Genomic DNA, 56,432 nt, shown 5'->3' on the forward strand with positions numbered 1-56,432 from the left:
ACTGATCCAGACCGCCCACCAGGCCACGGATATTGTCGATTTTCTTGTCGAACGGGCCGAAGCCGCGCTCCGCCCAGGAGGCCACCGGCGGGAAGATCAGCGCCACGTCGGTGCGTTTGGCGGTGAGCAGCTTGGTGTTGGCGATCGCCATCGGCGTGCCGAGGATGTCCACCGTGGAGCCCTGCGGCAGGCCGTTGAGCATTTCCGTGCGCAGGGCGCCGGCGTAGGCGTACCAGGTGGTGCCGGTGGGGCCGGCGGCGAATTTCACCTTGACCGGATCGGCGGCCTGCGTCGCGCCACTGAGGGCGAGCAGGGCCGCGAACAGGGCGGGAGCGAGAGAGCGGAAGCTGAGATGTCGCATTTTTTGTTCTCCTGATAATAAAAGTTGAGTCGAACGTTATTCTTGCCGCGCGGTGGATACGGATGCCGTGTCGGCTGCGCGCCGGCGCCACAGTTGCCCGCCCAGCACCACCGCGAGCAGCACCAGGCCGACCAGCGAAGCGGTCAGTTTGGGCGTGATCAGCAGCACCGCGGCGGCCAGCAGCAGCACCGATTCAAGCCTGGCATTGCGGGTGCGCAGGAAGCCCGCCACGCAACCGGCCAGGGCGTAGCAGCCGATGGCGGCGGTGATCGTGGCGGTGGCGATCTTGGTCCATTCGCCTTGCAGCAGCAGCGCCGGGCTGAAGGCGAACGCGAACGCCACCAGGAAGCCGGCCAGGCTGTAGCGGAACGCGGCCCAGCCGGTTTTCCAGACGTCCGCCTTGGCGATGCCGCCGGCCACGAAGGCGGCCAGCGCCACCGGCGGCGTCACCATGGACAGGGCGGCGAAGTACAGCACGAAAAAGTGTGAGGACAGCTGCGGCACGCCCAGTTTATCCAGCGCCGGAATGGCGAGAATGGCGCCCATGATGTACGCGGCGGTGGTGGGCATGCCCATGCCCATGACGATTACCATGATCATCACCAGCAGCAGGGCCGGGATCATCATGCCGCCGGACAGGGTGGTTACGAAGGTGCCGAAGGTCAGGCCCAGATTGGTACTGGAGGCGATGCCCACCACGATGCCGGCGCCGGCGCAAGGAATGGCCACGGCGATGGCGCTGCGCGCGCCGGAGTCCAGCGCCTGTACAGAGTCGCTGACCACCGAGCGGACGGCGCCGACCAGACCGGCGGGGCCGTGCTCGCGCAAGCCGTCCCAGCAGCGGGTGAACAGTCCCAGGAACACGGTCAGCCAGACCGCTTCCAGGGTGGCGGAACTGAGCGCGCGGCCGGCCATGATCTGGTAGACCAGCACGCACACCGGAATCAGCAGATAGAGCCGCTTGAGCACGCTGCCCCAGTCCGTTTCCAGCTCCGCCTTGGTCAGGCCGCTGAGATTGTTGCGGCGGGCCAGCAGATCGACCACGAAGTACAGCGCCAGATAGAACAGCAGCGCCGGAATGATCGCCGCCAGCGCCACCTCGGCATAGGGAATGCCCATGAACTGGGCGATCAGGAAGGCGGCGGCGCCCATCACCGGCGGCATCAGTTGCCCACCGGTGGAGGAGGTGGCCTCCACCGCGGCGGCCTGCTCGGCGCTCATCCCGGAGCGCTTCATGGCGGGAATGGTGAACATGCCCATCACCGCCGCGTTGGCGGTGGCGCTGCCGCTGACCGCGCCGAACAGGGTGGAGGAGACGATGGACACCTTGGCCATGCCGCCGCGCAGGCGGCCCACCAGCAGCATGGACAGATCCATGAACAGCTGGCCGCCGCCGAACAGCTGCAGGAAAGCGCCGAACAGCAGGAAATAGAACACCTGGCCGTAGGAGACGATGCTGGGAATCCCGAACACACCCTCGTTCTGCATGGTCTGCAGATCGATGAAGGTCTCGAAGAACGTCCGGCTGAGCTGGCCGTCGTGGCCGATGATGCGCAACAGCGGCACCTCGCGCAGCAGCGGGCCGCAGAATTGATAGACCAGGAACACCAGGATCACGGTGGTCAGGCCCATGCCCAGGGAGCGGCGCACCGCCTCCACCACCAGGGCGATGGTGACCACGCCCACCAGCAGATCGGTGGTGGTGGGCAGATCCACCATGGCGATGCGGGTGATCAGGGTTTCGCCGTTCAGGTAGTAATGCACGGCGATGGCGGCGGCCACCGCCACCAGCAGGTAATCACTGGCGCGGCTCACGCCAAACCGTCGCGGCCCGGTTTCCGGCGGCGCGATCAGCGGATGGGTGATGAAGGTGAGCATGACGCCGAACATCACGTGGATCGGCACCGCCACGATCAACTCCAGCGGCGAACCGTAGACCATCCAGATCTGGAACAGGGCCCACAGCAGCGCCACCACGCTGGCCGGGTTGGCGTACTTCTTCATGCCTGGGCCTCCGCGCGCCGGGCGGCGCCGATCTCACCGAGCAGAGCGGATACCGCCACGCCCAGCAGCAGCGCCCAGAACGGCGAGCTGATGCCGAGCAGGGAGAACTTGCTCATCGCCACGGTCAGCGCCACGAAAGCGCCCACCTGGCAGGGGCCGTTCTTGCGGAAGGCTTGCTGGAAGGCACCGAGCAGCACGCCGATCATGGCGAGCCCGGCGATCACCATGATCAACGCCTTGGGCAGGGCCAGGATAAACGGCACCGCCAGGCCGGCGAACAGGCCGAACAGCATGAACAGGATGCCGTTGACCAGGGAGGCGCCGTAGCGCAGGCGCGGGTCCTCGCCGGCCTGCTCGGAGGAGCAGATGGCGGTCATCGGCCCGGCGATGTTGGCGTTGTGGCCGCCCAGCAGGCCGGCGAGAATGCCGCCCACGCCGCTGGCGATGGTCATGCGGTTGACCGGCGGTTCATAGCCTTCGGCCATCAGCACGCCAATGGCCTGGGCGTTCTCGGCGCCAATCACCAGGGCGGTGAGCGGTACCGCGATGGCGAAGAACGCTTGCCAGGAAAACGCCGGCGCGGTGAAGCCGGGCATCACGAACTCCAGGCTCACCTCGGCGGGTTTCAACTGGCCCAGCCACAGGGCCATCACCAGGCCGACCACGCCAGCCACCAGCACCGGCGGCACCGAGCGCAGCAGCCGGCCGGTGAGGAAGAACGCCAGGGCGGCGATACCGGCCACCCAGGGTGCCGCCACCACCGAGTCCACGGCGCCGGTGGCGAACCGGAACAGGGCGCCGGCGATCATCGCCATGACGATGGGCACCGGCAGCCAGTGGGCGAGACGGCCGATCAGGCCGCTGGCGCCCAGAAGCAGCACCATCACGCCGCTGGCGATAAAGGCACCCACCGCCTCGTTGAAGGGAATCATCTGCAAGGAGGCGGCCAGAATGGCGGCGCCGGGAATGGTGTAGGCGCCGCTGATCGGCAGCCGGTAGCGCAACGAGAAGATCACGCTGATCAGACCGCCCAGGACATAGATGGCGAACAACCAGGCCACGGTCTGGGCATTGCTGAGGCTGCCGGCCTCGGCGGCGTTCATGACGATCACCGCCGGGCCGGTACAACCGAACAGGGCGGCCACCACACCGGTACTGATGGTGCGGGTATTGAGGGCGGCGCGCAGCGGGGCCGCCTCGGACATTTCCTTGGGCATGGTGCTGCCTCCGTTTTTGTTATAGGTCGGGCAGGCCGGGGCAGGGCCCCGGCGGTCGGTGTCGCGACGCGGTTATTCGCCTTTGAATACCGCCGGACGTTTGGCGTGGAATGCCTCCACGCCTTCCTTGAAGTCCGCTGAGCTGCGCAGGCGGCTGTAGCAATGGCCTTCCATCTCGATGGCCACCTTGAGCGGCGAATCCTCGTTGTCGTTGATCAGCTTCTTGGCGGTGCGCTGGGCCAGCGGCGAGAAGCGGCGCAGTTCCTCCACCAGCGCATCGGTGGCTTTTTCCAGCTCGGCGTCGGGCACGCATTCGGTGACGAAGCCCCAGGCCAGGGCCTGCTCACCGGATACCCGCTTGGCGCGCATCACCATGTGCTTGGTGCGGGTGATGCCGATCATCTTCTGCAGCCGCGCGGAGCCGCCGGAACCGGGGATCTGACCCAGGTTCTGTTCCGGCAGGGCGTAGCGGGCGGTGTCCGAGGCGATGCGGAAATCGCAGGCCAGCGACAGCTCGAAGCCGACGCCGAAGGTGTAACCCCGGTTGGCGGCGATCACCGGCTTGCTGCAGCGCTCGGCGGCGGCCACGTTCCAGGCCAGTTTGGAAACGTGCTCCGGGGAGGCTTCCAGGAAGCCGCGGATGTCGCCGCCGCTGGAGAAGTGCTGGCCCTCGGCGCGCAGTACGATGACGCGCACGCCCGGGTGGGCATCCAGGGCTTCGAACACCTGACGCAGGTATTCGCGCTGGCTCATGGCGATCACGTTATAGGGCGGGCGGCCGAGGATAATGTCGCCGCGCTCCTGGTCGGTGCGCAACTCCACCTTGAAACCGTCGAAGTCGGTGCTGAGAAATTGTTCAATGTCGGACACGTTCATTGTGTGTTTTCCTTTTTTGGATCAATCGGGTTCTGGATCAATCAGGGCTGTTCGGCGGGTTGCGGGTCGCTGTAATCCGCCACCAGAACGCGGCGCAGGATCTTGCCCACCGGGGACTTGGGAATCTGGTCGATGAATTCGTAACGGCGCGGGCGCTTGAAGCGTGCCAGGCCGGAGGCCACGCAATGGGCGTCCAGGTCTTCCTCGCTGACCGGGTGGCGGGTCTTGATGAAGGCGGCCACCAGCTTGCCCCACTGCTCGTCGGGCAGACCCACCACCGCCACTTCCTCCACCGCCGGGTGCAGGGACAGGGCGTTCTCGATCTCCGCCGGGCTCACGTTCTCGCCGCCGGTGATGATCAGGTCGTCCACGCGGCCGGTGACGAACAGGTCCCCCTCCTCGTCGAAGAAGCCGGTGTCGCCGGTGAAGTACCAGCCGTCACGGATCGATTTGGCGTCCGCGTCCGGGCGCCGCCAGTAGCCTTCGAAGGCTTCGTCGCTGGCCAGGTCGGCGATGATCTGGCCTTCCTCGCCGGCGGCCACCTGGTCCGCCGGAGTGTCGGCGTTCAGGCGCACCACGCGGATGCGCTGGTTGAGCGCGCCGCGACCGGAGGAGCCCGGCTTGCGGCTGGCCGCCTGATCAATGGTGAAGGTGTAGATCTCGGAGCTGCCGTAGTGGTTGACGAACAGTTCCGGCTGGAAGGCTTTTTCCACCCGTTGCATCAGACCGTCGCTCATCGGCGCGCCGGCGAAACCGATCTTGCGCACGCTGGCCACCCGTTCGGGGCTGAACGCCGGGTGCTCGATGAGCATGTGATAGAGGGTCGGCACCAGGTAGAGGTTGCTGATGCGTTCCCGTTCGATGGCGTCCAGGGTGGCTTCCACGTCGAAGCGCGGGATGCACACGAAGTGGCCGTCCAGCAGTGTCATGGCCAGCAGCGAGCGCACGCCCATGGTGTGATACAGCGGCATCACCCCCAGGGTGCATTCACCGTGGCCGTACAGGTTCTGGGCCACATGGGCGAGGGCGGCGGCACGCTCGGCGCGGTGGCGGCGCGGCACGCCCTTGGGCCGGCTGGTGGTGCCGGAGGTGTACAGCATCAGGGAGCCGTCGTCCGGGCCGGCGCGCAGAATGGTGTCCGCCGGGGCTCGCGCGCACAGGTCGTCGAAGTCCAGGGCGCCGTCGAAGGGCTTGTCGCCGACGCTGATACAGGGGATCGCCGGCTTGCCCATGGCCGCCACGGCGTCACGCACCGCCTCGTCATGGACCAGGGCGCGGGCGTCCGCGTCGTGCAGGCTCCATTGCAGATCGTCGGCGGTGCAACGCCAGTTCAGCGGCGTCATCACGATACCGGCGAACTGGCAGGCCCAGTGCAGGGTGGCCATCTGCCAGCGGTTCTGCATCGCGGCGACCAGGCGGTCGCCCTTGTTCAGGCCCAGATCCTGCAGTCCCAGGGCGGCCCGTTGGATGGTGTCGAACCAGGCTTCGTAGCTCAGGCGTTGCGGGCCGTCGCTGATCGCCGTCGCCTGGGGGCGGCGTTCCACCGCCGCCAGGAAGCTGCGTCCAAGATCAAACATCGTTGCGGTTCTCCAAGGCTTGTTGTTGTGATTCGCCCGTGCGGCGCTGTCCGGCCACTTCCAGTACCGCGCGCACGATGCCGGTGTAACCGGTGCAGCGGCACAAATGGCCGGACAGCATGTCGCGCACGCCGGCTTCGTCCGGCTCGGGCACGCGTTCCAGGTACTCCACGCAGGACATCAGGATGCCGCTGGTGCAGAAGCCGCATTGCAGGGCGTGATGGCGGCTGAAAGCCTGCTGCAGATCGTTCATCACGTCGTCGCGGGCGAGGGATTCCACGGTGTCCACGCGGCGGCCATCGGCCTGCACCGCGAGCATCAGGCACGAGCGCGAGGCGACACCGTCCACCAGCACCGTGCAGGCGCCGCACACGCCGTGCTCGCAGCCCACGTGCACGCCGGTGGCGCCCAGGTCGTGGCGCAGGAAGTCGCACAGCTGGGTGCGTGGCTCGGCGCTGCCGTGGCGGGTTTCCCCGTTGAGTTCCAGTTCAATGGCATGACGCTGCTCAGCGGGTGCGCGCATGGGAAGGCTCCTCGATCAGTCGGCGACCCAGCTCGCGCACCAGTTGGCGCCGGTAGGCCGCGGAGGCATGAACGTCGTCCTGGGCGCCCAGCGACCAGGCCAGGGTGTTGAGGGCGTCGGGCAGTTCGTCGCCCAGGGGCAGCGTTTGCGCCACCGGCCGGTCGGCGACGCCGCCCACGCCCAGGTGGGCGCCGTCGGCGCGCAGGCACAGCGCCAGTGCCACCAGGGCGAAGTCGCCGTGGCGCATGGCGATTTCCTGGAAGTGGTAGTCGGCGCCGTCCTCGGCGAGGGGAAAACGCACCTCGCTGATCAGTTCCCTGGGCTGGCGATCGGTGGTCAGCAGTCCCTGGAAGAAGTCCACCGCCTTCACTTCCCGGCGCTTGCCCTTGAGTGATTCCAGCACCACGGTGCCGCCCAGGGTCACCAGGCACAGCGGAATCTCCGCGCTCGGGTCGGCATGGGCCACGGAGCCGCACACGGTGCCCCGGTTGCGGGTCTGGAAGTGGCCGATCCAAGGCAGCGCCTTGGCCAGCAGCGGCACTTCCCGGGCCAGCTCGGCGCGGTCGGTGAGCTGCACCTGGCGCACCGCCGCGCCCACCGCCAGGTGGCCGCGTTCGTTGCGGATGCGGTTGAGTTCCTCCACCCGGTTGATGTCGATCACCAGCTTGGGTTGGGTGAGGCGCATGTTGAGGGTGGCCATCAGCGACTGGCCGCCGGCCAGCACGCGGGCGTCCTCGCCGTGTTCATGCAGCAGTTGCAGTACTTCGCGCTTGCTCTCGGCGCGCACATAGTCGAACGATGCCGCCTTCATGACGCGCCTCCTTTTCCGAACAGCCGCGCCAGCAAGGCGCGCAGGCGTTGCCAGAGCCCGCCGGCGGGCTTGCCGGTGAGACGCTGGGCGAGCCGGTTGAATACCTGGCCGATGATGATTTTCGAGGCGCTTTGCAGCATGCGCCCGCCCACCGCCGCGATCTTGCCGCCGACGTCCACCTCGTAGACGTAGTCCAGCCGGGTGTGGCCGTTATCCAGCTCCACCAGGGTCACGTGGGCGCTGCCGGAGGCGGAGCCCATGGCGCTGTCGCCGGAGCCGGACAGGCGCAGGGAACGGGGTGGGTCCAGGTCGCTGAGTTGCACCCGGGCGGCGAAGCGCGCCTTGATCATGCCCACCCCCACGGTGACGTCGGCGCGGTACCGGTTTTCGCCTTCCAGCTCCAGGGCGTGGCAGCCGGGGATAATGGCGCGCAGGGTTTCCGGGTCGAGCACGGTGTCGTAGACGGTTTGCGGCGACGCCGGTACTTCCACGGAATCCCGCGCCTGCAGCGCCGGCCCGCCGGCCTTGGGCGCCGCCAACGGCTCCAGGCCCTCCGGCGCCGGCGGCTCATCGATGCCGATCAGGCCGCGCACCCGGGATGGGGTCAGTGGCAACCGGATGTCGTCGCGGCCCAGGGCGTCGGCCACCGCGTTGGCGATGCACACCGGCGTGCTCATGTTGTTGCCTTCGCCGACGCCCTTGGCGCCCAGGGGCGTGAAGGGGGAGGGCGTTTCGGTATGCAGGATCACCGGCTCCACCGCTTCCGGGGCGGTGGGCAGCAGGTAGTCGGCCAGGGTGCCGGACAGGAAGCTGCCGTCCTCGCCGTAGGCGAACTCCTCCATCAGCGCCACGCCCAGGGCCTGGGTGAAGCCGCCGCGGATCTGGCCGTCCACCAGCATCGGGTTGAGCAGGCGGCCGGCGTCATGGCAGGTCACGTAGCGGTCGATATGAATCTCGCCGGTGACCCGGTCGATCTCGATGCCGCAGTAGTCAAAGATGAAGCCATGGCACAGGGAGCTGTTGATGTGGTCGTCGTCGTCCGGCGCCTCCAACTGCGGCGGCGTCCAGAAGGCGGTCTCGCGCAGGCCGCCGGTTTCGTTCTCCGGCAGCAGGGCGGGGGACCAGTGGGCGGTGCCGGCGACCCGGTGGAAGCCCAGGCTGGGGCCGTCCTCGATGAACACCTTGCCGCCCTCGAAGCGCACCCGCTCGGCGTCGGCCTCCCACATGGTCGCGGCGATGTTGGCCAACCGCGCGCGGACCTTGAGCGCCGCTTTGTGCACGGCGCCGGCCACGGCCCCGGCGAAGCGGCTGGAGTAGTTGCCCGAGGCGATCGACCAGGGGTCCTTGCCGGTATCCAGCTCCACGTTGACCAGAATGCCGGCCGGGTCCACGCCCAGCACCTCGGCCACCACCTGGGCGGCCACGGTCTGGTGACCCTGGCCCTGGGGCGTGGAGGAGACATGCACGGTGATGCCGCCGAGCGGGTCGATGCTGATGGTGGCGGTGCTCACCGCGCCGTTCTTGGGGCCGGCCTTGGCCCGTTGTTCCGGGGTCAGCGCGGTGGTGATGTAGCCCATGTTGGAGATCGACGGTTCGACCGCCGCGCACAGGCCCACGCCGTACAGTTTGCCTTCGGCCCGGGCCTGGTCACGGCGCCGGATCAGCTCGTCGTAGCCGCCGTCGCGCAGGGCCAGCTCCACGGTATTGGCGTAGTCGCCGGAATCCAGCAGGGCGCCGGAGGCGGTGCGGTAAGGGAAGGCGTCCGTGGGCACCAGGTTGCGGCGCATCACCTCCAGCGGGTCCAGATTCAGCCGCCGCGCCACCTGATGCATCAGGCGCTCCAGGGCGAAGTACATCTGGCCGCCGCCAAAACCCCGGTTCAGGCCGCTGGGCATCTTGTTGGTGAGTACCACCCGGTTGCGTACCGTCAGGTTGCGGATGCCGTAGGCGCCGGTGAGATTGCCGTGCATGCGGTAGAAGGTGGCCGGCTCCGGCGCGCGCAAATAGCCGCCGCAGTCGTCGATCTGGTCGTAGCGCAGGGCGGTGACGCGGCCGTCGGCGGTCACCGCCGCCTCCATGTCCGCCACCCGGTTGGTGGCGCTGGAGGAGGCCTGCAGATGCTCCAGTCGGTCCTCCACCCATTTCACCGGGGCGCCGGCCTTGCGTGATGCCAGGCCCATCAGTACCACATAGGTGAGCACGCCCTGCTTGATGCCGAAGCTGCCACCGGAATCCGGCGGTGTGCGCAGGCGCAGCCGGTTGCTGGTCACGTTCAGGGCCCGCGCCATCACCGAATGCAGCGCGTAGGGGCCCTGGAAGTTGGAAAGAATGTCGTACACGCCGGTGGCCGGCTGGTAATGACCCAGCACCACGTAGCACTCAATGGGGGTGCAGGAGTTGCGCGGGAAACGTACCTTGATGGACACCCGGTGATCGGCTTCCTCGAAGGCTTTCTCCGGATCGCCATAGCGGAAGTGGCGCTCGTTGACCACATTGCCGCCCACCGCCTCGTGCAGCACCGGGGCGTCCTCGGTGGCGGCTTTTTCCGGATCGATCACCGGTTTGAGCGGCTCGTACTCCACCCGCACCGCGTCCAGGGCGTCCTCCGCCCGGTAGCGGTCCTCGGCGATCACCACACACACCGGCTCGCCCACGTAGCGGACTTTGTCCACCGCCAGACACCAGTGCTCCATGGGCGCGCCGCGCACGCCTACCGGGAAGGGGTGGGCCCAGCGTTTCACGTCCTCGCCGGTAAGCACCGCGCGCACGCCCTTGATGGCGAGCGCCTCGGAGGCGTCCACGGACAGCACCCGGGCATGGGCATGGGGGGAGCGCACGATGGCGGCGTGCAGGGTGCCCGGCGGCGTCGCCAGGTCGTCCGCGTAACGGCCCAGGCCGCGCAGCAGGGCGGCGTCCTCGACCCGCGTCAGGGAGCGGCCAAGCGGGCCCGCGCCGGCCGGCCCCTCGGAAGCTGGATGATTCATTCAGGCTCTCTTGTTTTCTTATCCGAGAGCCCTAGTGTCGGCGCCGGCGCGCCGCGATGCCTTGCCCGGGAAAATGGAAATCTGTCCCGGGGTTCGGGAATTTACCACTGAGTCTGATGCGAGCCGGGTCGAAGCCACCGGGTTGCTATTTGATCTGGGTCAGGAAGGTGCTCGCGGGATCGGGCCAGACTGCCCCGGTGAACGGGATTGGGACGAACGTCTATGGACGTGTTGGCGCATGGGGGTGCCTGGAGGGTGCCGCCCCCCTGACAGGAGAACGTCATGGTGATGCGTGAAGGGAACCCATCGCTACCAGAGCCTGGGCGAAGCCATGGAGGACGCCATGGCCTGGCGGGACCAGGCCGAGGTATTGATCCTGGCCGACCAGGACGGCGAGTACCGCCTGCACCGGCCGTCGTCGCTCAGCCCCCGGCCCGGGTAAGATCCTGGAAACGCACGCCGGTGGCGCGCATCACCGCCGCCATGGTCCGCAATGTCGGATTACCCTTTGGAGAAAGCGCGCGATAGAGGCTTTCCCGGGACAGCCGTGCCCGCTCCGCCACCGTGGCCATGCCGCCGCGTGCCTCCACCACATGACGCAGCGCCAGCAGGAACGCCGGCTCGCCGCCGGGTTCATCCAGTTCATCCAGTGCCGTACGCAGGTAATCCGTCGCCATGGCGGGATTTTCCCGCAACATGGCCACCACCGCCTCTCCTTTCGACATCCGTGTGCCGATACCGTGCCATGAACCCGGGTAGGGCTCTGTCAGCCTGAGCCGGACGTCGCGCCAGCCGCGTGGCGGGTTGAATCGCGCATCGTTACCTCCTCCTTGTATATGTTATAATATAACATATCTATCACGACCCTTTGACAACCCGAGGGCCGTGCCCTGGCTGGCCCCTTCATCGCAAGGATTATTGTCATGATTCGCCCCAACCCCAACGGTGACCGCCCACGGGTGCATCCCGGCGCCTTCGTTGATCCCACCGCCATTCTGTGCGGGTCGGTGATCGTTCAGGAGAACGTTTTCATCGGTCCCTACGCGGTGATCCGCGCCGACGAACTGAACGACACCGGCGGCATGGAGCCGATCGTGATCGGCGCCCATTCGAACATCCAGGACGGAGTGGTGATTCACTCCAAATCCGGTGCCGCCGTCACCATCGGCGAGCGCACTTCCATCGCCCACCGGGCCATCGTCCACGGTCCTTGCCGGGTCGGAGACGGCGTCTTCATCGGCTTTAACAGTGTGCTGTTCAACTGCGTCATCGGCGAACGGGCGGTGGTGCGTCACAACGCAGTGGTCGATGGCGTTGAACTGCCGGCGGGCTTTTACGTGCCCTCCACCGAGCGCATCGGCGCGGCCACCGATCTGGAGGCTCTGGCACGGGTGTCGGTGCAGGACTCCGCCTTTTCCGAGGACGTGGCGCGCACCAACAACAGCCTGGTGGAAGGCTATAAACGCATTCAAAACGAGTTCTGAGATTCCATGACCATGCAACGGAGCAAACCGAATGATCCCTGGGCTCTGGCCGGGCGCCAGCGGGCCGATCTGTTGATCACCGCGGGCACCGTGCACACCCCCAACGGCGAGGAACGGCTGGACATTGCCTGCGCCGGCGGACGCATCGTGGCCCTCGGCGACCTCGGTGGGTGGCACGCCGATACGCGCCTGGACGCCAACGGGCTGCAGGTGCTCCCCGGGGTCATGGACACCCAGGTGCACTTCCGGGAACCGGGCCTGACCCACAAGGAGACCCTGGAAGCGGGCACCCGGGGCGCGGTGCTCGGCGGTGTCACCGCCGTCTTCGAAATGCCCAACACCGATCCGCTGACCCTGTGGCGTGACGATCTGCGGGCCAAGCTGGAGCGGGCGGAAGGCCGCGCATGGTGTGATTATGCGTTCTACCTGGGCGGCGCGGCGGTTAACGCCGATGAGCTCGCCGGGCTGGAGCAACTGCCCGGCTGCGCCGGCGTGAAGGTGTTCATGGGCAGCTCCTTTGGCGACCTGCTGGTGGACGATGACACCGCCCTGCGCCGTATCCTGGCCGGCGGTCACCGTCGCATGGCGGTGCACGCCGAGGATGAAGCACGGCTACGCGCGCGCCGGCCTCTGGTGGAGGGGAGCGGTGACGTCACCCGGCACCCCCATTGGCGGGACGTGGACAGTGCCCTGATCGCCACCCGCCGGATCGTCGCCCTGGCCGAAGACACTGGCCGGCGCCTGCACATCCTGCATGTCTCCACCGCCGAGGAAATCGCCTGGCTGGCCCGCCATAAGGAACGGGTCACCGTGGAAGTGACGCCCCATCACCTGACCCTGAGCGCGCCGGACTGCTACCGGCGGCTGGGCAGCCTGGCGCAGATGAATCCGCCGGTGCGCGAGCGTCGTCACCGGGACGCGCTTTGGCGGGCAATCCGTGACGGCGTGGTGGATGTGATCGGCAGTGACCATGCGCCGCACACCCTGGAAGAAAAGGCCCGTCCCTATCCCGATTCTCCCAGCGGCATGACCGGCGTGCAGACACTGCTGCCGATCATGCTCGACCATGTGAACCAGGGGCGCCTCACCCTGCGGCGCCTGGTTGATCTGACCAGCGCCGGCCCGGCCCGGGTGTTCGGCATCCAGGGCAAAGGGCGCATCGCGGTGGGCTACGACGCCGATTTCTCCATCGTCGACACCGCCGCCCGCCGCACCCTCGACAATAGCTGGATCGCCAGCGTCGCGGGTTGGACGCCCTACCATGGTGAAACGGTCACCGGCTGGCCGATTCATACCGTGGTGCGCGGCAACATCGTGGTCCGTGACGAAGCCCTGGCCCCGGCGGCGCCCGGCGGGCAACCGGTGACCTTTCTGGAAACGCCTTGAGACGCCTATGAGACCCCTCACCGAATCGCAGCTCCGGCGCATGGCGAAACGCTCCTACATGAACGAACGCCAGCGGGAATTCTTCCATCGCCTGTTGCTCACCCTCCGGCAGGACACCCGGCGCACCATGGATGAGTTGCAAGCCAGCCTGCGCGCCACCGTGCGCGAACCCGACGAAGCCGATCAGGCCGCCCAGGAAGAGGAGCAGCGTCTGGTGCTGCGCGCCCTCGATCGGGACAGCCAGCTGCTCGACAAGATCGATGCCGCCCTGCGCCGTCTGGCCACCGGTGAATACGGCTACTGCCGGGAAACCGGCGAGCCCATCGGTATCGAGCGGCTGCTCGCCCGGCCCACGGCGGAATATGCCATCGACGCCAAAACCCGCCGCGAAAGCGTGGAAAGGCACTATCGGGATGGCTGACTTTCAGCCTGGATAATGAGCGTACGCGCGGACGACGCCGCCGCAGCGGGCGGAGGGTTTTTAGCGGGTGGAGGCGGAAGGGGAGGCGGAAGGGAAGATGGTGCCGGAAAGAGGAATCGAACCTCCGACCTACTGATTACGAATCAGTTGCTCTACCGACTGAGCTATTCCGGCACGACCGGCCCTGCTGGGCTGGCGGGCGCTAGTTTAGCAGGAAGCCATGTGGACACAAGCCCGCCGGGCGTTCAGGGCTCGCCAAGCAGGAAGCGGCAGAGCTGCTCGGAAGTGGCTTCGTCGAAGCCCTTGTCCTGGGACAGCCGCCAGTAACTGATGTAGCCGTCCAGCGCCATGACGAAGAAGTGGTAGAGGCCGTCGGTGTCCACCGCGGCGCGACGTTCCGGGGGCAGGGTGGAGAGAATCATGTCGCGCAGCCGGGCGGTCATCCAGTTGATCAGCGTGGGCTGGTAATGGTCCTCCGGCGTGGCGGTGGAGAGCGCCTGCATGATGTTGTTGGCGAAGCCGTTCTGCCGTTCGGGGATTTCCTTGAACACCACCCGGAACAGGTGCCGGAGTCGTTCTCTTGGTTCCTCGATATTGAGCAGTTCCTGCTCCAACTCGAGAAACTGGCGGCGCAGCCAGGGCTCGAACACGGTGTACAGGATTTCGAATTTGGATTCGAAATAGACGTACACATTGGGCGGCGAGGTACCGGCCGCCTTGGCGATCTGCGGCAGCGAGGTGTTGGCGTAGCCTCGGGTGGAGAAAAGGTCGAAGGCGGATCTCAGGATCGCGTCCCGTACCTGGCTTTTTTTGACCTGGGCCATGGTGTTGGTGTCGTCCCTGGCGTGGTGGTTTAGGGGAGGGCGAAACGGCGGCCATTATATAGGTCGCCGGACAGCGGGTCAGGCCGGCTTGAACGCCAGTGCTTCCACCTCAATGCGCCAGCCCGGGTGGGCCAGGGCATGGACCACCAGCAGGGTGGAGGCGGGGCGGGCATCGCCCAGGTAGCCCATCCGCACTTCATTCATGGCGGCCAGGTCCTGGTCCGGGACCACGTAGGTGGTGGTCTTCACCAGGTTGGCGGCGCTCATGCCCGCCGCTTCCAGTACCCGGGTCACGTTGGCCCAGGTAAGCGCCACCTGTTGCTGGAAATCATCCGGATGCCTGCCATCGGCGTCCACGCCCACTTGTCCCGCGATGTGCAGCCACTGGCCTGGTTCCCGGCTCAGGGCGCCCTGACTGTAGGGGCCGCTCGGGGTGGCCATGCCAGTGGGGTTGAAGGTATGCAGAGCGTTGGTCATGGGGGGCTCCTGTATCGGGTCGGTCTGGTATCGGGCGCCGGTCGGCGCTCGTCGGGAGTATGGCATGTCGTCGTCTCAATACCAAATGGTGTTCGGTAATGGGGCGGTGCAGCGCTACTTTTGCATGCTGAATGTGCACTCATGCCCCCATTGGAGGCAGGGTCTTGTTGCATGGGGCGTTCTGTCTTGAGCGCTGGCGTGATCCGACCAGGAAAAACAAATTGATGTAAATCAAGGCTTTGTAATTATTTTGTTGACAGAGGGAGAGTGGGCGAAGCCGGACGGGCGGCCACTGGCACAATGATTGCTTTTAACGAATTGCATTCGGTTTTGAGAATCAAGGAGCCATGTCGTGAAGCTATATCGCTTGATCCAGGTAGTACTTCTGCTTTCCCTGCTGGGGGCGGGGAGCGCTTCGGCGCAACAGGGTGTCACCGAGGACACCATTCTGATTGGTGCCCTGGGGCCGCTGACCGGTGGCACCGCCTTTATCGGGGCGCCGGGCCGTGACGGCATGCAACTGGCGGTGGATGCCCTGAATGAACAGGGTGGCATCAATGGCCGCAAGCTGGAACTGCGCTTCGAGGCGGCGCTGACGCCGGCGGAAAGCGTGGCGGCGGCGAAGAAGCTGGTGGAGCAGGACAAGGTGTTCGTGCTGGTGCTGGCGTCCGGTTCCACCGGCGCGGCGGCGGCGGCGGATTATGTGCGCTCGGTGGGTGTGCCCACCTACAACATTTTCGGTGCCACGCCGGTGATTCGCGAGCCGTTCGCCGACAACGTCTTCCACGGTGCTATCACGGACCCGCGAACCAGCGCGGCGGCGTTGATTGAGCGTTTGACCCGTGACGGCGATCCGGAGCGCATCGGCTTGCTGGCCGGTTCCTATGCCTTTCCCCAGGCCAATCTGTCGGTGATTCGCCCGATGCTGGAGGAACGCGGCTTTGACGTCACCGTGGAGACCTTCGATCAGAACGCCAAGGATTTCACCGCGCAGTTGGTGTCGTTCCTGCGCGCGGACGTGGACGCGGTGCTGGTGCTGGGCAGCTTCGCGGAGGCCGGGTTCGCCATCAAACAGGCCGGCCAGGTGGGGCTGGGCGGTGTTCACTGGGTCGTGGACGGCTCCGCGGTGAACAACGCCATCGTGCCGATCATCGGCAACGCGGACGGCATTCTCGGTTACTACAACGCACCTTTCTATCCGGGCCAGGACGCCGAGCCCATGGAGCGCTATCTGGCGCTGTGGCGCGCCGCGTACGGCGAACCGCCCCAGGGGCGACCGAACATCTATGACCTCACCGGCTATGGCTCGGTGTATGTGCTCGCCCATGCCATCGACAAGGCCGACGACGATCTCACCTGGGAAAACCTGATCGCAAGCTGGGAGCGGGTGGAGGGGGCGTTGCCTTCGGACTTCGGCGGTTACGACGTGGTGTTTCCGGAGAGCTTCTCGGCCACCGATCACCAGGGCAACGACCATCTGGGCACGGCGGTCATCCAGGATGGCGTCTGGACCGTGCTGCCCTGATTCGCGCGTCAAACGGAGACAGCCATGACGGAGCTCGCATTGGTGTTGCTGGGCGGCCTCAACTTCGGCGCCATCTATGCCCTGGCCGCCCTCGGCATCGTACTGATCCATAAAGCCACCAAGACGGTGAATTTCGCCCACGGCGCCTTCGTGCTGATCGGGGCGTTAGGCGCCTACATCGTGCAGGTGCAGCTCAGTTGGTCGGCCTGGCTGGCGTACCTGCTGGTGCCGCCGGCGGTAGGCGCGTTGGCGGCGTTGATCGAGCTGGTGCTGCTGCGGCCGCTGCGCCGCGCGGACGCCTTCTCGGTGGTCATCGCCACCGTATTCCTGGGCATCGCGCTCTCCGAGGGGGTGCGGTTGATCTACAACGCGGAGCTGCTGACCGTGCCGTCGCCGTTCCAGGGCGCGCCTTTTCTGATCGGCCCGGTGATCCTGACCCGGGAGGTGCTGTGGACGGTGGCCGGCTCGCTGTTGATCGGCATCGGCACCACCCTGGCGTTCCGCCGTGCCCGCGTGGCCCGGGGCATGCGCGCCATGGCCGCCAACCATCGCGGCGCCCAGCTATGCGGTTACTCCGTGGATCGCACCTATGCGCTGGCCTGGTTCCTGGGCGGAGCCCTGGCCGGCGTGGCCGGGGTGTTCGCGGCGCCGGCCAAGGGCATTTCGCCGGATCTTCCCATCGCGGTGATCGCGGCCGCCTTCGTGGCGGCGGTGGTCGGTGGCTTCGACAGCCTCAAGGGGGCGGTGGCCGGCGGCTTGTTGCTGGGTGTCGTCGAGACCCTGGCGGCCGCCTATGGCGACAGCGCGTTGAAGAACGCGATCAGTTTCATGCTGCTGTTCGTGGTCATGCTTTACCGGCCCGAGGGCTTGTTCCCGGAGGTGAAAACCCGACATGTTTAGCTTTAAACGTAAATCCACCCAGCGTGGCAGCCTGGCGCTGCCCTTGACGCGCGAGCGCCGCGTCGATGCCAGGGGATTTTCCCGGTGGGCCTGGTTGGCGCCGTCCATGGTGGTGCTGGCGGTTCTGCTGGTGACGGCGCGATTGGGAAGCTACCCCCAATACGTGGCGTCGCTGGTGATCAGCGCCATGCTTACCGGCACCGGCCTGACCCTGCTGGTGGGCTACGCCCGCTGCATCTCCCTGGCCACTGGCGCGGTGCTGGCCCTGGGTGCCTACGGTTCGGTGCTGCTGATCACCGCCGCCGGTGTGCCGTTGCTTCCGGCGATGCTCGGCGGCGCCTTGCTGGCCGGCCTGGGCGGTTTCGTTCTTGGTGTGCCGGCGGTTCGGTTTCGCGGCCACAACCTGGCGATGATTACCCTGGTGTTCCAGTCCGTGGTGATCATTCTGATCCGTGAGTCCACCGGACTCACCGGTGGCGCCGGCGGGTTGACGGTGCCGGCGCCCTCCATCGCTGGCATTTCGCTGTCCGGTGATCTGGCCTATCTGGTGTTCACCGCCGTGGTGGTGGCGTTGGTGCTGGTGTTGCCCATGGCGCTGTTGCTCGGCCGTTTCGGCCGCAACCTGCGCGCTGTGTCCGGCAACGAAGTGGCGGCCCAGGCGTTTGGCATTTCCGTGCCTCATCATCTGGTGGCCGCTTTTGTGTGCAGCTCCTTGATCATCGGCTTATCCGGTGCTCTTCAGGCGCCGGTGTTCCGGGTTATCGACCCGGACACCTTCGGCATCAATACCTCCATTTCCACTCTTGCCTATCCGATTGTCGGTGGCATGGGCAGTGCCTGGGGCGGTCTGGCCGGGGGCGCGGTCATGCGGGCGCTGCCAGAGGTGCTTCGCGGGCTGGCCGATTATCTGGAGCTGTTCTTCGCTTCCCTGGTTCTGGTCACCGTGCTGTTCTTCCCCGGTGGAATCGCCGGCCAACTGTTCAGGCTTCGCCATCGGCATGGCGGTCAAGTGACGCGCGAATCGGTGCCGTCGGCGGCGTCCCCGGTGGCGCGGCCGGCGGCTGGCAAGGCGCTGCCCGACACCGCCGGTATCGCCTTGTCCATCGACGGCGTGGGCAAGCAGTACGGCGCGCTCAAGGCGGTGGATGACGTCAGCTTCCAGGTCCGCGAAGGAGAGATTCGCGGCTTGATGGGCCCCAATGGCGCCGGCAAGACCACCCTGTTCAATATCGTCTCGGGCTTCGTGGAGGGGGACCGCGGCGCCATTCGCCTGCACGGCGAGACCCTGCCTTCGGGCAGCCCGGTGACGCGCATGAGTCACGGACTCACGCGCACCTTTCAGCATGTGGCGGTGTTCGGCGAAATCAGCGTTTACGACAACGTCGCCATCGGCCTGGGTGGTAACGGTATCGCGCCGGTGCTGCTCGGCAGTTTGCTTGATCCTTTCCCGGGCGGCGACGCCCGGCGCGAGCGGGCACGCATCATGGCCGCGCTCGACAGTGTCGGGCTGGCTCACCTGGCCCGCGCCAAGGCCCGTCAGCTTTCCCTGGGCGATCAGCGCCGTTTGGAAATCGCCCGCGCCATCGTGTCGCGGCCGCGCCTGCTGCTGCTCGATGAGCCGGTGTCCGGCGTCAGCGAGGAAGAGACCGGGCAACTGGGGCTGCTGTTGCGCCGCATCAATCGGGAGCAGGGCATCACCATGCTTCTGGTGGAACACAACATCGGCTTCCTGGCCGGCATGAGCGATCACATCACGGTGATGGCCGCCGGCCGGGTGGTGTGCGAGGGCGAGCCCGCCTCGGTGATCGACGATCCGGCGGTTCAGGAAGTGTATTTCGGGAAGGCAGGCGATGCTTGAAGTCAATGATCTGACGGTGAAGTACGGCGCCCTCACCGCCGTGCACGGATTATCCCTGACGGTGGGAGAAGGCGAGGCGGTGGCGTTGCTGGGCGCCAATGGCGCGGGCAAGACCACGGCGGTGGAAGCGATCGCCGGCCTGCATGATCAGCGTGATGGCGAAGTGCGTTTCCAGGGCCGGGAAATCAGCCGCTGGCGTGCCTCGCGCATCGCCCGTGCCGGCATGGCCCTGGTGCCGCAATGGCGGGAGCTGTTCGGCAACTTCACGGTAATGGAAACCCTGGAGATCGGTGGCCATGCCCGCAATGGGCGGGCAGCGCCGGACTATCGGGAAATTTTTGAACTGTTCCCGCGCCTGGAAGAACGGCGCGACCAGATTGCTTCGTCGTTGTCCGGCGGCGAGCAGCAGATGCTCACCATCGCCCGCGCCCTGATGAGCGCCCCCACCATGATGATCCTGGATGAACCCTCCGCCGGCCTGGCGGTGGGCGTGGTTCAGGACGTGGTGCGGGCCATTCAGGCGGTGCGGGCCCGTGGCGTGGCGATTCTTCTGGTCGAACAGAACTTTGAAATCGCCGGAAGCCTGGCGTCGAGAGCGCTGGTGCTCTCCACCGGCCGGGTGGTCTGGCAAGGCGATATGGAGGACGTCCGGGATTCCGAGGAAGCCCGTCAGGCGTTTTTCCTTTAAACGGAGAGGTTGGCAACATGAGCAAAACATTGATTCGCTGCGGGCGGCTTTTCTCCGGCCACGGCAACCAGGCGCTTGAGAACCAGACCCTGGTGATCAGCGGTGACAGTATTGAATGGATGGGGCCCACCGGCGAGGCGCCAGCGGCGGGGCAGGGGGATCGGGTCCTGGACCATGGCGGGCATTTCGTGATGCCGGGGCTGGTGGATTGCCACACGCACATTTCCTACGGCAATGCGCAGGCCCAGGAAGACATCGATCTGCATGCCCCCATGGAGTTCCGCACCCTGCGCGCGCTGCACGCCGCCCAGGCGGTGTTGCGCGCCGGTGTCACCTCGATCTTCGACCCGGCCTGTTCCGGCTATATCTCGCCCTCGGTGCGCGAGGCGGTGGCCACCGGCATGTTCGAGGGACCGCGCATTACCTGTGCCGGGCGCTCCCTGACGTCCCAACAGGGGCTGTACGACTGGTACCCCAGCTGGATCGGCTTTCCCTCCAGCTCCACCGGAGAGCGTGCCTACACGGTGGCGGAGGCGGTGCAGGTGATTCGCGACCAGGCCAAGAACGGCGTGGATGCGATCAAGCTCACCATGGACGGCATCTCCCGCCGCGAGGGCGACGGCCTGATCGCCGCCTACACCCAGGACGAGACCCTCGCCATGGTGGAGGAGATCCACCGCCTCGGCCTCAAGGCGGTGGTGCATGCCCGTGGCCGGGAAGGGGCGCTGTACGCCGCCCGCGCCGGTGTCGACATCATTCACCATGCCTCCTGCATCGACGATGACGGCATTCAGGCGGCCTTGGATAACGGTTGTTACCTTTGTCCTTCCCTGACGTTGCTGGTCAACAACATCGAGTTCAACAGCCCCACGGACCCGTCCGCCGCCTGGTGGCCGGACATCCAGAAGCAGGAGCTGATGGATGCCTCGACCAACCTGAAGAAAGCGCGCGCCGCCGGCGTGAAGTTCATCTCCGGCTCGGAGACCGGCTTCGCCGTCACGCCCTACGGCGAGTGGAATGCCAAGGAGCTTGAGGCCCATGTGCGCTATCTGGGTTTCACCCCGGCGGAAGCCTTGCGCTGCGCCACCGTGGACAGCGCCAGGGTGCTGCGTGACGCCGATCGGCTGGGCGGCTTGGCACCGGGCAAGTGGGCGGACCTGCTCATCATCGAAGGCGATCCGCTGGCCGATATCACGGTGCTCCAGGACGCCGACCGTCTGCGCGCGGTATTCAAGGGCGGCCGTAAGGTGGACCTGACCCCGGCGGTGCCTCGTGAGCGCCGCGCGTTCGAATTTTCCATGGGCATGTGGAGCCGGCAGTACACCCGCGAAGCGGTGGCCGCGACCGGCGTCGAGCCCTTTCTTATTCCTTCCTGAAGTACAGGAGTCCGCAATGATTCAGTATCCCCTCAAGGTTCAGGGGGTGGGCACCCGCGTGCTGGATGCCGGCGACGGCGAGCGCGTGGTGGTGTTCATCCATGGTCTTTCCACCCGCGCCGATCGCTGGCGTGAAACGCTGCAACGGTTCGCCGGGCGCGGTTACCGCGCCATCGCGCTGGACCTGCCGGGCCATGGGCTGGCCGACAAGCCCGCCGACTTCGATTACACCTCGCCGGGCCTGGCCGATTACTGCCTGGCGGCGCTCGCCGAGCTGGGCGTGGAGCGCTTCGACCTGGTCGGTACTTCCCTGGGCGGGCACGTGGCCGCGCTGATGACGCTGCGCGCGCCGCGACGGGTACGCTCGCTGCATCTGGTCGGCGCGCTCGGCATCGCGCCGATCAGCGATGCCGTGGGCGAGGCGATCCGCGCCAGCGTGCGCACGGTCAGCCCGGAAGGCATCCGCGCCAAGCTGCAGGGTGTGTTTCATGATCAGGCATTCGTCACCGAGCAACTGGTCCGCGAGGAGACCCTCGTCAACGGTGCCGATGACACCCTGGCGGCGCTGTGCCGGCTGGCCGACTACGTGGCCACCCGCCTCAACCAGGACCTGGTGGCCGAGCCGCTGCTCAAACTGCAAGACCCGCCGCCGCTTCATTTGCTGTGGACCGACCTGGACCGGGTGGTGCCGTTGGAGGTGGGCGAGCGTGCCTCGCAACTGCTTGATCAGCCGCTGCATGTGATGCGCGGCGTGGGCCACGCTCCCTATGTGGAGCGCCCGGAGGAATTCGTCACGACCATCATTGGTTTCATGGACGCGGCCTGAGGAGCGAAACATGCAAGACAGCGACTATATTTTCCGTGAGCACGATCTCGACCGCTTTCGCTGGCCGGACGCGGACTACGCGCACACCCCGTATCGGGTGTTCAAGGACAGCGCCATTTATGAGCGCGAAATGGAAAAGGTCTTCCGCGGGCCAACCTGGGGTTACCTGGCCCTGGAGGCGGAATTGCCGGAAGCCGGCAGCTTCAAAAGCGTGATGCTGGGTAACACGCCGGTGGTGGTAAGCCGTGAGGAAGACGGCTCCTTCTCCGCGTTCGTCAACCGTTGCGCCCATCGCGGCGCCACCGTGGTGCGCGAGGAGTTCGGCAAGGCCGATACCCATGCCTGCATCTATCACCAGTGGTGCTACAGCAGCGCCGGTGACCTGGTGGGCGTGCCGTACCGGCGTGGCGTGTCCGGCAAGGGCGGCTATCCGAAGGATTTCAAACCGGCTCAACACGGTCTGCGCAAGCTGCACGTGGAAAGCTACAAGGGCCTGATCTTCGGTTCGCTGCAAAACGAGCCCGGGACCTTGATGGCCTATCTCGGGCCGCACATCAAGGAGCACCTGGATCGTATTCTGGTCAAGCCGCTCAAGGTGCTGGGCTACCACCGGCAACGTATCTCCGCCAACTGGAAGCTCTATTTCGAGAACATCAAGGACCCATACCACGCCGGCCTGTTGCATATGTTCGCGGCGACCTTCGGTACCTATCGCTCCACCCAGGAAGGGTACACCCTGGTCAGTGATGGTGGTGGCCACTCCATCGTCTATTCGGTGATGGGCACCGATGATCACGATAGCGTGTCCGAGCACTACAAGGATGTGAAGGACAAGTACCAAACCGATTTCCAGCTCAACGACGGTACCCTGCTGCAATGGACGCCGGATTTCGACGACGGCATCGGCAACCTGATCATTTCCGTGTTTCCCAATCTGGTGGTGCAGCAGATTCTCAATACGCTGGCGACCCGCCAGGTCCGCCCGCTGGGGCCGGACGGCATGGAACTGGTATGGACCTTCTTCGGCTTCGAGGACGACGACGACACACTCACCGATGACCGTTTGCGCCAGCTCAATCTGGTCGGTCCGGCCGGCTACATCTCCATGGAGGACGGCGAGGCGATCCGTCTGGTGCAGCAGGCGATCCAGGGTGAAACCGATGCCACCTCCTTCATTCAAATGGGCGGCCTGGGCCCGATTGTCGACGCCGATCATGTGGTGACCGAGGTCTGCACCCGGGGGTTCTGGAAGCAGTACGCGCAAACCATGGAGTTCGCGCCCCGCGAAGAGGGCGCCCCGGTACCGGAGAAAGCCCATGACTAGTCCTATCGACGGCGATCTCTATCAGCGCGTTCAGGATCTGTATCAGAACTACGGCCACGCCATCGACGTGGATGATCTGGAGGCCTGGCCGGAGTTCTTCACAGCGGACGCCCGCTACTGCGTGATTCCCCGCGAAAACCATGACCGGGGTTTGCCGGCGGCGCTGATCGACTGCCGTGGCCGGCCCATGTTGCTGGATCGGGTGGTGGCCTTGCGCACCGCCAATATCTACAACATCCACTTCGATCGTCACCTGGTGTCGCCGGCGGTGATCACCGGACGCGACGGCGATGTTCTCGAAAGCCGCGTCAATTTCACCGTCATGCAGACCGATCAGAGCGGTGTCACCCGGCTGTTCGCCGCCGGGGTCTCCTATGATCGTATTCGGGTGGAGGAGCAGCGGCTGCGTTTCCTGGACCGGCGCCTGGTTCTGGATACCTACGGGGTACCGGAACTGCTGGCGACCCCGTTGTAAGGAGGTTCACATGTCCAAGCAATGGCATTCGGTGATGAAAGCCGGCGAACTGGAAGACGGCGAGGTGGCGGCGGCCCGGATTGGCGACATGCCGCTGGCGGTGTTTCGCCTCGGCGAGCAGGTATTCGCGTTGCATGACCTGTGTTCCCACGGCAACGCCCGGTTGTCGGAAGGGTTCGTGGAGGACGGGTGCATCGAGTGTCCCCTGCACCAGGGGCTGTTCGACATTCGCAACGGTTGCCCGATGTCGCCGCCGGTGAAGGAGCCGGTGGCGTCGTTTCCCGCCCGTATCGAGGGCGATGACATCCAGGTGTGCCTGTGAGCGCGGATCGCGGGCCGATGGTGATCGTCGGCGCCGGCCAAGCCGGCTTGTCGGTGGCGCGGGCGCTGCGGGCCGGTGGCTACCAGGGCACGGTGATCATGATCGGCGCGGAGCCGGAGCGACCCTATGAACGGCCGGCGCTGTCCAAGGCGGCTCTGGCGGGTCCGGCGGCGGAGAGCGACGACCCGGCGCCGGCGCTGGCCGAACCGGCGGAATGGCGGGCGCTGAATCTGGATGCCCGGCTGGGCCAGCGGGTGCGGGCCATCGACCGGAACCGGCGCCTGCTGCACTGTGACGACCAGACCACGGTGGCGTACGGAACCCTGTTCCTGGCCACCGGCGGTGAGGCACGCCGCCTGCCCGGCGTGGCCGGTGACCGGGTGCATTATCTGCGCACACTGGGGGACGCGCGCGAGTTGCGGCGTGGTCTGGCGAACGCCCGGCGCCTGCTGGTGGCCGGTGGCGGCTGGATCGGGCTGGAAGTGGCGGCGGCGGCCCGGCATCAGGGGCTCGAGGTGACGGTGCTGGAAGCGGGTGCGCGCCTGTGCGAACGGTCGCTGCCGGAGGACGCCGCCGATTATCTGCTTCAACACCATCAGGAGCGGGGCGTGAGGTTCCGGTTCGGCGCCGTGGCCTCGCCCCGTGCCAGTGCCAACGGCGTGTGCTGCGAAGTGGACGGTACCCGCTTGCGGGCGGACCTTATGCTGGTGGGCATCGGCCTGGTGCCCAACGATCGGCTGGCGGTGGAGGCGGGGCTGGAGGTGGACGATGGCATCGTGGTGGACGGGCAGGCGCGAACCAGCGATCCATGCATCTTCGCGGTGGGGGACGTGGCCCGTTTTCCGTCTTCGTTCGCGGGCCGCCGGTTGCGTTTGGAGTCCTGGACCCACGCGCGACTGCAGGCGGAAGCCGCCGCCGCCGCCGCGCTGGGGGGCAGCGCCGGATACCGCGATCAACCCTGGTTCTGGTCGGATCAGCATGACCTTAACGTGCAGGTGCTGGGGCTGCCGCGCGGGCGGGGTATATGCCGCGATTACGGCACGGGCCGCCGCGGCCTGTTTTACTTCCACGAGGGCGCGCTGACCGGTGCGGTAGCGTTCAACGCGGGGCGCGATATCGGGTTCGCCAGGCGCTGGCTGAACGCCGGCCGCTCGCCCCGGGCCGAGGATCTGGCGGACACTGGTCTGGCTTTGTCCGCATTGCATCGCCATCTTCGCGAGGTCGCCGATGAAGCATGAGGACTGGTGTTTCGAGGGGCACCGGGTCCGGCTTTATCACCGGGGCCGGGGGCCGACTCTGATTCTGTTGCACGGTATCGGGCCCGGCACCTCGATCCCGGCCAACTTCGGCGCCGTTATCCCTTTGTTGGCGGAACGTTTCTCCCTGGTCGGCATGGACTGGATCGGGTTCGGTGGCTCGCAGGGCAAGGCGGCGCCCCCTTTTTTCGATCCAGCGCTGTGGTTGCGTCAGGCACGGGCCCTGGTGCGGCGGCTGGGGCACCCGGAGACGCGGTTATGGGGCCAGTCCATCGGCGGCGCCCTGGCGCTCGCCGTGGCGGCGGACGAACCCTCGGTGGCGGCGCTGGTGACCACCGGCAGCGGAGGGGGGCGGCATCGGCTCAACGCCGATCTGGATCGCTTCTGGACCCTGCCGGACAGCGTCGATGCGATGAGGGCCGCCATGGCCAGCGGCAATCACGATCCGGCTCTGGCCACCGAGGCGCTGGCGAGGGAACGGCTGGCGACGCTGTCGAAGGGCGGCCTGAGCCGCTATTTTCATACCATGATGGCCACCGACCGGCAGGCACTGCTGGACGCGGTGAGGGTGCCCGACGAACGTTTGCGCGCGATCAGTGCCCGGGTGCTGATGATCCACGGTCGCGAGGATAAGCCGGTCCCGGCCGGGCAGAACACGCTTTATCTACAGGCGAGGGTGAAGCACTGCGATACGCTGTTGTTGAGTGCCTGCGGCCACAATCCCTGCTGGGAGCATCCGCGCCGGGTGGCGGTGGCGGCCACCCGTCATTTGCTGGGCGAGGACGAGCAGGGCTGAATGCCGACGGTTCAGTCCGGTTCAAAGACCAGGGAGGCGGAGTTCAGGCAGTAGCGCTGGCCGGTGGGCGGCGGGCCGTCCGGGAACACATGGCCCAGGTGGCCATCGCAGCGGGCGCAACGGATCTCGGTGCGTACCATACCGTGGCTGGTGTCCTGGAGCTCGCGCACGTGTTGCGGGTCGGCGGGGCGGAAGAAGCTGGGCCAGCCGGTGCCGGATTCGAACTTGTCGTCGGAGCGGAACAGCGGTAGCTGGCACAGCTTGCAGGCGTAGGTGCCGGCCTGTTTGTTGTCCAGCAGGCCGCCGCAGAACGGCGGCTCGGTGCCCTGGTTGAGCAGGATGCGGCGCTCCTCGGCGGTGAGGTGGGCGGCGCGTTGTTGTTTTTCAGCGTCGGTGAGCGGCGTCAGATCGTGGCCGCTGGCGGACGTGGTCATGGCATGGCCTCTTAGTCTTTCAGCAGGTCCGGGAAGGCGGCGTGCAACTTCTCCAGCTTGGGTTGCGCCACATGCTGGATGTAGGGCTGGCGGGGGTTACGCCGCGCGAAGTCCTGATGGTAGTCCTCCGCCGGGAAGAATTCGTGACCGCTTTCCACGGTGGTGACGATGGGCGCGGTGAAGGCGCCGGCGTTGCCGAGCTGTTCGATGTAGGCCCGCGCCACCCGTTCCTGGTCGGCGTTGAGGGGGAAGATCGCGGAGCGGTACTGGGGGCCCCGGTCGTTGCCCTGGCGATCCTTCTGGGTGGGATCGTGGGCGATGGCGAAGAACAGCTTGAGCAATTCTCCGAAGCGCACCTTGCGCGGATCGTAGCGCACCTCGACGGCTTCGGCGTGGCCGGTGTTGCCACCGCAGACCGCTTCGTAATGGGCGCTGTCGGCGCTGCCGCCAATGTAGCCGGAGACCACGCTTTCCACCCCGTTCAGGGCGGTATACACCGCCTCCACGCACCAGAAGCAGCCACCGGCCAGGATGGCGCGGCCGGGGTCCCGATCCGCGGGCAGGTCCTCGACGGGGTCGGGGAACCGGTCCGGATGCACGGCCAGTGACGTGCCAGGAATGACGGCGCTCATGACAATCTCCTTGTTGCTGATCCGAGTTGCTGATCCGACGATGGTGAAGCTACTCCCGGGCAGATGGGGGCGGCCGGCGCCGGAGTCAATGGTCCCCGGCGACGAGCGCCCCAGGGGCCGGATCAGAGCACGCCGTGCTGGCGCAGGGCGTCGCGCAGGGCGCGGCACTGGCTCTGGGCGATGGCGGCCTGGTCGTTGGCTTCGTGGGTGCGCGCTTCACCGTACCACAGGGACTTGCCGGCGCCGTCGGTGAGATAGGCGGGGAAACGCTGCTCGGTGTCGGCGGGGCGCTCCCGGTCGATGCGTTCGCCGTCCAGGCCCAGGCGCCAGGTGGGCTGCACCTCGGTGTCCTGGCCGAGCGGGTTGAGGTCCCGGCCGGCGGGCAGGTTGGGGGCGGACATCATCAGCCGGGTCAGGTCCACCAGCAGAACGCGGTCCACGCCGTGCTGGCCGGCCCAGCGGGTCAGGGCGTCACGGTCGCGCCACAGAGGGGTTTCCTGATGGGCCAGGTGGACGGTGAGACCGGCGCGGGCGAACACCGGCCGGCAGGTCAGTTCCCAGGTTTCGCGAACCTCGCCCTCCGGGCTCTGGGCGGCCAGCAGGATCGCCTCGCCGGTGGCCGGCGGCGTATCGGTGACGGTGCGCGTGGTGATTTGGGTGGTGCTGGCACAGCCGGTCAGCACGAGCGTGAGCAACAGGGCCCTCATGGCACTACCTCCTGTATTCGAAGGCGTAGTGTAGCAGGGCCCGCCGGTGGAAAAACCGACCCGTGTCAGGGAAATACCGGTGAGGTGAGCGACGGCGCCCGCTCGCTGGCCTGTATTTCCAGTTCCAGGCTGCCCGGTGGCGCCGGCGGTGGCCGGTACCAACGCACTTCATAGAGCGCGCCCTGATCGTCCTGCTTGATCAGCCGCAGTGCCAGATCACCGCCCTGATCATCGGCGACCAGGGTTCGGTCGCCGCTGTCGCGCACACTGAGCAGCGGGGCGCTCGGCTCCAGCGCGCCGGGCGGCTCCCCCTGGAACCGCCAGGACCAGTAGGCTTCCTTCTCGCCTTCGCCGGCATGGAAACGGGCGCTCTGGCGCCAGCGCCGGGCCCAGGTGCCGTCGCCGTCCGCCTCGGGCCAGTAGCGGTGTCGAAGCAGGCTGAAGTGGGCGGCGGCGGGCACGTCGTCCACCTCGCCGAGCCGCCACAGGTCGCCGGCCAGGGCGGCGCTTTGCTCGGCCAGGAAATCGACGGTATGGGGGCCATACAGGGTGTGCCCACCCTCGTAATACTGGACGTCATATTCTTCCGGGGTCACCGCGTAACCCAGGAAACCGTTGGCCAGGCTGGAGATTTCCACCCTCCAGTCGTGGCCGGCGGGCAGGGTGTCGAGGACCGCGCCGCGAATGCGGTTGCCGCTTTCCAGGGTGACTTCCCAGGGCAGCGGCACCATCACCAGGTCGTTCACCCGAATCACCTGAAACAACGCCCGGTGGGGGAAGGCCTGCGGCGACAGCAGCAGCTGCGCCTTGGACAGCATCCATTGTTTGACGCCCTGGCAGCCATCGGTGAACCAGCGCCTTGGCCAGCCCTCCTGGAGATAGGGCAGGTAGGACACCGGGAACACCTCATCGCCGTTGGCGGCGCCGGCGGTAGCGGCGCCCACCACGGCCCGTTCGCACAGGCCGTGGCGCTCGCTGGCGGGCAGATCCAGCAGGTCCAGTTGGCGGCTGGCGGTGGCGGTCACCAGCCGTGGCGCCAGCGTACCCTCCAGGGATTGGAACAGGTCCGCCGCCTGGGTGCCCAGGGCGGTACCAATGCGCCGTGCTTCCCGGTCACCCCGGTGATCCGGGTGCCAGGCCGGATTGTTGTCGGCGTGGGTGGCCTGTGCAGCGCCATGCACGAATGGCCAGGGCAACGATCGCCCGATGGTTTCACCGGGGCCGCGCGCCAGCCAGTGCCAGACGTCGGCGTGGTAGGGGCCGGTGAAGGCGGGGATGGCGGTGCCGTGGATGGAGAACAGCGTCAGGGCGCCGGCCGGGTAGTAACGGCCGTCGTCGGCCTGCAGGTCGAGGCGCAGCATGGTCATGCGCGGGTTCACCGCGCGCTTGGCCAGGTTGCCGTCAATGCGGTCCTCGGCGATGCCGTGGTTGCGCGCCCAGGCCTGGGGAGAGCGGTTGCGGGTCAGACCCCAGACGTCCCGTTCACCCACCGCCAGCCGTGCCGGGCGCCGCGCCCGGTAGGCCTCGGTGACCGCCGTGCTGATGCGCGTGGCGAGAAAGTCGAACAGCGCCGGGTCAAAACCGGGCCGGTTGCCGCCAAACACATTATAGAAGTCGCTGCCCAGGTACTGGCCGGGGCCGGAGTGCGTGTGCGTGACCAGCAGGCTCAGGCCATGGGCGGGCACGTCGGTGGTGGCGGCGATGCGCTCGGCCACCGCGTAATGCAGTGGCAGGGAACCGGCGCCCAGGTCCAGTTGCACCAGAGCCAGGGGCGTGCCGCCCGGCCCGTGCAGATAAAAGGCGCGCGCCTTGAGTCGGGTACGGAAACCGTCGCCATCGGCGGCCCAGGCGGAGTAGCCGAACTTGGGCAGGCCAATGGCCGGGGTAATGTCCACCTCCGCCACGCCGGCCATGGGTTGGGTCAGGGGTTCCGGCGGGCGCGGTCGGGGGACCTGGAAGTCGAGGGCGGCTCGGGGATAGGTCAGAAACGGCCAAGCGGTATGCAACAGGGCGCCGCCGATGATCACCAGCAGCACCAGCGCCGCCCACAACCCATGGCGCCGGAATCGTCGTCGGGAGGGCATGAAGTCCGGGGTCCTTTTATTTTTGTACGGTCGTACTATTTTTCTCACATGAAACCTTAAATCACGGGCTGGCGCCAGGGCCGAATACAGAGGGGATACAAAACGATACCGCTTGTACAAGTTGTGCAAAAGCGTGGAGAAGTTCTCAACACTATTCCTACCCGACGTCACCGGAAGCCTGTTTTTTTCCGGCCCCCCGGCTATTCCAATGATTGCACTGTAATCCGTTGATACCCGAGGGGGGTACAGATGAACGCAAGCCTGAAAGTTTCTTCGCTTGTAATGGCCGTCGGGCTGGTGATCCAGCCGGCTCTGGCGGACGAGAAGTACGAGGAAACCCTCAACACCCGCCAGTACGTTGGTGGTTTCGGTTCCTACCTGGATCTGGACGACGAGCGCGGCTTCGATGACAGCGGCGCTGGCTACAGCGTGTTCTACGGTCGCCAGTTGTCCGATCGCTGGTGGTGGGAAACCGAAGGCGGTTTCTATGAGATGGACCCGAACCTGCCCAACACCCAGGACTTCTATCAATACCACCTTACCACCGGCCTTGCCTACGCCTTTGGCGACCGCACCGGTTTCACCCCGTACTTCGTGGTGGCCGCAGGCATCATCGATCAGGAAGTGCTGCCCGATGAGGACGAGGAGAACAGCTTCACCGCCAACGCCGGTCTCGGCGCGGTAACCGGCCCGATCTTCAACAATGGCCTGAAGCTGCGCGGCGAGGCCCGCTACGTCTACGACGACTTCGACGGCTCCGGCGCCGCGCGCGGCAACGGCGGGTTCGGCGACGTGCGCCTGTCACTGGGCGTGGAGATTCCGCTCGGTTACACCAAGGTGATCACCAAGGAGAAAGTGGTGGTCGAGACCCGCGAAGTGCAGGCCCCGCCCAAGCCGATGATCGATTCCGACGGCGACGGCGTGCCGGACGATCGCGACCAGTGCCCGAACACCCTGGAAGGTGGTCAGGTGGACGCCAAGGGCTGCCTGATCGCCAATCAGACGGTGACCCTGAGCAACATCAACTTCGAGTTCGATTCCGCCCGTCTCGCCCGTTCCTCGGAATCGACCCTGGACCGCATCGCGGAATCCCTGAAATCACAGACCGATTTCCGCGTGGAAGTGGCTGGCCATACCGACAGCGTCGGCAACGCCGACTACAACGAAGAACTTTCCCGTCAACGCGCCGAGTCCGTGCGCCAGTACCTGCTGGACCGTGGCGTCGCCGCCGATCGCGTGACCGCGCGCGGCTACGGCGAGCTGGACCCCATTGCCAGCAACGAAACCGAGTCCGGTCGGGCCATGAACCGGCGCGTTGAGTTCCGGGTTACCGAGAAGTGAGGAGAACGACGATGATGAGTATGAAGAACGTAATGATGCTGGTCCTGCTCGCCGTTCTCGGCGCCGGGATCTACGGCTGCGAAGCGAGTAGCAGCGACGGCGGCGGTGGCGATCCCACCCCCAACGAGCCCAACCCGAACACGCCGGACGACCAGGACAACGACGGCATTCCGGACGACGAGGACAATTGCCCGGCGTTCGCCAATAACGACCAGGCGGACCAGGACAACGACGGCATCGGCGACGCCTGCGACGAAGACATCGATGACGATGGCGTCGACAACGACGATGACAACTGTCCGCGCGTGTCCAACCCGGACCAGACCGATACCGACGGTGACGGCATCGGCGATGCCTGCGACAACAACACCGACCAGGACGGTGACGGCATCGAGGACAACAAGGACAACTGTCCGATGGTGGCCAACCCGGACCAGTCCGACATCGATAACGACGGCGTGGGCGATGTCTGCGACAACGACCGCGACGGCGACGGCGTGCAGAACGTCAACGATAACTGCCCCTACGTGGCCAATGCCGACCAGCTCGACACCGACCAGGATGGCGTGGGCGATGCCTGCGAATCCGACACCGACGGCGACGGCGTACCGGACGAGGACGATAACTGCCTGTTCATCCCCAACCCGGATCAGGCCGACCTGGACGGTGACAACGTGGGCGACATCTGCGACAACGACGACGACGGCGATGGCACCAACGACCAGGACGATCAGTGCCCGACCGAAGCGGGCCCGCCGGAAAACGACGGCTGCCCGGTGGATGACGACACCGACACCGATGGCGACGGCGTGCCGGACGACCTGGATAACTGCCCGAACACCGCCAACGCCGACCAGGCGGACGCGGACGGTGACGGCGTCGGCGACGTGTGCGACACCGACGGCTTCACCTGCAACGCCGGCACCACCTACCAGCCGCTGCTGAGCCCGGACTACGAAGCCAGTGGTAACTCCCTGGCGGTGTCCATCGCCACCGTGGAGAACCCGGAGAACATGCTCGACGGTATCGATGCCAGCTACGCCGAGATCAACGTTTCCCTGGCTCTGCTTTACGGCGGCGCCGAAATCCGCGCCTCCGCGGTGGATCAGTCCAACGACTTCACCGGTATCAACCGCATTGGCTTCGTGATCTCCGATCCGGCCTCGGCGCTGCTCAACCTGAGTCTGCTGGGTGATTTCCTGACCGTGCGCTTCTTCAACGACGGCGAGGAAGTGGACAGCGCCGTGGTAGGCGGCCAGGGCCTGGATCTGGAGCTGCTGGGCCTGGGTATCAACAGCGATCAACGCTTCCTGGTCACCGAGGTCGATACCAACGACCTGACCTTCGACGAAGTGCAACTCGACTACGCCGGCTTCCTGAACGCCAACGACACCCTGCGTATTCACCGTGTCTGCACGGGGAACATCGCACCCTGATACAACAACGATCAGGCAATCCCTCAAGGGGCGCTTCGGCGCCCCTTTTTTTTGCTTCCGAGCCGCGCTGTCGGCCACCGTTTTTCATGGGGGTTCGCCGTCGGTCAGTCTTTTCGGTTAGATTGAGAGGCAGGAGGGATCGACGTTATGACACGACACCGAGTGCTGGCGGCTCTGCTGGCTGGCCTGACGTTGCTGCTGGGGGCCTGTGGGCCGCAATCCAAGGACTACATCGAGACCGGTGACCTGGACGCCCTGCGCGAACGGGGCGAGTTGCGCCTGGTGGCGCCACGCTTCGATGAGGAGCAGGCCCTGGTGCGCGAGGGCGTGCCGCTGCAGGAGTTCCGCGAGCAGGCGGAGGCGGCGGCCCTGTCCCTGGGCCTGGAGCCGCGCTGGGTGTACGCCGATGGTACCGGCGGCCTGGACGACATGATCAATGACGGTCGCGCGGACATGATCGTCAGCAATTATTCGGTCACCGACGATCGCCGCGAGCGGGTGGCGTTCTGTACGCCGGTGGCGGTGATCGACGAGTATCTGGTGGTGGCCAAGGACCGCGAGGGGGGCAGCCTGGCGGAGCTGGGCGAGATCACCGTGGCGGTGCCGGAAGACACCGCCTACGCGGAAACCGCCGCTGAACTGGCGGAGCGCCACGACAACCTGACCGTGGAAACGCTGCCCCCGGGCACCTCTGATTCCGGTCTGCTGGATGCGGTGGCGGCGGGCAGCTATGACGCCGCCATTGTCGACGGCAACATGCTCGACAGCCTGCTGATGGACTACGACGGCCTGCGCAAGGGCCCGGTGGTCACCGAGCGCCGCCGTATCGCCTGGGCGGTGCGACCGGACAACACCGCGCTGCGCGCGGCGATCAACGAATTCATCGTCAGCCATCATGTGAGCGCCTCGGTGCGGGCCCGGGCCCAACGGGACTGGGCGGCGATCAAGAAGGAAGGCGTGCTGCGGGTGATCACCTCCAACAATCCGGCCAGCTATTTCCTCTGGCGGGGGGAGTTGATGGGGTTTGATTACGACCTCACGCGCCACTTCGCCAAGCAGCACGGACTGCGCGTGCGCATGGTGGTGCGCGACAGCGCCTCGGCTATGTTCCAGGCCCTGCAGGACGGGGCCGGCGACGTCATCGCCGCTTCCATGACCGACACCGAGGAACGCCGGCGGGCCGGCTGGCGGTTCAGTAAGCGCTACCTCGAGGTGCACGAGCAGATTATCGGCCGCGCCGACGAGGAGCCGTTTGAATCGGTTCAGGCGCTGGCCGGGCGCACCGTGGCGGTGGCGCCGGACAGCGCCTTCGTGGATAGCCTGGAGGCATTGCGTGAGCAGGGCATCGCCGTGGAAACCCGTCTGGTGCCGGACGCCACCTCGGAGATGCTGATCCAGCAGGTGGCCGATGGTGACGCCGACCTGACCCTGGTGGACAGCCATCTGGCGGCGCTGGAAAGCACCTACCGTGACGACATCCAGCCGCTGTGGACCCTGGAAGGCAGCCGTGATATCGCCTGGGGCCTGCGCGAGAATCAGCCAGGCCTCAAGAAGCAGCTTGATGCCTACATTACCCGCAACTACAAGGGGCTGTTCTACAACGTCACCTTCAACCGCTATTTCAAGGAAACCAAGACCATCCGCATTCACGAGCAATACCGGGTGGAGGCGGGCAAGGAAATCTCTTCCTACGACGACCTGGCCAAGGAATACGCGCTTGAATACGGCTTCGACTGGCGGCTGGTGATCTCGCAGATGTACCAGGAAAGTCAGTTCGACCCGGATGCGCGCTCGTTCGCTGGCGCCCGGGGGTTGATGCAGGTGATGCCGCGCACCGGCCGCCAGTTCGGTTTCACCGATCTGCATGATCCGGAGCAGGGCATCGCCGCCGGGCTGGCCTACCTGGAATGGCTCGAGGACCGTTTCCCGCAGCGCCTGGAGCTGGCGCAGAAGCTCTATTTCGGGCTCGCCGCCTACAACGCCGGCGCCGGTCACGTGGAAGATGCCCGGGTACTGGCCCAGCGGTTGGGCAAGGACCCGGATCAGTGGTTTGGCAACGTGGAAACCGCCATGTTGCTGTTGTCGCGGCCGCAATACGCGCGCCAGGCACGCTTCGGATACGTGCGTGGTTCCGAGCCGGTGAAGTACGTGCGCGAGATCCGTAACCGCTACCTGGGTTACGTGGATTTCACCGAGGAGAACAACATCTCCGCCGAGCCGGATTAAAGTTCGGCGCAATCGCGGCTGAAGCGGAGTGCCGCCCAGCCGCTCCTACGGGGCTTTAGAATGCGGTAGGAGCGGCTTCGGCCGCGATCCGGCGCTGGCGTCACAAACGCCGGTTCAGCCACTCCAACAGTGTCTGGCGGACCTCCGGGGCGCAGTAATCATTGAGGATTTCATGGCGGCCCTTGGGGCAATCCAGACGCTGCAGCGGCAGCCCGCGGCGGCGCAGTGCCTTTTCCAGACGATCCATGCCCTTGCCGCCGCCGCTCATGGGGTCCTCGCGACCGCCCAGCAACAGCACTGGCAAGTTCGCCGGCAGCGCCGCCAGGCCCTTGCCGGACTGAATGCGCGCCAGCGCCGACACCAGCGCCACCCAGGTGGCGTTGGTGCACTGAAAACCGCACTTCGGGTCCTCGATGTAGGCGGCCACCTGGGCCGGGTCGGCGCTCAACCAGTCGAAGTCGGTGCGCGCGTCGGGCACGCTGCGCGCCCAGGCACGGAAGGTGAGGGTGTCGATCAGGTTGCTCTGGCCGCGCGCGCCCTGGCGCCGTTGCTGCCAGCGCAGCACCGGCAGCAGGGTGCGATAGTAGGCGCTGGCGTGGTAGTCGCTGCCGCACAGTACCAGGCCGTCCAGCCGGTCGCCGAATCGCTCGGCCCCGGCCAGGGCCAGAAACGAACCCATGCTGTGGCCGCCCAGCACCAACGGGCCGGGGTGGCGCTCGGCCACGGTATCGATGACGCGCTCGATATCGCTCATCACCTTTTGCCAGCCGTCGTCGTCGGCGAAATGGCCGGGCGGGTCGGCGCCGTCCATGCTGATGCCATGGCCGCGATGGTCCGGGCAATACAGGTTCCAGCCGTGCTCGGCGAGAATTTCGCCCAGGGCCTGATAGCGGGCGCCGTGCTCGGCCATGCCATGCAGCCAGATCAAGGTGCCCAGCGATTCGCTGGCACGCCATTCATGCACGCCGATGGTGTGGCCGTCGACGGCGCCAATAACGAAGCAGTCCGAAGTCATGGTAGAGGGGTTCCCCAGAAACAGTGCTGAACATGTATCATGACGGGCCCCTCGTCGCCAGTTAAGGAGTCGGTGTGATTCATTACCGGATTCGTCCGCTCAGACCGGAAGCCCATCTGTTCCAGATCACCCTGACCGTGGCCGCGCCCACCCCGGAAGGCCAGGGGCTGACGCTGCCGGCCTGGATTCCGGGCAGCTACATGATCCGCGATTTCGCCCGCCATATCGTCAGCCTGGAAGCCCGCGCCGGCGACCAGGTGCTGGACGTGGCCAAGATCGACAAGCAAACCTGGCAGCTGCCGCCGGTGGACGGGCCGGTGACCGTGGATTACCAGGTCTACGCCTGGGATTTGTCGGTACGCGGTGCCCATCTGGATACCACCCACGGCTATTTCAACGGTCCCTGCGTGTTCCTCGCCGCCATGGGGTTCGAGGACCAGCCCTGCGAAGTGGACATCGAGGCCCCGGACGGCGCCGCCTACGGCACCTGGAAACTGGCCACCGGCCTGGAGCGGGTAAGCGGGCCGGAGCTGGGCTTCGGTCGCTTCCGCGCCGACGACTACGACGCGCTGCTTGATCATCCGGTGGAGATGGGTGATTTCGACCACGCCGAATTCGAGGCTTGTGGCGTTCCCCACCAGGTGGTGCTCAGCGGTCGCCACCGGGCGGACATGGCGCGGCTGTGTCGGGACCTGCGACCGATCTGCGAGCATCATATCAAGCTGTTCGGCGAGCCGGCGCCGATGAAGCGCTATGTGTTCATGACCCTGGTCACCAACGGCTACGGCGGCCTGGAGCACCGCAACTCCACCAGTCTGATGAGCCCGCGCACCGATCTGCCCCTGCGCACCGACGCCCCGGACCAGGTCCGCGACGGCTATCGCAGCTACCTGGGCCTGTGCAGCCACGAATATCTCCACACCTGGAACGTCAAACGCATCAAGCCGGAGGCGTTCACTCCCTTCGACCTGCGCGGCGAGGTGTACACTGAATTGCTGTGGGCCTTCGAGGGCATTACCAGCTATTACGACGATCTGTCCCTGGCGCGCACCGGGCTGATCAGCCCACGGAGCTATCTGGAGCTGCTCGGCCAGACCATTACCCGGGTGTATCGCGGCCAGGGCCGCTTTAAGCAGACCGTCACCGAATCCAGCTTCGACGCCTGGACGCGTTTTTATCAGCAGGACGAGAACGCGCCCAACGCCATCGTCAGCTATTACGCCAAGGGGGCGCTGATCGCTCTGGCTCTGGATCTGACCCTGCGTCGCGCCACCAACGACGAGAAAAGCCTGGATGATCTCATGCGGCTGCTGTGGCAACGCCACGGCCAGACCGGGCAGGGCGTGCCGGAGCAGGGTATCCGGCCGCTGGCGGAGGAAGTGGCCGGTACCGATCTGGGCGATTTCTTCGACCTGGCCCTGTACCGCACCGAGGACCTGCCGCTGGAGGAACTGCTTGCCGAGCGCGGCGTTACCTTGAACTGGCGGGCCGCCGAAGGGCACGGCGACAATGGTGGCAAACCGGGTGGCAAACCGGGCGAAAAATCCGACCGCTCGCCGGTGCACCTGGGGGTGCGCGTGGCGGCGGACCCGGGCGGCGCCCGGGTGCAGGTGGCTTACGAGCAGGGCGCGGCAATGGCCGCCGGCCTGTCCGCCGGCGATGTGATCATCGCCGTGGACGGCATCAAGGTGGACGCGGGCTCGCTGGACACCGTCCTGGCCGGTTACAGCGAAGGTGAACGGGTGGAGGTGCACGCCTTCCGCCGCGACGAGCTGATGCGGTTCACCGTGGCGCTGGCACCGTCGGAGCCGACCACCGCCTGGCTGAGCATGGACGGCGACGAGCTCAACGATAAGGGCCGGGCCTGGTTGTTCAATCGCCGCTAAAGTACATGACCGAAACTTCATTACAGGATCTTTATCAACGTCTGCGGCAGGCCCGGGCCGGGGACCGGCCGCGCCTGAAAAAACGCCTGGACGGTCTGGCCCGGCGTTTCAGCGCCGGCGGTCGCGACCAGGTGGCCGCCGCCATCGAGCGCTCCGTGGCCGCCCGGGAACGCCGTCGTGGGTTACTGGCGGCGCCGCTGGAATGGCCGGACCTGCCGGTGGTACGCCATCGCGAGGAGCTGGCGGCGGCGATCCGCGATCACCAGGTGGTGGTGGTGGCCGGCGAAACCGGCTCCGGCAAGACCACCCAGCTGCCCAAGATCTGCCTGGAGCTGGGACGTGGCGTGGATGGCTACATCGGTCACACCCAGCCGCGTCGGCTGGCGGCCCGTTCGGTGGCGGCGCGGCTTGCCGAGGAGTTGCACACCCGGGTTGGCGAGAAGGTCGGCTACAAGGTGCGCTTCAGTGAGCAGGTCGGCGAGGACAGCCTGATCAAGCTGATGACCGATGGCATGCTGCTCAGCGAGATTCAGAACGACCGCTTCCTCCATCAGTACGACACTCTGATCATCGACGAGGCCCATGAACGCAGCCTCAATATCGACTTCCTGCTCGGTTACCTGAAACAACTGTTGCCGCGCCGTCCGGACCTGAAGGTAATCATTACCTCGGCGACCATCGATCATGAGCGCTTCGCCGAGCACTTCCACGGCGCGCCGGTGTTCGAGGTATCCGGGCGCACCTATCCGGTGGAGATCCGCTACCGCCCGCCGGAGGGCGATCGCGACCTGGGCCCCCAGGTGGAGGATGTGCTGCGTGAGATTCAGCGCGAGGAGCGCCGCGACGGCCCGCCAACAGCCCGGGACGTGCTGGTGTTTCTGAGCGGTGAGCGCGACATCCGCGACGTGCACCACCACCTCAAGCGCTGTGAGTTCCGCGACACGGAGCTGCTGCCGCTGTACGCGCGCTTGAGCGGCGCTGAACAGCAGCGGGTGTTCTCCGGCCACCGGGGGCGGCGGGTGGTGCTCAGTACCAATGTGGCGGAAACCTCCCTCACGGTGCCCGGCATTCGTTATGTGATCGACGCCGGCACCGCCCGCATCAGCCGCTACAGCGTGCATTCCAAGGTGCAGCGGTTGCCGGTGGAACCGGTGGCCCAGGCCAGCGCCAATCAGCGCGCCGGGCGCAGTGGCCGGCTGATGCCGGGCATCTGCTTCCGCCTCTACGATGAGGACGATTTCCTGCAGCGACCGGAATTCACCGATCCGGAAATCCAGCGCACCAATCTGGCGGCGGTGATCCTGCAAATGTCGGACCTGCGCCTGGGCGCGGTGGAGGACTTCCCGTTCATGGAACCGCCGGATGGCCGGCTGATTCGTGACGGTTACCGGCTGCTGGAGGAGTTGGGCGCCCTGGACGGCAAACGCAAGCCCACGCCCCTGGGGCGGCAACTGGCGCGCTTCCCCCTGGACCCGACCCTGGCGCGCATGGTGGTGGGTGGCGCCGACAAGAAGGCCCTGCGTGAGGTGCTGGTGATCGTCGCCGCCCTGGCGGTGCAGGACCCCCGCGAGCGGCCCCGGGACAAGCAGCAGCAGGCGGACCAGGCCCACCAGCCGTTCGAGGATAAGGACAGCGATTTCCTGTGGTTCCTTAACCTCTGGCAATGGACGGAGGAGCAGCGCGAGGCGCAGTCACGCAATCAGTTTGAAAAGACCCTGAAGAAAACCTTCCTGGCGCCGTCGCGCATGCGGGAGTGGCGCGATACCCATCGCCAGTTGTTGCTGCTGGCCCGGGAACAGGGCTGGACCCTGAACGCCGAGCCGGCGGAATACGAGGCTATTCACCGGGCCCTGCTCACCGGCCTGCTGGGCAATGTGATGCAGCGCGGCGAGGAGGGCGAATGGCTCTCCACCCGCAACCGCAAACCGCTGATCTGGCCGGGTTCCACCCTGAGCAAACGGGCGGGCAAGAAGAACGGCGCCCGCTGGCTGATGGCCGCCGAACAGGTTGAAACCAGCCGCTTGTTCGCCCGCTGCGTGGCGCGCATCGAGCCGCAATGGGTGGAACAGGAAGCGGCGCACCTGATCAAGCGCCAGTATTTCGAGCCGCACTGGTCGAAGAAACGCGGCTGTGTGATGGCCAAGGAACAGGTCAATCTGTTCGGCCTGATCCTGGCGTCCGGCCGGCGTGTTAACTACGGTCCCCTGGACCCGCCCCTGGCCCGGGAACTGATGATTCGCGAAGGTCTGGTGGACGGCCAGCTGACCCGCGAACCGCCATTCGTGAAGGCCAACCGGGAGCGCCTGGAACGGCTTGAGGACATGGAGCACAAGCTGCGCCGCCGCGACATCCTGGTGGACGAGGAAGCGCGGGTGGCGTTCTATGACCAGCGTTTGCCGGACGGGTTGTACACGCTTACCCACCTGGAAACCTGGTATCGCAAGGAAGCCAGCGAAGCGCAACGCCGGGCTCTGCTGATGGACGATGACTTCCTGCTCTCGCGCAGCCCGGACCTGCGCCAGGACGCCTTCCCCGACCAGCTCGACCTGGATGGCCTGACGCTGCCGCTGGAATACAGCTTCGAACCCACCGGCGACACCGACGGCGTGACCCTGGTGGTGCCGGTGGCGGCCCTGGATCAGGTGCCGGAGGAGCGCCTGGACTGGCTGGTGCCCGGCTTGCTGCGCGAGAAGCTGGAGGCGCTGATCCGCGGCCTGCCCAAGGCGCGCCGCCGGCATTTCGTGCCGGTGCCGGATTACGTGGAGGCGTTGATGGAATCCCTGGCGCCGGATCGGCCGCTGCTGCCGGCCATGACCCGGGAACTGCAGCGCATGACCGGCGTGCGGGTGGAGCAGGAAGAATGGCCGGTGGAACGGATTCCCGACTACCTGCGCATGAACCTGCGGCTGGTGGACGGCGACGGCGCCACTCTGCGTGAGGGCCGTGATCTGGCGGCGCTGCGGCGCGCCTTCGCCGACCAGGTGCAGGCCGCCGCCGAGACCGCCGGCCAGCGCGAGCCGGACCCGGAAGGCCGGGACTGGTGTTTCGCCGAGCTGCCGGACAGCGAGGAGGTGGCGCAGGGCGGGGTGCGGTTGCGTTACTTCCCGGGGCTGGAGGATGGCGGCGAGACCGTGGCCCGGCGCCGCTGGTCCGATGCCGATGACGCCGCCTGGCACCACGGCTATGGGTGCGCCCGCCTGGCGCTGCTGGCCCTGGGCGATCAGGTGCGTGCCCTGAAACGCTTCGCCGGCCAGCAGCCGGGCTTCCAGAAGCTCAAGGCGGACAAGTCGGAACTGGGCCGGCGGGGCCTGGAGCGGGTACTGCTGCGCATCGCCGCCGACCATTTCCGTTTCCATTCCGAGCCGGTGCGTGCCGAGGCGGACTGGCGCGCTCGTTTCGATACCGGGCGCGGGGACTTCGTGGCCGCCGCCGAGAACGCCCTGGGCGAATACGGTCGGCTGTTCGCGGCTTACCGGGGCGTGATGGGCCGTCTGGAGAAGAACTTTCCGCTCGCCTGGGCCCATGCCCACCGGGACCTGAAAACCCAGCTCGCCGACCTGTTCGGCGATGATTTTCCGCTGGCGGTGGAGGCGGACTGGCTGAGCGAATACCCCCGCTACCTGGCGGCGCTGGAACAGCGCCTGGAAAAACTCAGCGGCCAGGCCGGCCGCGACCGGGCCCTGGTGGCGGAACTGGAGGATTTTCAGGAACGCTACCGGCGCCGCGCCGGTGATACGCCGGCCTGGCGGCAACCGCCCCCGTTGCGGCTGTTCCGCTGGATGATCGAGGAATACCGGGTGAGTCTGTTCGCCCAGCCCCTGGGTACCAGGGTGACGGTGTCCGCCAAGCGGCTCAACAAGCAGTGGGAAGCCTGTTGAGTGAGGCTGGATTCGCGGCTGAAGCCGCTCCTAAGGCACATTCAACGCGCCAGGAGCGACCAACGCTGTAGGCGCGACTTCAGTCGCGATCCGGTTTATGGCCTTTGCGCCGGACCTGTCATATCCGGATAATTGACCTATTTACTGTCGCGGCGCTCTACTTTTCGGAGCGCCCTTTGCGCGAGGACAGGCTTGTGACCCATTCCGTAGTAATCAGCGGTACCGGACTCTGGACGCCGGAGCAATCGATCACCAACGACGAGCTGGTGGCGTCGTTCAATGAGTACGTGGACCGCTACAACCGCCGCCACGCGGCGGCCATCGAAGCCGGGGAGATGGACGCCCTGACGCACTCCAACAGCGCTTTCATCGAAAAGGCCTCGGGGATCAAGCAACGCTTCGTGCTCGATAAGGAAGGCATCCTCGACCCGGATCGCCTGTGTCCCACCATCCCCGAGCGTGGCGACGACGAGATTTCCGTGCAGGCGGAAATCGCCGTCAAGGCCGCGCGTCAGGCCCTCGACAATGCCGGCCTCACCGCCGACGACCTGGACGCGGTGCTGGTGGCCTGCTCCAACATGCAGCGCGCCTACCCGGCCATGGCGGTGGAAGTGCAGGCCGCCCTGGGCATGAATCACGGCTGGGGCTATGACATGAACGTGGCCTGCTCCAGCGCCACCTTCGGCATTCAGACCGGGGTCGACGCGATTCGCAACGGCTCCGCCCGCCGCGTGCTGATGGTCAACCCGGAAATCTGCTCCGGCCACCTGGCCTGGGAAGACCGCGACTGCCACTTCATCTTCGGCGACGTGAGTACCGCGGTGATTCTGGAGCGCGCCGAGGACGCCACCAGCGCCAATCAATGGGAAGTGCTGGGCACACGGCTACAGACCAAATTCTCCAACAACATCCGCAACAACTTCGGTTTCCTCAACCGCGCCGCGCCGGATGGCGTTGGCGCCCGCGACAAGCTGTTCCGCCAGGAAGGCCGCCGGGTGTTCAAGGAGGTTTGCCCGATGGTGGCCGAGCAGATCACCTCCCACCTTGGTGATCTGGAGGTGCCGGTGGAACAGGTCAAGCGCATGTGGCTGCACCAGGCCAACCTGAACATGAATGAGTTCATCGCCCGCCGGGTGTTGGGTCGCGAGGCCAGTCGCGAGGAAGCGCCGGTGATTCTGGACGACTACGCCAACACCAGCTCCGCCGGTTCCATCATCGCTTTCCACAAGCACAACGCCGACCTGCCGGCGGGTACCAAGGGCGTGATCTGCTCCTTCGGCGCCGGCTATTCGATCGGCAGCGTGGTGGTCGACCGGGTGAAATAAAGCGCCGTTTTCGTGGATCTCCACGTAACCTTTACCCGGTCCGTGCATCCATGGGTGGCGTGGCGCTGAAAAATGGCGCCACGCGACACAATAATGTTCATACATCCGGAAGCACTACCGTTTTCAGGAGATCCATCATGGCTAAGCAAAGCAAACTGAATCCTTTCGCCGTCACCCTGGGCGCCGCCGTGGTCGCCTCGGCCATGTCCGTGCCGGCCGTGCAGGCCGCCGAGAACCCGTTCGGCGCCACCGACCTGGCCAGTGGCTATCAGCTCGCCGATAACCACGGCAAGGACGCCGAGGGCAAATGCGGTGACGATAAATCCACCGAGGGCAGCTGCGGCGGCGACAAGTCCTCCGAAGGCAGCTGCGGCGGCCAGGGCTGATCCCGGAGCCGAATGATGACGGCTTTCCCCGTGACCGGCACCGGTCTGGGGTTGCGGCGGGCCCTGATGGGCCCGCTGTCCAATACCCCGGCTCCGCCGCTGGATTTTCTGGAAGTGGCGCCGGAGAACTGGATTCCCATGGGCGGGCGGTTGGGCCGTGATTTCCGTGCCCTTACCGAACGCTTTCCGTTCGTCACCCATGGCTTGAGCCTGTCCCTGGGCGGCCCCGAGCCACTGGACTTCGAACTGCTCGGCCATATCAAGGCGTTTCTCGCCGAGCACCGCATCCGCGCCTACACCGAGCATCTCAGTTACTGCGGCGACCACGGTCATCTCTATGATCTGATGCCGATCCCGTTCACCGAGGAAGCGGTGCGCTACGTGGCGGACCGCATCCGCCGGACGCAGGATTTTCTTGGCCAGCGCATCGCCGTCGAGCACGTCAGTTACTACGCCGCGCCGCCGGTGCGCGAAAGCGCCGCTCTCGGCGAGCTGGAGTTCGTGCGCGCGGTGCTCGAGGAGGCTGACTGCGGCTTGCTGCTGGACGTGAACAACGCCTACGTGAATGGCGTCAACCATGGCTACGACGCCGCCGATTTCATTCGCGGCCTGCCCGGTGAGCGGATTTTCTACGTGCACGTGGCCGGCCATTTCGATGAAGCCGAGGACCTCAAGGTGGACACCCATGGCGCGCCGGTGATCGATCCGGTGTGGCGCCTGCTGGAGGTGGCCTATGAACACTTCGGCGTGCTGCCAACCCTGCTGGAGCGGGATTTCAATTTCCCGCCCTTCGATACCCTGTGCGACGAGCTGCGCCGCATCGGAGATATCCAGGGGCGTCACGGCGGCGCCGCCACGGCGATCCGGAGCGCCTGATGGAACCGGAATTCCAGCGCATCCAGAGACGCTTCGCCGCCCATCTGCGTGATCCCGAGCGCCACCCGGCGCCGGAGGGCATCGAGGAGCGCCGCCTGGCGATCTACCGCACTCTGTTTTTCAACAACATCAACGGCTTTCTGGAGAAGGGCTTCCCGGTGCTGCGCGCCCTGTACGCCGATCACGACTGGCGCCGGCTGGTGCGTGCCTTTTTCGACGGTCACCGCAGCGCTTCACCCTACTTTCTCGATATCCCGGGGGAGTTCGTGCGTTTCCTCGACGAGGAATACAGCGCCCTCGCCAGTGATCCGCCGTTCCTGGTGGAGCTGGCCCACTACGAGTGGATGGAAGTGGTGATCGATACTCGCCAGGATACCCGGCCCACCGGCAACCTGCGCCCGGAGGGCGACCTGCTGCGTGGCGTGCCCTGCCTGTCACCGCTGCACGCGGTGCTGCAGTACCGCTGGCCGGTGCATCGCATCGGCCCGGATTACCGGCCCGGGACGCCGCCGGAGCAGCCGGTGTGGTTGCTGGTCTACCGCGACCAGGAGGAGCGGGTGGCGTTCATGGAGATCAACGCGGTGACCGCCCGCCTGCTGGCCCTGATCGAGGCCCATCCGTCGTTGAGCGGCGCCGGGGTGCTGGCGTTGCTGGCGGAGGAAATGGCGCACCCTGATCCGCGAGCGGTGCGTGATTTTGGCGCCGAGCTGTTGGCGGGCCTGCGCCAGCGCGGCCTGATTCTGGGGACATGGCTCACGGAACCCGCATGAGTGGCGGTGGGGCGGTTGCTCTCCGTGCCGCCGGGGCCGCTATAATGCGCCGACCCTGACGTTTAAGAAGGACACCGCCGTGCGTGTATGGATATTCGCCCTTTTGTGGGCCTCCCTGGCTGGCTGCGCCCATTCCCCGGCCGAGATGGACCCGGCGCCGGGCGAAAACCGCGAGCGGCCAGTGGCGGACGACGCCATGACCGGCCAGGCGGCGGTGGCCGCCGAGGACGACGACTGGGGCGAGGATTCCACGCCGTTTTCCCGGGGCAATGCCGGGCAGTTCGAGGAACGCGACCCCTGGGAAGGCTTCAACCGCAAGATCTTCGGCTTCAACGACTTCGTCGATCGCTATGCCATCAAGCCCGCCGCCAAGGGCTACCGCTGGATCACTCCGCAATGGCTGGACGACACCGTGACCCGCTTCTTCAGCAACCTGGGTGACATCGGAGACAGCGTCAATTACGTGCTGCAGTGGCGCTGGGGCGAAGCCGGCAACAACCTGGGCCGGTTCACCGTCAACACCACCCTGGGCATCGCCGGCCTGTTCGATGTGGCCAGCAGAATGGACCTGAACAACTCGGACACCAACCTGGACGTGACCCTGGGGCGCTGGGGCGTGCCCTCCGGGCCCTACCTGGTGCTGCCGATCCTGGGGCCTTCCACGGTGCGTGATACCGGCACGCTGTACCCAAGCGCTTACCTGTGGCCGCCCACCTATATCGAGGATGACCTGACCCGCTACGGCGTGGCCGCCCTGTACGGCGTCGATCTGCGCGCCGACCTGCTGGATCTGGAGCGCAACATCGTCGGCGACCGCTATACCTTTATTCGCAACGCCTATTTGCAGCGCCGCCTGGTGCAGGTCGAAGGCGAGGACGCGGCGACCCCGGCGCTGCCGGACGAGGACCCGGAGCTGGAAAGCAACGACGGCTGGTGATTGCCGCCCGATCTTCGGGCGTCCTGCATCGGTAGGAGCGGCTGGGCGGTATTTCGTTTCAGCCGCGATCATGGGTGGTGCCGTCTTCATCGCGACTGAAGTCGCTCCTACAGCCGCGCGGGACGTTACCTCGAAGCGTCTCGTCGTGGTCCCCCTTCCGGGAAAGCCGGGTGAGCCTTATTGCTCGCTCAGGGCGGCGAGCTTGCCGCGAATGAAGTCTCCGTGGGAGACGTACAACAACTCGGAGACGCGGCGGATCAAGTGCTCCTCGTGCTGGTCCGCCTTGCCGTCGGCGGCGGCGATGGCCCACATGTCGTAAACCAGCCGCACCCGGGTTTCCGGGTCCCAGCGCTCGCGCAGAGGCCGGGTGAACTCGAACAGATCGGTGGCTTCGTCCAGGCGGGTTCGCAGCTCCGAGAGGATGTCCCGCATTTCATCCTCGTCCAGCCGCCAGTGGCGGCGTACCGCCTCCAGCAACAGTTGTTCCTCGCTCTCATCCACCTCGCCGTCGGCGCGCGCCACCTCCATGAGCAGGGCGGCGGCGGCACGGTGCAGGTCCAGGGTGGTGGTTTCGGTGGCCGTCTCCGTGGACGGGAACAGGCGGGCCAGCCATTTCACGCGGCGATCTCCTCCTCGGTGAGCAGTTGCTCCAGGGCCCGCTGGTCGGCGGCGAAGCGGCGGATGCCGTCACTGAGCAGATCGCAGGCCATGGGGTTCTCATTCAATGACCAACGGAACGCGGCTTCGTTCACTGGCTGCCAGTCGCCGTCCGGCTCCACCTCGGAGGCGTCCAGGCGCCGCTCCAGCTCACCCGGGTCCTGGCCCAGTTCGTCGAGCAGCGCCGGGCTGATGGTAAGCCGGTCGCAACCGGCCAGCGCCTCGATTTCAGCCGCGTTGCGGAAGCTGGCGCCCATCACGATGGTCTCCAGACCACGTGCCTTGAGAAGCTGGAAGATGCGGCGTACCGATTGCACGCCCGGGTCCTGGTCGATGTGGTTGATCTCCAGACCCTGCTTCACGTGCCAGTCCCGGATGCGCCCCACGAACGGTGAAATCAGCGTGGCGCCGGCCTCGGCCGCGGCCAGGGCCTGCTCCACGGAGAACACCAGAGTCAGGTTGCAATGGATGCCTTCCTCCTCCAGTACCCGGGCGGCCTGAATGCCTTCCCAGGTGGCGGCGGCCTTGATCAGCACCCGGTCGCCGCTCACGCCCAGCTCCCGATACAGCGCCATCAGCCGGCGCGCTTTCTCCACCGTGGCGACACTGTCGAACGACAGGCGCGCGTCCACCTCCGTGGAGATCAGGCCAGGGATGTGCTCCAGCACCGCCTGGCCGGCGACGCAGGCGAAGGCGTCGCAGCACCAGGCCAGATCATCGCCGTGGCCCATTTCCCGCGCCAGTTCCCGGGCTTCGTCGAGCAGGTGGCGGTAACGTTCATCGCGGGCGGCGGCCAGCAGCAGCGAAGGGTTGGTGGTGGCGTCGTGGGGCCGCAGTTCGGCGATGCGGTCCAGATCGCCGGTATCCGCCACTACCGTGGTCCATTGTTCCAGTTGTTCGCGTTTGCTTGTCATACAGCACCTTCCGATTTGGTTTGCCCGCGTCAATTCAGGGATGTTCAGGATGCAGCATAGCCAAGGGCGCGCTCGCCCAAAAGAGCCAGGGCTTCCTCGTAAACCCGGGGAGTGGCGTCCGGCTTGTGGGCGTTCTCGCTGAGATGGCGCCGGTAGGCGCGGGCGCCGGGTATCGCCTGGAACAGGTTGAGCGCGTGGCGCAGCACATGCTTGGGGTGCACCCCGGCGGCGTAACGCCGCTCCAGATAGGGCAGGAACGCCTCCGCCACCGCCATGCGGTCCGGCGCCGGGCCGTTGTCGCCAAACACGCGCATGTCCACGTCGGCCAGGAACCAGGGGTTCATATAGGCTTCCCGGCCCACCATCAAACCATCCACCTGATCCAGGTGGCCGAGCATGCCGTCGATGTCCTTGAGCCCGCCGTTGAGAATGATCTCCAGGTGCGGGAAGTCCCGCTTGATGGCGTAGGCGCGCTCGTGGATCAGCGGCGGGATGTCCCGGTTCTCCTTCGGCGAAAGCCCGTCGAGAATCGCCTTGCGGGCATGGATGGTGAGGCTACGGCAGCCGGCGGCGTCCATGTGGGCCACGAAACGATGCAGAAAAGCGTAGTCGTCCTGATCGTCGATGCCGATGCGCGTCTTCACCGTCACCGGCACGTCGGTGACGGCGGCCATGGCTTCCACGCAGCGGGCCACCTGCTCCGGCTCGGCCATCAGCACGGCGCCGATCTTGCCCTGCTGCACGCGGTCCGACGGGCAGCCCACGTTCAGGTTGATTTCGTCGTAGCCGAAATCCGCGCACACCCGCGCCGCCTCGGCGAGCTGGCCGGGGTCGCTGCCGCCTAACTGCACCGCCAGGGGGTGTTCGGCGGCGTCGAAGCCGAGCAGTTTTTCCCGGTCGCCGTGGATCACCGCCGGCGCCACCACCATCTCCGTGTAGAGCAGAGTGCGGCGGGTGATCAGGCGGGCCAGATAACGAAAATCACGGGTCGTGTACGCCATCATCGGGGCGATGGACAGACGCCGGGACAGGGTCGCCGGGGCGGGTGTGAGAGCAGGGGAGTTGGACATGGCGGCATTATCGCACGGCGGCGGCGATCCCGGAAAACCGCCAACGTAAAATACCTCAACAAGAGTATATTCGTGTAAAACCGCCTTGCCGCGATGCCGCGCTTTGTCTTTCATGGAATCACCAAACACGAAGCAGGGAGAATAACCATGTTGGGATGGAGTCTGATTTTTCTGGTTGTCGCGATCATTGCCGGGGTACTGGGTTTCGGTGGTATCGCGGGTACGGCGGCGGGCATCGCCAAAATTCTGTTCGTGGTGTTCCTGGTGATCTGGATCGTCAGCCTGGTGGTTGGCCGCCGCTGACGGGTCGGCATCGCCCGGCGGCGTGTCCGCCCGCCGGGCTTGTGCTGACGGCACCAGCGGCTTGTGCTGATAGCGCCGGCGGCTTGTGCTGATAAGAAGGCGCGTATCTTCTACAATACGCGCCTTTCTTATATTCCGGCCACGGAGTCAGCATGACCGTTCGTACCCGGGTGGCGCCTTCGCCCACCGGTGACCCCCATGTGGGCACCGCCTATATCGCCTTGTTCAACCTCTGCTATGCCCGCCAGCACGGCGGTCAGTTCATTCTGCGCATCGAGGACACCGATCAGAGCCGGTCCACGGACGCTTCGGAGCAGGCGATCCTGGATTCGCTGCGCTGGCTGGGCCTGAACTGGGACGAGGGCCCGGACGTGGGCGGCCCCCACGGCCCTTACCGGCAAAGCGAGCGCGCCGCCATCTACCGGGAGCACGCCGAGCGGTTGCTGGCCGACGGCCACGCCTTCAAGTGCTTCCGCACCGCCGAGGAGCTGGACGAACTGCGCGCCGCCCTCAAGGAAGCCGGCGAGAACCGTGCCCTCAAGCCCGAGGACCTGGAGCTGGCCGCCGACGAACAGGCGCGTCGGGAGGAGCAGGGCGCGCCCTACGTGATCCGCATGCGCGTGCCCCGGGATGGCCGTTGCCAGGTGGAGGATCAGTTGCGCGGCACCGTGGAGCTGGACTGGGCCCTGGTGGACGCGCAAATCCTGCTGAAATCCGATGGCATGCCCACCTACCACCTGGCCAACGTGGTGGACGATCATCTGATGGGCATTACCCATGTGATCCGTGGTGAGGAATGGCTTAACTCGGCGCCCAAGCACAAGCTGCTGTACCAGTACTTCGGCTGGGAGATGCCGGTGTTGTGCCACATGCCGCTGCTGCGTAACCCGGACAAGTCCAAGCTCAGCAAGCGCAAGAACCCCACCAGCATCAACTTCTACCGGCGCATGGGTTATATGCCCGAGGCGGTGGTGAACTACCTGGGCCGCATGGGCTGGTCGATGCCTGATGAGCGCGAGCGCTTCACCCTGGATGAGATGCAGGCGGCGTTCGACATTCAAAGGGTGTCCCTGGGCGGGCCGGTGTTCGACGTGGAGAAGCTGAGCTGGCTCAACGGCCAGTGGCTGCGCGATCTGTCCGACGAGGAGTTTCTGCAACAGTTGGTGGGTTGGGCCTTCAATCGCGACTACGCGATGAAGGTGCTGCCCCATATCAAGCAGCGGGTGGAAACCTTCGGTGAGGTGGTGGACAAAGCCGGCTTCTGTTTCGCCGGGCAGGTCAGTATCGACGAGTCGGACTTCGAGCATCCCAAATACGACATCGACACCCAGAAGCGCTGGCTTCAGTTCTTCCTGTGGGCCTGCGAAGCACAGCGCGACTGGACCCGGGACCGGCTGTTCGCCGACGCCAAGGCTCTGGCCGACGCGGTGGAGGTGAAGATCAAGGATTTCCTGTTCCCGGTGTTCGTGGCGGTCGCCGGCACCAGCGCCAGTTTCTCGGTGGTGGACAGTATGGAACTGCTCGGCTCGGACATCAGCCGCGCCCGTCTGCGTCACGCCATCGAGGTGCTGGGCGGGGTGTCCAAGAAGCAGACCAAGAAGCTGGAAAAGGAATTTGGTTCACTTTTTCAGCAAACCGGTTAAGGGATGAACAGACGGACACATCGGCGTCAAAAACCGCTGGAGAGTGCTTGACAGGTAAGGGTCGCTGCGTAAAATACGCGGCTCCACACAGGGCATGACCCGGTGGGACAAGTTTGGGGCCATAGCTCAGCTGGGAGAGCGCAACACTGGCAGTGTTGAGGTCGGCGGTTCGATCCCGCCTGGCTCCACCAAAAACGTCCCCTTCGTCTAGTGGCCTAGGACACCGCCCTTTCACGGCGGTAACAGGGGTTCGACTCCCCTAGGGGACGCCAAATAAAAAGGCCCCGGCTCGACAGAGCCGGGGCCTTTTTATTTGGCGTTTCACCTCTGGGGGGTGAGCCGCGACCGAAGCACCGCTTCGCAGCGCGGCGAACGCCCGGCCAGGGATGGCCGGGCAGGGCGTTCTGGAGGGCACGGCGTCTCGCCAGGGACGGCCGCTCCGGTTTCTCCATGGCGCGTCAATCGCCCAGCACCCGCGCCACGGCGCCCCCGATGTCCGCTTCCAGCCAGAAATCCCCCGTTATCCCGTCTTCATCGCCGGGCCGGTATTTTCCGGTCTTCACCAGACAGCCTTGCAGCCCGGCGTCCAGGGCCCCCTGAACGTCGCTGGCGGCGTCGTCGCCGATCATCATCACCCGGTCCGCGGGCAGGCCCAGGCTGTCCACGGCTTGGTCGAAGAAGGCCCCGGCGGGTTTGCCGGTGACCGTGGCGGTGCGGTCCGCGGCGTACTCCAGGGCCCGCACGAACGGACCGGCGTCCAGGTGCAGGCCGTCGTCCAGTTGGAAGTGCCGGTTCACGCCCATGGCCACCAGTTCGGCGCCGTCGTGCAGCAAGCGGAACGCCCGGTCCAGGTTGGCGTAGGTAAAGTCGTCCGCGGCGTCGCCGATCAGCACCGCGTCCGGGTCTTCGCCGGACAGGTCACTGAAATCGTCGCGCAGATCCGGGTGGATCAGGCACCAGGGGCGGAAACCGCGTGCCTTGAGCCAGTCGTGGGCGGCCCGGGGCGCGGTGAACAACTGGTCCGGATCGATCAGGAAGCCCCGCTGGCGCAGGTCATCAAGCAGTTGGGCGTGGCTCCGGCGAGAGGTGTTGGTGACGAAACGCACCGGCAGGCCGGCGCGGCGCAGCCGTTGCAGGGCCTCAAGGGCGCCGGGCAGGGCGCGCGGGCCCTGGTAAAGCACGCCGGACAGGTCCAGCAGCAGAGCATCGGGCAGGGTATCGGACATGGTGACGGCGACCCCGGGTCGCTGAAACAGTGCTTTTAGCCTAGGCGTCCGTGGCGCCGCCGGCAAGGCGCCGGATGGTCAGTACATGGGCGATCCGCTCGCCGTCCCAGACGTATTCATAGTGGGTCGCGGGGGTGACCGCCTCGATCAAATGGGGGGAGAGCAGGGCGAAACAGAGGGCGCGCTGGTGGCGTACCGAGCCATAGGCCAGGCCATGCTCATCGGCGGCGCGCAGGGCGCGGCCCAGCTGGCGCGCGACGCCATAGTCGTCCGGGTCGTGCCAACCACGGTCGTCCCGGTACGGGGTGTGGATGTCCCGCAGGCGGGCGCTGAACCGTACCCGCAGCCCGCGCATCACGATGCGGTCGTACTTGAGGCCGGGTACGTTGCGGAAATAGCGTTCCTGGTGGTAGCGGGTTTCGGCGATGGCGGTGGCCATGCGCTCGGCGCAGTAGAACACGCCGTACTCGCCGTCGGAGAAACGGGAGCCCCGGGGGCTCAGATGGACGAACGGGCCGAGGGCATAGTTACAGCCGGGAATGCCCCAGGGACGGCGGGCTTCCGGCACCAGATGAAGCTCGCCCACCTGCATTTGCAGGCGGGGATTGGTTAGCGCCTGGACCGCGTAGAGCGCCTCGAAATCGTCCTGGTCGGCGACGTCGTCAAAGATATGGATGGGCGGGTACTTGCCGTTGACCAGCCGGTAGGCGTCCTGGTGCCGGCAGTCGCGCAGGGGCAGGGCCGACCACTCGCTCACCACTGGCCTCCGCGCAGACTGTCCAGTTGACGGTGCACCTCGTAAAGGCTGGCCACCCGACCGTTGCTCATCACGTCCATGGGGCTGGCGCCGTTGAAGAACGGGTTGTGGTTGGGCAGCCGCACGAAGCCGTAGACGTTCTCCCGGTTGCCGAACAGGGTGCGCAACGCCTGGTGGATATTGAGCAGATAGCTCAGGCGTTCCAGCAGATCGTTGCCGATGCGGGCGCTGTCCGGGCGGCTCTGGTATTTGTGCAGGGTGGAGCGGCCGACGCCGAGCAGCGCCATCTTTTCCTTCTCGCTGCACTGCCAGTGGTCGAGAAGGCGCAGCACGGCGCGTAGCGCGGCGTGGCGGGCGCGGTCGTCGAGGGGCTGTTCGATGGGGGCGATGGCCGGTTGCATGGCGGTAGCTCCTGGATGTTTTGTCCATAATAGGATGAAAGACATTTAAAAGTCCACAAATGGACATGAAGACTGTGAAAAACTGTTCAACACCGTGGAATGGCGAAACCCGCCGCGCCGGGCCGGGTCCTTGTTAGCGATACGAGGCGTTACCGAGACCAGAACAAGGGAGAAGGGAAGTGCGAGCATTGTTGTGGCTGGCGTTGTTGGGGCTGGTATTGCCGGCCAGCGGTCCGCTTTGGGCCAGGGATTACACCTGGGTGGATGCCCATCTGCATTACGTGGACTTCATGCAGGAAAGCGACGGCGCGGACGCCATGTTCCAGGCCATGGACGAGGCGGGTGTGGATCAGGCCTGGCTGTTTGGCCTGCCGGTGGTCAAGAAGTGGGAGCAGAACGCGCCGCGCCGGCCCCGTTATTATCTGGGCGACGAGGCACCTCTGTACTATTACAGCGCCACCGACGACATCGTCGCCCGGGCGATCCTCGAACTGCCGGAGGAGCGCCGCCGGCGGCTGGTGCCGTTCATCAGTGGCTTCAACCCCACCGACCTGAACGCCGCCCGTCAGGTGGAGCGGCTGATCGAGCGTTACCCGGGGCTGTGGCGGGGCATCGGCGAGGTGATCACCCGTCACGACGATCTGACCGCCCTCACCAATGGGGAAACACCGCGCGCCAACCACCCGGCTCTGATGAAGATTTACAAGGTGGCCGGCCGTCATGACCTTCCGGTGTTGCTGCACAGCAATTTGACCTCCCTGCGGGAGGAAACGCCGATCTATCTGGAAGAATTGGAAGCGGCGCTCAAGGCCCATCCGGACACCCGTTTCGTGCTCGCCCACGCCGGCACCAGTGGCGGCGTGGAGAAACGCCAGGCGCCTCTGGATACGCTGCCGGCGATCATCCGGGCGCTGCTGGACCGCTACGACAATCTGTACGTGGATCTGTCCTGGAGTGTGCGCGAGCACTATCTGCTGGATGACGACCGGCCGAGCCGGGTTTGGTTGTCATTGATCAAGGATCACCCCGACCGTTTCACGCTGGGCACGGATCTGGTGGGGCATTTCGACAGTATGAAGAAGATTCTGGACGCCTACCGGCCGTTGTTGGATGCCCTGCCGGAGGACACCGCCCAGGCGTTGGCCCGGGACAATGCCCGGGCGCTGGTGCCGGAGCAGGGCGCCCTGCCGGAGGGTTAGTCGCGGTCCCGGCGCAGGCGGCGCAGCAGGCTGGAGGTGTCCCAGCGGCCGCCGCCCATGGCCTGAACCTCCTTGTAGAACTCGTTGATCAGGGCGGTGGCGGGCAGGCTGCTGCCCTGGCGGGTGGCTTCCGCCAGGCAGATATCCAGGTCCTTGCGCATCCAGTCCACCGCGAAGCCATGGTCGTACTCATCGGCCAGCATGGTCCGATGGCGGTTGATCAGTTGCCAGGAACCGCCGGCGCCGGCGCCGATCACCTGCATGGCTTTTTCCACGTCCAGGCCGGCGTCGCGGGCAAACGATATTGCCTCCGCCACCCCCTCGATCACGCTGGCCACGCAGATCTGGTTGGCCATTTTGGTGAGCTGGCCCTGGCCCGCCGGTCCCATGTGCACCACGCTTTTGCCGTAATGGTCGAGGATCGGCGCCAGCCGCTCGAAGGTGGCGTCGTCGGCGCCGCACATGATCGATAACTGGCCGTTCTCCGCTCCTTGCTGGCCGCCGGAGACCGGCGCGTCCATGAAGCGCGCGCCTTTTTCCCGGCAGGCGGCGTCCAGGGTCCGGGCCATGGCGGCGCTGGCGGTGGTGTGATCCACCAGCACGGCCCCTTTGGCAAGGCCGTGCACGCAGCCGTTGTCCTCCAGGGTAACCTGACGCAGGTCATTGTCGTTACCCACGCACACGAACACCAGATCGGCGCCGTGGGCGGCCAGGGCCGGGGTGCGGGCCTGCTGGCCTCCGTATTCCCGTGCCCAGCGCAGCGCCTTGTCCTCGCTGCGGTTGTAGACGGTGACGTCGAGCCCGGCCCGGGCCAGGTGCCCGGCCATGGGGTAGCCCATGTTGCCCAGGCCGATAAAGGCGGCGGTGGTCATAACGTTACTCCTGAGTCTCGGTGAGAGGCAGCACGGCGAAGCTGTCACGGGTGAGGCTGCCCAGATAAAGCCGCTGGCCGTGCTGCTCCACGCTGGTGATGGGCGCGAAGGCGTCCTCGGCGCGGTGTTGCAGGTTGTGGGTTACCTGGCCGTTCTCGTCCAGGCCCAGCACGAAGGCGTGGCGGGCCGGCTGCGGCTGCATGAAGGCGGGCAGGCGGAACACCACTTTGCGCAGCAGCGGCTTGTCGGCCATGGCATCCAGGGCGCCGTTGCGGGGTGCGAACAGGGCTACCCAGAAGGTACCGTCGCCATTGCTGGAAACACCGTCCGGGATGCCGGGCAGGTTGTCGAAGAAGACATCGTGCTCGCCGGCGTGCTCACCGCGCAGCCAGTAGCGGATCACGTTGTAGCTGCCGGTCTGGGTGACGACCACGAAATCCTCGTCGCCGGACAGGGCCACGCCGTTGGCGAACTGCAGGTCGTCGATCAGCACCGTGGTGGCGCCGGACGCCGGGTCGAATTTGAGAAAGCGGCCATGGCCGCCATGCTCGATGATGTCGTCGCGGGCATGCATGGCGGGGCCGAACTTGCTGGAGGCATCGGTGAAATAAATGGTGCCGTCGGAGGCCACGTCCACGTCGTCGGTGAAGCGGAAGGGCACGCCGTCGGCGCCGTCGGTAAGCACCTCGATGCGACCGGAACCCGGCGTCACCCGCAGCAGGCCGCGATAACCGTCGGCCACCACCAGGCTGCCATCCGGGGCGAAGTCCAGGCCCAGGGGACGGCCCTCGGTGTTGGTGATCAGGTCCGGATGCTCGCCACGCGGATCGAAGCGCACCAGGCGACCGTCCTGGTAACCCACATAAAGGTTGCCGTCGGCGTCGATGGCCACGTCCTCGGGGCCGGTGCCCTGGCCACGGGCCAGTCGCCGCGCCGCCGCCAGCCGTTCGTTGACCGCGTAGTCGCCTTCCAGCGCCGGGGCCTCCGGAGCGTCCCAGGCCACCGGTTCGATCGGCACGGGCCAGAACAGCAGGTAAGCGGCCAGGGCGGCGACGATCAGCAGCGCGATGATTTTTTTCATTGTGATTTCCTATGGGCCTGATCCAAAAAAACAAGCCAGAAGTGTAGGTATTCGCCGGGCATAAAAAAAGGCCGCCCGGAGGCGG

52 protein-coding genes and 3 tRNA genes (1 of these 55 only partly in view) are annotated in these 56,432 nt (G+C 66.2%); 30 read left to right on the forward strand and 25 right to left on the reverse strand.

All coding sequences use genetic code 11. From position 1 onward, the window contains the following. The 8 genes from JF515_RS03550 to JF515_RS03585 all read right to left on the reverse strand — a co-directional run. Positions 1–361 carry the start of a TAXI family TRAP transporter solute-binding subunit gene (locus tag JF515_RS03550; protein WP_203101066.1) on the reverse strand. The gene continues 635 nt to the left of window position 1, outside the view, so 361 of the gene's 996 nt are visible here — the first part of the coding sequence; it begins with the start codon at positions 359–361; its stop codon lies beyond the left edge, outside the window. Positions 362–397: 36 nt separating this feature from the next. Beyond that, a complete protein-coding gene (locus JF515_RS03555) occupies positions 398–2,365 on the reverse strand; it encodes a TRAP transporter permease (protein ID WP_203101068.1) in 1,968 nt (655 codons plus the stop codon). After that, a complete protein-coding gene (locus JF515_RS03560; protein ID WP_203101069.1) occupies positions 2,362–3,582 on the reverse strand; it encodes a benzoate/H(+) symporter BenE family transporter in 1,221 nt (406 codons plus the stop codon). Before JF515_RS03560 ends, JF515_RS03555 begins: the two co-directional genes overlap by 4 nt. Positions 3,583–3,654: 72 nt before the next feature. Further along, entirely contained in the window at positions 3,655–4,458 is an 804-nt protein-coding gene (locus JF515_RS03565; protein WP_203101070.1) for an enoyl-CoA hydratase/isomerase family protein, read from the reverse strand. Between the two features lie 41 nt (positions 4,459–4,499). Continuing rightward, positions 4,500–6,035 carry an AMP-binding protein gene (locus JF515_RS03570; protein ID WP_203101071.1) on the reverse strand — a complete coding sequence of 512 codons (1,536 nt, stop codon included), beginning with the start codon at positions 6,033–6,035 and terminating at the stop codon, positions 4,500–4,502. Then, positions 6,028–6,558 carry a (2Fe-2S)-binding protein gene (locus JF515_RS03575; protein WP_203101072.1) on the reverse strand — a complete coding sequence of 177 codons (531 nt, stop codon included), beginning with the start codon at positions 6,556–6,558 and terminating at the stop codon, positions 6,028–6,030. The genes JF515_RS03570 and JF515_RS03575 overlap by 8 nt, the downstream gene beginning before the upstream one ends. Next, positions 6,542–7,369 (reverse strand): FAD binding domain-containing protein, encoded by an 828-nt coding sequence (locus JF515_RS03580; RefSeq protein WP_203101073.1) that lies wholly within the window; start codon positions 7,367–7,369, stop codon positions 6,542–6,544. The genes JF515_RS03575 and JF515_RS03580 overlap by 17 nt, the downstream gene beginning before the upstream one ends. Continuing rightward, positions 7,366–10,353 (reverse strand): xanthine dehydrogenase family protein molybdopterin-binding subunit, encoded by a 2,988-nt coding sequence (locus tag JF515_RS03585; protein WP_203101074.1) that lies wholly within the window; start codon positions 10,351–10,353, stop codon positions 7,366–7,368. Before JF515_RS03585 ends, JF515_RS03580 begins: the two co-directional genes overlap by 4 nt. Before the next feature lie 292 nt (positions 10,354–10,645). Between JF515_RS03585 and JF515_RS03590 the strand changes: the two genes are divergently transcribed. Beyond that, a complete protein-coding gene (locus JF515_RS03590; protein WP_203101075.1) occupies positions 10,646–10,795 on the forward strand; it encodes a hypothetical protein in 150 nt (49 codons plus the stop codon). Here JF515_RS03590 and JF515_RS03595 read toward each other — a convergent pair. After that, entirely contained in the window at positions 10,776–11,078 is a 303-nt protein-coding gene (locus tag JF515_RS03595) for an addiction module antidote protein (protein ID WP_203101077.1), read from the reverse strand. The genes JF515_RS03590 and JF515_RS03595 overlap by 20 nt on opposite strands. A gap of 198 nt (positions 11,079–11,276) precedes the next feature. Between JF515_RS03595 and JF515_RS03600 the strand changes: the two genes are divergently transcribed. The 3 genes from JF515_RS03600 to dksA are packed head-to-tail and all read left to right on the forward strand — an operon-like array spanning position 11,277 to position 13,644. Then, on the forward strand, positions 11,277–11,837 hold the full coding sequence (locus JF515_RS03600; RefSeq protein WP_203101079.1) for a carbonate dehydratase: 561 nt from the start codon (positions 11,277–11,279) through the stop codon (positions 11,835–11,837). Between the two features lie 6 nt (positions 11,838–11,843). Then, entirely contained in the window at positions 11,844–13,223 is a 1,380-nt protein-coding gene (locus JF515_RS03605; protein ID WP_238400820.1) for a dihydroorotase, read from the forward strand. A 7-nt stretch (positions 13,224–13,230) separates the two neighbouring features. Next, positions 13,231–13,644: an RNA polymerase-binding protein DksA gene (gene dksA / locus JF515_RS03610; protein ID WP_203101083.1), complete on the forward strand. Its 414-nt coding sequence runs from the start codon at positions 13,231–13,233 to the stop codon at positions 13,642–13,644. Positions 13,645–13,742: 98 nt separating this feature from the next. Here dksA and JF515_RS03615 read toward each other — a convergent pair. From JF515_RS03615 to JF515_RS03625, 3 genes are all read right to left on the reverse strand, one after another. Next, a tRNA-Thr gene (locus tag JF515_RS03615) sits at positions 13,743–13,818 on the reverse strand. A gap of 71 nt (positions 13,819–13,889) precedes the next feature. After that, positions 13,890–14,468: a TetR/AcrR family transcriptional regulator gene (locus tag JF515_RS03620; protein WP_203101085.1), complete on the reverse strand. Its 579-nt coding sequence runs from the start codon at positions 14,466–14,468 to the stop codon at positions 13,890–13,892. A 78-nt stretch (positions 14,469–14,546) separates the two neighbouring features. Continuing rightward, positions 14,547–14,945 carry a RidA family protein gene (locus JF515_RS03625; protein ID WP_203101087.1) on the reverse strand — a complete coding sequence of 133 codons (399 nt, stop codon included), beginning with the start codon at positions 14,943–14,945 and terminating at the stop codon, positions 14,547–14,549. A 352-nt stretch (positions 14,946–15,297) separates the two neighbouring features. Here JF515_RS03625 and JF515_RS03630 point away from each other — a divergent pair, with 352 nt between their 5' ends. The 11 genes from JF515_RS03630 to JF515_RS03680 are packed head-to-tail and all read left to right on the forward strand — an operon-like array spanning position 15,298 to position 26,291. Next, positions 15,298–16,470, forward strand: a complete 1,173-nt coding sequence (locus JF515_RS03630; protein ID WP_203101089.1) for an ABC transporter substrate-binding protein — start codon at positions 15,298–15,300, stop codon at positions 16,468–16,470. A gap of 24 nt (positions 16,471–16,494) precedes the next feature. Continuing rightward, complete coding sequence (locus tag JF515_RS03635) at positions 16,495–17,370, forward strand: branched-chain amino acid ABC transporter permease (protein ID WP_203101091.1); 876 nt, start codon at positions 16,495–16,497, stop codon at positions 17,368–17,370. Continuing rightward, positions 17,363–19,228: an ATP-binding cassette domain-containing protein gene (locus JF515_RS03640; RefSeq protein WP_203101093.1), complete on the forward strand. Its 1,866-nt coding sequence runs from the start codon at positions 17,363–17,365 to the stop codon at positions 19,226–19,228. The genes JF515_RS03635 and JF515_RS03640 overlap by 8 nt, the downstream gene beginning before the upstream one ends. Next, positions 19,221–19,916 (forward strand): ABC transporter ATP-binding protein, encoded by a 696-nt coding sequence (locus JF515_RS03645; protein WP_203101096.1) that lies wholly within the window; start codon positions 19,221–19,223, stop codon positions 19,914–19,916. The genes JF515_RS03640 and JF515_RS03645 overlap by 8 nt, the downstream gene beginning before the upstream one ends. Positions 19,917–19,933: 17 nt before the next feature. After that, a complete protein-coding gene (locus tag JF515_RS03650) occupies positions 19,934–21,292 on the forward strand; it encodes a metal-dependent hydrolase family protein (protein ID WP_203101098.1) in 1,359 nt (452 codons plus the stop codon). A 16-nt stretch (positions 21,293–21,308) separates the two neighbouring features. Then, positions 21,309–22,118 carry an alpha/beta fold hydrolase gene (locus JF515_RS03655; protein WP_203101100.1) on the forward strand — a complete coding sequence of 270 codons (810 nt, stop codon included), beginning with the start codon at positions 21,309–21,311 and terminating at the stop codon, positions 22,116–22,118. Positions 22,119–22,128: 10 nt separating this feature from the next. Next, complete coding sequence (locus JF515_RS03660) at positions 22,129–23,442, forward strand: SRPBCC family protein (RefSeq protein WP_203101107.1); 1,314 nt, start codon at positions 22,129–22,131, stop codon at positions 23,440–23,442. Next, positions 23,435–23,917: an aromatic-ring-hydroxylating dioxygenase subunit beta gene (locus JF515_RS03665; RefSeq protein WP_203101109.1), complete on the forward strand. Its 483-nt coding sequence runs from the start codon at positions 23,435–23,437 to the stop codon at positions 23,915–23,917. The genes JF515_RS03660 and JF515_RS03665 overlap by 8 nt, the downstream gene beginning before the upstream one ends. Positions 23,918–23,927: 10 nt before the next feature. Continuing rightward, positions 23,928–24,239, forward strand: coding sequence for a non-heme iron oxygenase ferredoxin subunit (locus JF515_RS03670; protein WP_203101111.1), 312 nt, complete (start codon positions 23,928–23,930; stop codon positions 24,237–24,239). After that, positions 24,236–25,477, forward strand: coding sequence for an FAD-dependent oxidoreductase (locus JF515_RS03675; RefSeq protein ID WP_203101113.1), 1,242 nt, complete (start codon positions 24,236–24,238; stop codon positions 25,475–25,477). The genes JF515_RS03670 and JF515_RS03675 overlap by 4 nt, the downstream gene beginning before the upstream one ends. Further along, entirely contained in the window at positions 25,467–26,291 is an 825-nt protein-coding gene (locus JF515_RS03680; RefSeq protein ID WP_203101118.1) for an alpha/beta fold hydrolase, read from the forward strand. The genes JF515_RS03675 and JF515_RS03680 overlap by 11 nt, the downstream gene beginning before the upstream one ends. A gap of 11 nt (positions 26,292–26,302) precedes the next feature. On the opposite strand, the gene msrB is transcribed toward JF515_RS03680, so the two are convergent. The 4 genes from msrB to JF515_RS03700 form a co-directional block, all read right to left on the reverse strand. Continuing rightward, positions 26,303–26,725, reverse strand: coding sequence for a peptide-methionine (R)-S-oxide reductase MsrB (msrB, locus tag JF515_RS03685; RefSeq protein ID WP_203101119.1), 423 nt, complete (start codon positions 26,723–26,725; stop codon positions 26,303–26,305). A gap of 11 nt (positions 26,726–26,736) precedes the next feature. Beyond that, complete coding sequence (gene msrA / locus JF515_RS03690) at positions 26,737–27,357, reverse strand: peptide-methionine (S)-S-oxide reductase MsrA (RefSeq protein ID WP_203101120.1); 621 nt, start codon at positions 27,355–27,357, stop codon at positions 26,737–26,739. Positions 27,358–27,479: 122 nt separating this feature from the next. Then, on the reverse strand, positions 27,480–28,064 hold the full coding sequence (locus JF515_RS03695) for a hypothetical protein (RefSeq protein ID WP_203101121.1): 585 nt from the start codon (positions 28,062–28,064) through the stop codon (positions 27,480–27,482). Between the two features lie 65 nt (positions 28,065–28,129). Further along, positions 28,130–30,148 (reverse strand): neutral/alkaline non-lysosomal ceramidase N-terminal domain-containing protein, encoded by a 2,019-nt coding sequence (locus tag JF515_RS03700; RefSeq protein WP_203101124.1) that lies wholly within the window; start codon positions 30,146–30,148, stop codon positions 28,130–28,132. A 249-nt stretch (positions 30,149–30,397) separates the two neighbouring features. On the opposite strand from JF515_RS03700, the gene JF515_RS03705 reads away from it, so the two are divergent. The 3 genes from JF515_RS03705 (at position 30,398) to JF515_RS03715 (ending at position 35,151) form a co-directional block, all read left to right on the forward strand. Beyond that, positions 30,398–31,489, forward strand: coding sequence for an OmpA family protein (locus JF515_RS03705; RefSeq protein ID WP_238400821.1), 1,092 nt, complete (start codon positions 30,398–30,400; stop codon positions 31,487–31,489). A gap of 11 nt (positions 31,490–31,500) precedes the next feature. Then, positions 31,501–32,925 carry a thrombospondin type 3 repeat-containing protein gene (locus tag JF515_RS03710; RefSeq protein ID WP_203101126.1) on the forward strand — a complete coding sequence of 475 codons (1,425 nt, stop codon included), beginning with the start codon at positions 31,501–31,503 and terminating at the stop codon, positions 32,923–32,925. A gap of 147 nt (positions 32,926–33,072) precedes the next feature. After that, positions 33,073–35,151, forward strand: coding sequence for a transporter substrate-binding domain-containing protein (locus JF515_RS03715; protein WP_203101128.1), 2,079 nt, complete (start codon positions 33,073–33,075; stop codon positions 35,149–35,151). A 100-nt stretch (positions 35,152–35,251) separates the two neighbouring features. Here JF515_RS03715 and JF515_RS03720 read toward each other — a convergent pair whose 3' ends face one another. After that, positions 35,252–36,166, reverse strand: coding sequence for an alpha/beta fold hydrolase (locus JF515_RS03720; protein ID WP_203101130.1), 915 nt, complete (start codon positions 36,164–36,166; stop codon positions 35,252–35,254). 74 nt (positions 36,167–36,240) lie between these two features. Between JF515_RS03720 and JF515_RS19665 the strand changes: the two genes are divergently transcribed. From JF515_RS19665 to JF515_RS03755, 7 genes are all read left to right on the forward strand, one after another. After that, positions 36,241–38,052 (forward strand): PDZ domain-containing protein, encoded by a 1,812-nt coding sequence (locus JF515_RS19665; RefSeq protein ID WP_203101132.1) that lies wholly within the window; start codon positions 36,241–36,243, stop codon positions 38,050–38,052. Between the two features lie 5 nt (positions 38,053–38,057). After that, entirely contained in the window at positions 38,058–41,930 is a 3,873-nt protein-coding gene (gene hrpA / locus JF515_RS03730) for an ATP-dependent RNA helicase HrpA (protein WP_203101134.1), read from the forward strand. Between the two features lie 194 nt (positions 41,931–42,124). Beyond that, positions 42,125–43,255: a beta-ketoacyl-ACP synthase III gene (locus tag JF515_RS03735; RefSeq protein ID WP_203101136.1), complete on the forward strand. Its 1,131-nt coding sequence runs from the start codon at positions 42,125–42,127 to the stop codon at positions 43,253–43,255. Between the two features lie 137 nt (positions 43,256–43,392). Next, on the forward strand, positions 43,393–43,641 hold the full coding sequence (locus JF515_RS03740; protein ID WP_203101138.1) for a hypothetical protein: 249 nt from the start codon (positions 43,393–43,395) through the stop codon (positions 43,639–43,641). 12 nt (positions 43,642–43,653) lie between these two features. Beyond that, positions 43,654–44,517 carry a DUF692 domain-containing protein gene (locus JF515_RS03745; RefSeq protein WP_203101140.1) on the forward strand — a complete coding sequence of 288 codons (864 nt, stop codon included), beginning with the start codon at positions 43,654–43,656 and terminating at the stop codon, positions 44,515–44,517. Further along, positions 44,517–45,287 carry a DNA-binding domain-containing protein gene (locus JF515_RS03750; RefSeq protein WP_238400823.1) on the forward strand — a complete coding sequence of 257 codons (771 nt, stop codon included), beginning with the start codon at positions 44,517–44,519 and terminating at the stop codon, positions 45,285–45,287. The genes JF515_RS03745 and JF515_RS03750 overlap by 1 nt, the downstream gene beginning before the upstream one ends. 79 nt (positions 45,288–45,366) lie before the next feature. Next, positions 45,367–46,224: an MlaA family lipoprotein gene (locus tag JF515_RS03755; protein ID WP_338015165.1), complete on the forward strand. Its 858-nt coding sequence runs from the start codon at positions 45,367–45,369 to the stop codon at positions 46,222–46,224. 177 nt (positions 46,225–46,401) lie between these two features. Here JF515_RS03755 and JF515_RS03760 read toward each other — a convergent pair whose 3' ends face one another. Genes JF515_RS03760 through dusA form a run of 3 tightly spaced genes read right to left on the reverse strand, consistent with a single transcriptional unit; the run spans position 46,402 to position 48,865 of the window. Next, on the reverse strand, positions 46,402–46,842 hold the full coding sequence (locus JF515_RS03760; protein ID WP_203101142.1) for a TerB family tellurite resistance protein: 441 nt from the start codon (positions 46,840–46,842) through the stop codon (positions 46,402–46,404). Then, on the reverse strand, positions 46,839–47,795 hold the full coding sequence (locus JF515_RS03765; protein ID WP_203101144.1) for a transaldolase: 957 nt from the start codon (positions 47,793–47,795) through the stop codon (positions 46,839–46,841). The genes JF515_RS03760 and JF515_RS03765 overlap by 4 nt, the downstream gene beginning before the upstream one ends. A gap of 44 nt (positions 47,796–47,839) precedes the next feature. Continuing rightward, positions 47,840–48,865, reverse strand: a complete 1,026-nt coding sequence (gene dusA, locus JF515_RS03770) for a tRNA dihydrouridine(20/20a) synthase DusA (RefSeq protein WP_203101146.1) — start codon at positions 48,863–48,865, stop codon at positions 47,840–47,842. Positions 48,866–49,012: 147 nt separating this feature from the next. Here dusA and JF515_RS03775 point away from each other — a divergent pair, with 147 nt between their 5' ends. From JF515_RS03775 to JF515_RS03790, 4 genes are all read left to right on the forward strand, one after another. Further along, positions 49,013–49,168, forward strand: a complete 156-nt coding sequence (locus JF515_RS03775) for a DUF1328 domain-containing protein (protein WP_203101148.1) — start codon at positions 49,013–49,015, stop codon at positions 49,166–49,168. 152 nt (positions 49,169–49,320) lie between these two features. Further along, the gene (gene gltX, locus JF515_RS03780) at positions 49,321–50,811 is read left to right on the forward strand and encodes a glutamate--tRNA ligase (RefSeq protein WP_203101154.1); all 1,491 of its coding nucleotides are present in this window, start codon (positions 49,321–49,323) and stop codon (positions 50,809–50,811) included. Between the two features lie 115 nt (positions 50,812–50,926). Then, positions 50,927–51,002 (forward strand) — tRNA-Ala (locus JF515_RS03785). Positions 51,003–51,007: 5 nt separating this feature from the next. Next, positions 51,008–51,083, forward strand: a tRNA-Glu gene (locus JF515_RS03790). Positions 51,084–51,269: 186 nt separating this feature from the next. Here the strand turns inward: JF515_RS03790 and JF515_RS03795 are convergent. From JF515_RS03795 to JF515_RS03805, 3 genes are read right to left on the reverse strand one after another with little or no spacing between them, the layout of a single operon-like run. Then, entirely contained in the window at positions 51,270–52,037 is a 768-nt protein-coding gene (locus JF515_RS03795; protein WP_203101155.1) for a TIGR01458 family HAD-type hydrolase, read from the reverse strand. 40 nt (positions 52,038–52,077) lie between these two features. Continuing rightward, positions 52,078–52,794 (reverse strand): RES domain-containing protein, encoded by a 717-nt coding sequence (locus tag JF515_RS03800; RefSeq protein WP_203101156.1) that lies wholly within the window; start codon positions 52,792–52,794, stop codon positions 52,078–52,080. Then, positions 52,791–53,195, reverse strand: coding sequence for an MbcA/ParS/Xre antitoxin family protein (locus tag JF515_RS03805; RefSeq protein ID WP_203101157.1), 405 nt, complete (start codon positions 53,193–53,195; stop codon positions 52,791–52,793). The genes JF515_RS03800 and JF515_RS03805 overlap by 4 nt, the downstream gene beginning before the upstream one ends. A gap of 179 nt (positions 53,196–53,374) precedes the next feature. On the opposite strand from JF515_RS03805, the gene JF515_RS03810 reads away from it, so the two are divergent. Further along, a complete protein-coding gene (locus JF515_RS03810; protein WP_203101158.1) occupies positions 53,375–54,394 on the forward strand; it encodes an amidohydrolase family protein in 1,020 nt (339 codons plus the stop codon). On the opposite strand, the gene JF515_RS03815 is transcribed toward JF515_RS03810, so the two are convergent. Both JF515_RS03815 and JF515_RS03820 read right to left on the reverse strand, forming a co-directional pair. Further along, the gene (locus JF515_RS03815; protein WP_203101160.1) at positions 54,391–55,266 is read right to left on the reverse strand and encodes an NAD(P)-dependent oxidoreductase; all 876 of its coding nucleotides are present in this window, start codon (positions 55,264–55,266) and stop codon (positions 54,391–54,393) included. The two genes, JF515_RS03810 and JF515_RS03815, sit on opposite strands and share 4 nt — an antisense overlap. A gap of 4 nt (positions 55,267–55,270) precedes the next feature. After that, the gene (locus JF515_RS03820; RefSeq protein ID WP_203101161.1) at positions 55,271–56,347 is read right to left on the reverse strand and encodes an SMP-30/gluconolactonase/LRE family protein; all 1,077 of its coding nucleotides are present in this window, start codon (positions 56,345–56,347) and stop codon (positions 55,271–55,273) included. Positions 56,348–56,432 lie beyond the last annotated feature (85 nt).

It is taken from the genome of Alloalcanivorax marinus, assembly GCF_016785095.1.
GTDB classification, from domain to species: Bacteria; Pseudomonadota; Gammaproteobacteria; order Pseudomonadales; family Alcanivoracaceae; genus Alloalcanivorax; species Alloalcanivorax marinus_A.

What these genes read in the sequence shown, in the direction of transcription:
- dksA (WP_203101083.1), top strand. Translation starts at nt 13,231, where the DNA reads ATGAGACCCCTCACCGAATCGCAGCTCCGGCGCATGGCGAAACGCTCC.
- msrB (WP_203101119.1), bottom strand. Translation starts at nt 26,725, where the DNA reads ATGACCACGTCCGCCAGCGGCCACGATCTGACGCCGCTCACCGACGCT.
- JF515_RS03715 (WP_203101128.1), top strand. Translation starts at nt 33,073, where the DNA reads ATGACACGACACCGAGTGCTGGCGGCTCTGCTGGCTGGCCTGACGTTG.
- JF515_RS03680 (WP_203101118.1), top strand. Translation starts at nt 25,467, where the DNA reads ATGAAGCATGAGGACTGGTGTTTCGAGGGGCACCGGGTCCGGCTTTAT.
- JF515_RS03585 (WP_203101074.1), bottom strand. Translation starts at nt 10,353, where the DNA reads ATGAATCATCCAGCTTCCGAGGGGCCGGCCGGCGCGGGCCCGCTTGGC.
- JF515_RS03695 (WP_203101121.1), bottom strand. Translation starts at nt 28,064, where the DNA reads ATGAGGGCCCTGTTGCTCACGCTCGTGCTGACCGGCTGTGCCAGCACC.
- JF515_RS03575 (WP_203101072.1), bottom strand. Translation starts at nt 6,558, where the DNA reads ATGCGCGCACCCGCTGAGCAGCGTCATGCCATTGAACTGGAACTCAAC.
- hrpA (WP_203101134.1), top strand. Translation starts at nt 38,058, where the DNA reads ATGACCGAAACTTCATTACAGGATCTTTATCAACGTCTGCGGCAGGCC.
- JF515_RS03625 (WP_203101087.1), bottom strand. Translation starts at nt 14,945, where the DNA reads ATGACCAACGCTCTGCATACCTTCAACCCCACTGGCATGGCCACCCCG.
- gltX (WP_203101154.1), top strand. Translation starts at nt 49,321, where the DNA reads ATGACCGTTCGTACCCGGGTGGCGCCTTCGCCCACCGGTGACCCCCAT.
- JF515_RS03555 (WP_203101068.1), bottom strand. Translation starts at nt 2,365, where the DNA reads ATGAAGAAGTACGCCAACCCGGCCAGCGTGGTGGCGCTGCTGTGGGCC.
- JF515_RS03765 (WP_203101144.1), bottom strand. Translation starts at nt 47,795, where the DNA reads ATGACAAGCAAACGCGAACAACTGGAACAATGGACCACGGTAGTGGCG.
- JF515_RS03805 (WP_203101157.1), bottom strand. Translation starts at nt 53,195, where the DNA reads ATGCAACCGGCCATCGCCCCCATCGAACAGCCCCTCGACGACCGCGCC.
- JF515_RS03655 (WP_203101100.1), top strand. Translation starts at nt 21,309, where the DNA reads ATGATTCAGTATCCCCTCAAGGTTCAGGGGGTGGGCACCCGCGTGCTG.
- JF515_RS03605 (WP_238400820.1), top strand. Translation starts at nt 11,844, where the DNA reads ATGACCATGCAACGGAGCAAACCGAATGATCCCTGGGCTCTGGCCGGG.
- JF515_RS03740 (WP_203101138.1), top strand. Translation starts at nt 43,393, where the DNA reads ATGGCTAAGCAAAGCAAACTGAATCCTTTCGCCGTCACCCTGGGCGCC.
- JF515_RS03570 (WP_203101071.1), bottom strand. Translation starts at nt 6,035, where the DNA reads ATGTTTGATCTTGGACGCAGCTTCCTGGCGGCGGTGGAACGCCGCCCC.
- JF515_RS03820 (WP_203101161.1), bottom strand. Translation starts at nt 56,347, where the DNA reads ATGAAAAAAATCATCGCGCTGCTGATCGTCGCCGCCCTGGCCGCTTAC.
- JF515_RS03665 (WP_203101109.1), top strand. Translation starts at nt 23,435, where the DNA reads ATGACTAGTCCTATCGACGGCGATCTCTATCAGCGCGTTCAGGATCTG.
- JF515_RS03720 (WP_203101130.1), bottom strand. Translation starts at nt 36,166, where the DNA reads ATGACTTCGGACTGCTTCGTTATTGGCGCCGTCGACGGCCACACCATC.
- JF515_RS03670 (WP_203101111.1), top strand. Translation starts at nt 23,928, where the DNA reads ATGTCCAAGCAATGGCATTCGGTGATGAAAGCCGGCGAACTGGAAGAC.
- JF515_RS03775 (WP_203101148.1), top strand. Translation starts at nt 49,013, where the DNA reads ATGTTGGGATGGAGTCTGATTTTTCTGGTTGTCGCGATCATTGCCGGG.
- dusA (WP_203101146.1), bottom strand. Translation starts at nt 48,865, where the DNA reads ATGTCCAACTCCCCTGCTCTCACACCCGCCCCGGCGACCCTGTCCCGG.
- JF515_RS03660 (WP_203101107.1), top strand. Translation starts at nt 22,129, where the DNA reads ATGCAAGACAGCGACTATATTTTCCGTGAGCACGATCTCGACCGCTTT.
- JF515_RS03795 (WP_203101155.1), bottom strand. Translation starts at nt 52,037, where the DNA reads ATGTCCGATACCCTGCCCGATGCTCTGCTGCTGGACCTGTCCGGCGTG.
- JF515_RS03700 (WP_203101124.1), bottom strand. Translation starts at nt 30,148, where the DNA reads ATGCCCTCCCGACGACGATTCCGGCGCCATGGGTTGTGGGCGGCGCTG.
- JF515_RS03750 (WP_238400823.1), top strand. Translation starts at nt 44,517, where the DNA reads ATGGAACCGGAATTCCAGCGCATCCAGAGACGCTTCGCCGCCCATCTG.
- JF515_RS03650 (WP_203101098.1), top strand. Translation starts at nt 19,934, where the DNA reads ATGAGCAAAACATTGATTCGCTGCGGGCGGCTTTTCTCCGGCCACGGC.
- JF515_RS03600 (WP_203101079.1), top strand. Translation starts at nt 11,277, where the DNA reads ATGATTCGCCCCAACCCCAACGGTGACCGCCCACGGGTGCATCCCGGC.
- JF515_RS03815 (WP_203101160.1), bottom strand. Translation starts at nt 55,266, where the DNA reads ATGACCACCGCCGCCTTTATCGGCCTGGGCAACATGGGCTACCCCATG.
- msrA (WP_203101120.1), bottom strand. Translation starts at nt 27,357, where the DNA reads ATGAGCGCCGTCATTCCTGGCACGTCACTGGCCGTGCATCCGGACCGG.
- JF515_RS03595 (WP_203101077.1), bottom strand. Translation starts at nt 11,078, where the DNA reads ATGTCGAAAGGAGAGGCGGTGGTGGCCATGTTGCGGGAAAATCCCGCC.
- JF515_RS03645 (WP_203101096.1), top strand. Translation starts at nt 19,221, where the DNA reads ATGCTTGAAGTCAATGATCTGACGGTGAAGTACGGCGCCCTCACCGCC.
- JF515_RS03620 (WP_203101085.1), bottom strand. Translation starts at nt 14,468, where the DNA reads ATGGCCCAGGTCAAAAAAAGCCAGGTACGGGACGCGATCCTGAGATCC.
- JF515_RS03635 (WP_203101091.1), top strand. Translation starts at nt 16,495, where the DNA reads ATGACGGAGCTCGCATTGGTGTTGCTGGGCGGCCTCAACTTCGGCGCC.
- JF515_RS03705 (WP_238400821.1), top strand. Translation starts at nt 30,398, where the DNA reads ATGAACGCAAGCCTGAAAGTTTCTTCGCTTGTAATGGCCGTCGGGCTG.
- JF515_RS03710 (WP_203101126.1), top strand. Translation starts at nt 31,501, where the DNA reads ATGATGAGTATGAAGAACGTAATGATGCTGGTCCTGCTCGCCGTTCTC.
- JF515_RS03640 (WP_203101093.1), top strand. Translation starts at nt 17,363, where the DNA reads ATGTTTAGCTTTAAACGTAAATCCACCCAGCGTGGCAGCCTGGCGCTG.
- JF515_RS03565 (WP_203101070.1), bottom strand. Translation starts at nt 4,458, where the DNA reads ATGAACGTGTCCGACATTGAACAATTTCTCAGCACCGACTTCGACGGT.
- JF515_RS03560 (WP_203101069.1), bottom strand. Translation starts at nt 3,582, where the DNA reads ATGCCCAAGGAAATGTCCGAGGCGGCCCCGCTGCGCGCCGCCCTCAAT.
- JF515_RS03745 (WP_203101140.1), top strand. Translation starts at nt 43,654, where the DNA reads ATGATGACGGCTTTCCCCGTGACCGGCACCGGTCTGGGGTTGCGGCGG.
- JF515_RS03580 (WP_203101073.1), bottom strand. Translation starts at nt 7,369, where the DNA reads ATGAAGGCGGCATCGTTCGACTATGTGCGCGCCGAGAGCAAGCGCGAA.